This window comes from Mesorhizobium sp. YIM 152430 (assembly GCF_029210365.1).
Classification (GTDB): Bacteria; Pseudomonadota; Alphaproteobacteria; order Rhizobiales; family Rhizobiaceae; genus Aliihoeflea.
Genome location: NZ_JARGES010000020.1, coordinates 281285 through 335627, shown reverse-complemented (window position 1 = coordinate 335627; position 54343 = coordinate 281285). Strand labels below are relative to the sequence as shown.

General features: G+C 65.8%; 61 protein-coding genes and 1 other RNA gene (2 of these 62 cut by a window edge). 26 read left to right on the top strand and 36 right to left on the bottom strand.

The features are described from left to right. A protein-coding gene (locus PZ895_RS06915; RefSeq protein ID WP_275838279.1) for a CoA-acylating methylmalonate-semialdehyde dehydrogenase crosses the window boundary here: on the bottom strand, positions 1 to 168 show its start. Its footprint begins 1329 nt before the window's first position; the window shows 168 of its 1497 coding nt (coding positions 1-168); the start codon lies at positions 166 to 168; its stop codon lies beyond the left edge, outside the window. A gap of 160 nt (positions 169 to 328) precedes the next feature. On the opposite strand from PZ895_RS06915, the gene PZ895_RS06910 reads away from it, so the two are divergent. Beyond that, on the top strand, positions 329 to 1210 hold the full coding sequence (locus tag PZ895_RS06910) for a LysR family transcriptional regulator (protein ID WP_275838278.1): 882 nt from the start codon (positions 329 to 331) through the stop codon (positions 1208 to 1210). A gap of 18 nt (positions 1211 to 1228) precedes the next feature. On the opposite strand, the gene PZ895_RS06905 is transcribed toward PZ895_RS06910, so the two are convergent. Both PZ895_RS06905 and gcvA read right to left on the bottom strand, forming a co-directional pair. Next, entirely contained in the window at positions 1229 to 2401 is a 1173-nt protein-coding gene (locus tag PZ895_RS06905; protein WP_275838277.1) for an aminotransferase, read from the bottom strand. Between the two features lie 12 nt (positions 2402 to 2413). Next, positions 2414 to 3406: a transcriptional regulator GcvA gene (gene gcvA, locus PZ895_RS06900; RefSeq protein WP_275838276.1), complete on the bottom strand. Its 993-nt coding sequence runs from the start codon at positions 3404 to 3406 to the stop codon at positions 2414 to 2416. 135 nt (positions 3407 to 3541) lie between these two features. Between gcvA and speB the strand changes: the two genes are divergently transcribed. The 7 genes from speB (at position 3542) to PZ895_RS06865 (ending at position 9818) form a co-directional block, all read left to right on the top strand. Further along, positions 3542 to 4618 carry an agmatinase gene (gene speB / locus PZ895_RS06895; RefSeq protein ID WP_275838311.1) on the top strand — a complete coding sequence of 359 codons (1077 nt, stop codon included), beginning with the start codon at positions 3542 to 3544 and terminating at the stop codon, positions 4616 to 4618. Positions 4619 to 4676: 58 nt separating this feature from the next. After that, positions 4677 to 5756, top strand: a complete 1080-nt coding sequence (locus PZ895_RS06890) for an ABC transporter substrate-binding protein (RefSeq protein WP_275838310.1) — start codon at positions 4677 to 4679, stop codon at positions 5754 to 5756. A gap of 191 nt (positions 5757 to 5947) precedes the next feature. Beyond that, on the top strand, positions 5948 to 6985 hold the full coding sequence (locus PZ895_RS06885; protein WP_275838275.1) for an ABC transporter ATP-binding protein: 1038 nt from the start codon (positions 5948 to 5950) through the stop codon (positions 6983 to 6985). Beyond that, positions 6982 to 7836: an ABC transporter permease gene (locus PZ895_RS06880; protein ID WP_275838274.1), complete on the top strand. Its 855-nt coding sequence runs from the start codon at positions 6982 to 6984 to the stop codon at positions 7834 to 7836. Before PZ895_RS06885 ends, PZ895_RS06880 begins: the two co-directional genes overlap by 4 nt. Continuing rightward, positions 7833 to 8633, top strand: coding sequence for an ABC transporter permease (locus PZ895_RS06875; protein WP_275838273.1), 801 nt, complete (start codon positions 7833 to 7835; stop codon positions 8631 to 8633). Before PZ895_RS06880 ends, PZ895_RS06875 begins: the two co-directional genes overlap by 4 nt. Continuing rightward, positions 8633 to 9406, top strand: coding sequence for a carbon-nitrogen hydrolase family protein (locus PZ895_RS06870; protein WP_275838272.1), 774 nt, complete (start codon positions 8633 to 8635; stop codon positions 9404 to 9406). The genes PZ895_RS06875 and PZ895_RS06870 overlap by 1 nt, the downstream gene beginning before the upstream one ends. 67 nt (positions 9407 to 9473) lie before the next feature. Continuing rightward, entirely contained in the window at positions 9474 to 9818 is a 345-nt protein-coding gene (locus PZ895_RS06865) for a RidA family protein (RefSeq protein ID WP_275838271.1), read from the top strand. 85 nt (positions 9819 to 9903) lie between these two features. Here PZ895_RS06865 and PZ895_RS06860 read toward each other — a convergent pair whose 3' ends face one another. The 22 genes from PZ895_RS06860 to PZ895_RS06755 all read right to left on the bottom strand — a co-directional run bounded on the left by PZ895_RS06860 (position 9904) and on the right by PZ895_RS06755 (position 30962). Then, entirely contained in the window at positions 9904 to 10830 is a 927-nt protein-coding gene (locus tag PZ895_RS06860) for a hypothetical protein (RefSeq protein WP_275838270.1), read from the bottom strand. Further along, entirely contained in the window at positions 10827 to 12152 is a 1326-nt protein-coding gene (locus PZ895_RS06855) for a TRAP transporter large permease subunit (RefSeq protein ID WP_275838269.1), read from the bottom strand. Before PZ895_RS06855 ends, PZ895_RS06860 begins: the two co-directional genes overlap by 4 nt. A gap of 4 nt (positions 12153 to 12156) precedes the next feature. Further along, positions 12157 to 12732, bottom strand: coding sequence for a TRAP transporter small permease (locus PZ895_RS06850; protein WP_275838268.1), 576 nt, complete (start codon positions 12730 to 12732; stop codon positions 12157 to 12159). Positions 12733 to 12758: 26 nt separating this feature from the next. Further along, complete coding sequence (locus tag PZ895_RS06845; protein WP_275838267.1) at positions 12759 to 13733, bottom strand: TRAP transporter substrate-binding protein; 975 nt, start codon at positions 13731 to 13733, stop codon at positions 12759 to 12761. A gap of 54 nt (positions 13734 to 13787) precedes the next feature. Next, positions 13788 to 15092: an FAD-dependent oxidoreductase gene (locus PZ895_RS06840; protein ID WP_275838266.1), complete on the bottom strand. Its 1305-nt coding sequence runs from the start codon at positions 15090 to 15092 to the stop codon at positions 13788 to 13790. 58 nt (positions 15093 to 15150) lie between these two features. Continuing rightward, the gene (ftsH, locus tag PZ895_RS06835) at positions 15151 to 17085 is read right to left on the bottom strand and encodes an ATP-dependent zinc metalloprotease FtsH (RefSeq protein ID WP_275838265.1); all 1935 of its coding nucleotides are present in this window, start codon (positions 17083 to 17085) and stop codon (positions 15151 to 15153) included. Between the two features lie 108 nt (positions 17086 to 17193). After that, positions 17194 to 18489: a tRNA lysidine(34) synthetase TilS gene (gene tilS / locus PZ895_RS06830; protein ID WP_275838264.1), complete on the bottom strand. Its 1296-nt coding sequence runs from the start codon at positions 18487 to 18489 to the stop codon at positions 17194 to 17196. 14 nt (positions 18490 to 18503) lie between these two features. After that, positions 18504 to 19406, bottom strand: coding sequence for a tol-pal system protein YbgF (gene ybgF, locus PZ895_RS06825; RefSeq protein WP_345803520.1), 903 nt, complete (start codon positions 19404 to 19406; stop codon positions 18504 to 18506). A 164-nt stretch (positions 19407 to 19570) separates the two neighbouring features. Then, the gene (gene pal / locus PZ895_RS06820; RefSeq protein ID WP_275838263.1) at positions 19571 to 20092 is read right to left on the bottom strand and encodes a peptidoglycan-associated lipoprotein Pal; all 522 of its coding nucleotides are present in this window, start codon (positions 20090 to 20092) and stop codon (positions 19571 to 19573) included. Positions 20093 to 20323: 231 nt separating this feature from the next. Beyond that, on the bottom strand, positions 20324 to 21640 hold the full coding sequence (gene tolB / locus PZ895_RS06815) for a Tol-Pal system beta propeller repeat protein TolB (protein WP_275838262.1): 1317 nt from the start codon (positions 21638 to 21640) through the stop codon (positions 20324 to 20326). Positions 21641 to 21678: 38 nt separating this feature from the next. Next, positions 21679 to 22731: a hypothetical protein gene (locus PZ895_RS06810; RefSeq protein ID WP_275838261.1), complete on the bottom strand. Its 1053-nt coding sequence runs from the start codon at positions 22729 to 22731 to the stop codon at positions 21679 to 21681. Positions 22732 to 22739: 8 nt separating this feature from the next. Then, positions 22740 to 23183, bottom strand: a complete 444-nt coding sequence (locus PZ895_RS06805) for a biopolymer transporter ExbD (RefSeq protein ID WP_275838260.1) — start codon at positions 23181 to 23183, stop codon at positions 22740 to 22742. A 21-nt stretch (positions 23184 to 23204) separates the two neighbouring features. Beyond that, positions 23205 to 23924, bottom strand: coding sequence for a protein TolQ (gene tolQ, locus PZ895_RS06800; RefSeq protein ID WP_275838259.1), 720 nt, complete (start codon positions 23922 to 23924; stop codon positions 23205 to 23207). A gap of 225 nt (positions 23925 to 24149) precedes the next feature. After that, the gene (gene ybgC, locus PZ895_RS06795; RefSeq protein ID WP_275838258.1) at positions 24150 to 24611 is read right to left on the bottom strand and encodes a tol-pal system-associated acyl-CoA thioesterase; all 462 of its coding nucleotides are present in this window, start codon (positions 24609 to 24611) and stop codon (positions 24150 to 24152) included. Positions 24612 to 24614: 3 nt separating this feature from the next. Beyond that, the gene (gene ruvB / locus PZ895_RS06790; protein ID WP_275838257.1) at positions 24615 to 25652 is read right to left on the bottom strand and encodes a Holliday junction branch migration DNA helicase RuvB; all 1038 of its coding nucleotides are present in this window, start codon (positions 25650 to 25652) and stop codon (positions 24615 to 24617) included. Next, a complete protein-coding gene (locus tag PZ895_RS06785; RefSeq protein WP_275838256.1) occupies positions 25649 to 26047 on the bottom strand; it encodes a PIN domain-containing protein in 399 nt (132 codons plus the stop codon). The genes ruvB and PZ895_RS06785 overlap by 4 nt, the downstream gene beginning before the upstream one ends. After that, positions 26044 to 26304 carry a type II toxin-antitoxin system PrlF family antitoxin gene (locus PZ895_RS06780; RefSeq protein WP_275838255.1) on the bottom strand — a complete coding sequence of 87 codons (261 nt, stop codon included), beginning with the start codon at positions 26302 to 26304 and terminating at the stop codon, positions 26044 to 26046. Before PZ895_RS06780 ends, PZ895_RS06785 begins: the two co-directional genes overlap by 4 nt. A 63-nt stretch (positions 26305 to 26367) precedes the next feature. Continuing rightward, the gene (gene ruvA, locus PZ895_RS06775; protein WP_275838254.1) at positions 26368 to 26985 is read right to left on the bottom strand and encodes a Holliday junction branch migration protein RuvA; all 618 of its coding nucleotides are present in this window, start codon (positions 26983 to 26985) and stop codon (positions 26368 to 26370) included. 4 nt (positions 26986 to 26989) lie between these two features. Beyond that, on the bottom strand, positions 26990 to 27511 hold the full coding sequence (gene ruvC, locus PZ895_RS06770) for a crossover junction endodeoxyribonuclease RuvC (protein WP_275838253.1): 522 nt from the start codon (positions 27509 to 27511) through the stop codon (positions 26990 to 26992). Between the two features lie 116 nt (positions 27512 to 27627). Continuing rightward, positions 27628 to 28143: a DUF1465 family protein gene (locus tag PZ895_RS06765; protein WP_275838308.1), complete on the bottom strand. Its 516-nt coding sequence runs from the start codon at positions 28141 to 28143 to the stop codon at positions 27628 to 27630. Positions 28144 to 28511: 368 nt separating this feature from the next. Beyond that, positions 28512 to 30149, bottom strand: a complete 1638-nt coding sequence (locus PZ895_RS06760; RefSeq protein WP_275838307.1) for an acyl-CoA synthetase — start codon at positions 30147 to 30149, stop codon at positions 28512 to 28514. Between the two features lie 48 nt (positions 30150 to 30197). After that, on the bottom strand, positions 30198 to 30962 hold the full coding sequence (locus PZ895_RS06755; RefSeq protein ID WP_275838252.1) for a sulfite exporter TauE/SafE family protein: 765 nt from the start codon (positions 30960 to 30962) through the stop codon (positions 30198 to 30200). 104 nt (positions 30963 to 31066) lie between these two features. On the opposite strand from PZ895_RS06755, the gene PZ895_RS06750 reads away from it, so the two are divergent. The 8 genes from PZ895_RS06750 to PZ895_RS06715 all read left to right on the top strand — a co-directional run bounded on the left by PZ895_RS06750 (position 31067) and on the right by PZ895_RS06715 (position 39368). Then, positions 31067 to 31714, top strand: a complete 648-nt coding sequence (locus tag PZ895_RS06750) for a thiamine phosphate synthase (RefSeq protein WP_275838251.1) — start codon at positions 31067 to 31069, stop codon at positions 31712 to 31714. Then, a complete protein-coding gene (locus PZ895_RS06745) occupies positions 31704 to 32735 on the top strand; it encodes a tetratricopeptide repeat protein (protein ID WP_275838250.1) in 1032 nt (343 codons plus the stop codon). Before PZ895_RS06750 ends, PZ895_RS06745 begins: the two co-directional genes overlap by 11 nt. A gap of 83 nt (positions 32736 to 32818) precedes the next feature. Continuing rightward, on the top strand, positions 32819 to 33385 hold the full coding sequence (gene efp / locus PZ895_RS06740) for an elongation factor P (RefSeq protein WP_275838249.1): 567 nt from the start codon (positions 32819 to 32821) through the stop codon (positions 33383 to 33385). Positions 33386 to 33562: 177 nt separating this feature from the next. Then, entirely contained in the window at positions 33563 to 34354 is a 792-nt protein-coding gene (locus tag PZ895_RS06735) for an inositol monophosphatase family protein (protein WP_275838248.1), read from the top strand. A gap of 120 nt (positions 34355 to 34474) precedes the next feature. Beyond that, positions 34475 to 35500, top strand: a complete 1026-nt coding sequence (locus PZ895_RS06730; protein ID WP_275838247.1) for a MotA/TolQ/ExbB proton channel family protein — start codon at positions 34475 to 34477, stop codon at positions 35498 to 35500. A 1-nt stretch (position 35501) separates the two neighbouring features. Further along, positions 35502 to 36533, top strand: coding sequence for a peptidoglycan -binding protein (locus tag PZ895_RS06725; protein ID WP_275838246.1), 1032 nt, complete (start codon positions 35502 to 35504; stop codon positions 36531 to 36533). Positions 36534 to 36552: 19 nt separating this feature from the next. Then, entirely contained in the window at positions 36553 to 38199 is a 1647-nt protein-coding gene (locus PZ895_RS06720; protein WP_275838245.1) for an FAD-binding dehydrogenase, read from the top strand. 20 nt (positions 38200 to 38219) lie between these two features. After that, the gene (locus PZ895_RS06715) at positions 38220 to 39368 is read left to right on the top strand and encodes an amidohydrolase (RefSeq protein WP_275838244.1); all 1149 of its coding nucleotides are present in this window, start codon (positions 38220 to 38222) and stop codon (positions 39366 to 39368) included. A gap of 14 nt (positions 39369 to 39382) precedes the next feature. On the opposite strand, the gene PZ895_RS06710 is transcribed toward PZ895_RS06715, so the two are convergent. Further along, entirely contained in the window at positions 39383 to 39844 is a 462-nt protein-coding gene (locus tag PZ895_RS06710; protein WP_275838243.1) for a hypothetical protein, read from the bottom strand. Continuing rightward, positions 39841 to 41643 (bottom strand): ABC transporter transmembrane domain-containing protein, encoded by a 1803-nt coding sequence (locus PZ895_RS06705; RefSeq protein ID WP_275838242.1) that lies wholly within the window; start codon positions 41641 to 41643, stop codon positions 39841 to 39843. The genes PZ895_RS06710 and PZ895_RS06705 overlap by 4 nt, the downstream gene beginning before the upstream one ends. A gap of 192 nt (positions 41644 to 41835) precedes the next feature. On the opposite strand from PZ895_RS06705, the gene rpmE reads away from it, so the two are divergent. Together rpmE and PZ895_RS06695 are read left to right on the top strand one after the other, a co-directional pair. Further along, positions 41836 to 42057, top strand: coding sequence for a 50S ribosomal protein L31 (rpmE, locus tag PZ895_RS06700; RefSeq protein WP_252926873.1), 222 nt, complete (start codon positions 41836 to 41838; stop codon positions 42055 to 42057). A gap of 105 nt (positions 42058 to 42162) precedes the next feature. Next, complete coding sequence (locus PZ895_RS06695; RefSeq protein WP_275838241.1) at positions 42163 to 42321, top strand: hypothetical protein; 159 nt, start codon at positions 42163 to 42165, stop codon at positions 42319 to 42321. A gap of 7 nt (positions 42322 to 42328) precedes the next feature. Here PZ895_RS06695 and PZ895_RS06690 read toward each other — a convergent pair whose 3' ends face one another. Together PZ895_RS06690 and PZ895_RS06685 are read right to left on the bottom strand one after the other, a co-directional pair. Continuing rightward, on the bottom strand, positions 42329 to 42613 hold the full coding sequence (locus PZ895_RS06690) for a SelT/SelW/SelH family protein (protein ID WP_275838240.1): 285 nt from the start codon (positions 42611 to 42613) through the stop codon (positions 42329 to 42331). Next, on the bottom strand, positions 42613 to 43362 hold the full coding sequence (locus PZ895_RS06685) for a YebC/PmpR family DNA-binding transcriptional regulator (protein ID WP_275838239.1): 750 nt from the start codon (positions 43360 to 43362) through the stop codon (positions 42613 to 42615). The genes PZ895_RS06690 and PZ895_RS06685 overlap by 1 nt, the downstream gene beginning before the upstream one ends. Before the next feature lie 155 nt (positions 43363 to 43517). Between PZ895_RS06685 and PZ895_RS06680 the strand changes: the two genes are divergently transcribed. Then, positions 43518 to 44321 (top strand): MBL fold metallo-hydrolase, encoded by an 804-nt coding sequence (locus PZ895_RS06680; RefSeq protein ID WP_275838238.1) that lies wholly within the window; start codon positions 43518 to 43520, stop codon positions 44319 to 44321. 20 nt (positions 44322 to 44341) lie between these two features. On the opposite strand, the gene PZ895_RS06675 is transcribed toward PZ895_RS06680, so the two are convergent. From PZ895_RS06675 to ssrS, 4 genes are all read right to left on the bottom strand, one after another. Further along, a complete protein-coding gene (locus tag PZ895_RS06675; RefSeq protein ID WP_275838237.1) occupies positions 44342 to 45121 on the bottom strand; it encodes a TerC family protein in 780 nt (259 codons plus the stop codon). 112 nt (positions 45122 to 45233) lie between these two features. Continuing rightward, on the bottom strand, positions 45234 to 46058 hold the full coding sequence (locus tag PZ895_RS06670; protein ID WP_275838236.1) for a TIGR00282 family metallophosphoesterase: 825 nt from the start codon (positions 46056 to 46058) through the stop codon (positions 45234 to 45236). 7 nt (positions 46059 to 46065) lie between these two features. Continuing rightward, complete coding sequence (locus PZ895_RS06665; protein ID WP_275838235.1) at positions 46066 to 46647, bottom strand: 5-formyltetrahydrofolate cyclo-ligase; 582 nt, start codon at positions 46645 to 46647, stop codon at positions 46066 to 46068. Between the two features lie 101 nt (positions 46648 to 46748). Continuing rightward, a non-coding RNA gene (gene ssrS, locus PZ895_RS06660) (6S RNA) lies at positions 46749 to 46906 on the bottom strand. A gap of 391 nt (positions 46907 to 47297) precedes the next feature. On the opposite strand from ssrS, the gene PZ895_RS06655 reads away from it, so the two are divergent. Both PZ895_RS06655 and PZ895_RS06650 read left to right on the top strand, forming a co-directional pair. Further along, positions 47298 to 47573 carry a hypothetical protein gene (locus tag PZ895_RS06655; RefSeq protein WP_275838234.1) on the top strand — a complete coding sequence of 92 codons (276 nt, stop codon included), beginning with the start codon at positions 47298 to 47300 and terminating at the stop codon, positions 47571 to 47573. A 126-nt stretch (positions 47574 to 47699) separates the two neighbouring features. Further along, a complete protein-coding gene (locus PZ895_RS06650) occupies positions 47700 to 48539 on the top strand; it encodes a MoxR family ATPase (protein ID WP_275838233.1) in 840 nt (279 codons plus the stop codon). A gap of 64 nt (positions 48540 to 48603) precedes the next feature. Here PZ895_RS06650 and PZ895_RS06645 read toward each other — a convergent pair whose 3' ends face one another. From PZ895_RS06645 to PZ895_RS06635, 3 genes are all read right to left on the bottom strand, one after another. Further along, the gene (locus tag PZ895_RS06645; protein WP_275838232.1) at positions 48604 to 49023 is read right to left on the bottom strand and encodes a hypothetical protein; all 420 of its coding nucleotides are present in this window, start codon (positions 49021 to 49023) and stop codon (positions 48604 to 48606) included. Positions 49024 to 49089: 66 nt separating this feature from the next. Further along, entirely contained in the window at positions 49090 to 50160 is a 1071-nt protein-coding gene (locus PZ895_RS06640) for a TraB/GumN family protein (RefSeq protein WP_275838231.1), read from the bottom strand. Between the two features lie 34 nt (positions 50161 to 50194). Further along, positions 50195 to 51145, bottom strand: coding sequence for a tyrosine recombinase XerC (locus PZ895_RS06635; protein ID WP_275838230.1), 951 nt, complete (start codon positions 51143 to 51145; stop codon positions 50195 to 50197). Positions 51146 to 51220: 75 nt separating this feature from the next. Between PZ895_RS06635 and rimM the strand changes: the two genes are divergently transcribed. The 5 genes from rimM to leuC form a co-directional block, all read left to right on the top strand. Next, positions 51221 to 51751, top strand: a complete 531-nt coding sequence (gene rimM / locus PZ895_RS06630) for a ribosome maturation factor RimM (protein ID WP_275838229.1) — start codon at positions 51221 to 51223, stop codon at positions 51749 to 51751. Next, positions 51748 to 52446, top strand: a complete 699-nt coding sequence (trmD, locus tag PZ895_RS06625) for a tRNA (guanosine(37)-N1)-methyltransferase TrmD (RefSeq protein ID WP_275838228.1) — start codon at positions 51748 to 51750, stop codon at positions 52444 to 52446. Before rimM ends, trmD begins: the two co-directional genes overlap by 4 nt. 205 nt (positions 52447 to 52651) lie before the next feature. After that, entirely contained in the window at positions 52652 to 53176 is a 525-nt protein-coding gene (rplS, locus tag PZ895_RS06620) for a 50S ribosomal protein L19 (RefSeq protein WP_275838227.1), read from the top strand. Positions 53177 to 53295: 119 nt separating this feature from the next. After that, entirely contained in the window at positions 53296 to 53799 is a 504-nt protein-coding gene (locus PZ895_RS06615) for an MgtC/SapB family protein (protein WP_275838226.1), read from the top strand. 224 nt (positions 53800 to 54023) lie between these two features. After that, positions 54024 to 54343, top strand: partial view of a 3-isopropylmalate dehydratase large subunit gene (leuC, locus tag PZ895_RS06610; RefSeq protein WP_275838225.1) — the 5' portion only. The gene runs 1090 nt beyond the window's last position; 320 of the gene's 1410 nt are visible here — the first part of the coding sequence; it begins with the start codon at positions 54024 to 54026; its stop codon lies beyond the right edge, outside the window.

Below are 54343 nucleotides of genomic sequence, written 5' to 3'. Positions count from 1 at the left end.
GCCGATCTGCGCCTCTTTCGCGTTCTCGACCGCTTCGCGCAGTTCCTCGCGCGAGGCGAGCGCGACCTTGCCGCGCACCGAGCCGTCCATGGGCTGCATGATGTCCGCGTTGCGACCGCTCTTGCCGGCGACGCGCTTGCCGCCGATGAAATGTCCGACCTCGATCATGAGGATCTCCCTAAGCTTATCGGTTTGACGGCATCTTCTGCGCATGGCGGCGGCAATGCAACGCCAAGCGGGCGCAAGCCGCTGTGCAAGGATCGATGAACGAGAAAGAAGGTGCGCGAAATGGTGCAACGCGGTATGGGAGACGGGGGAGGAGATTTCCATGAACTGGGACGACATGCGCGTGTTTCTGGCGGTCGCGCGCTCAGGCCAGATCCTGGGCGCAGGCAAGCGGCTCGGACTCAACCACGCGACCGTTTCGCGGCGCATGGTGGCGCTGGAATCCGCGCTCGGCGCGAAGCTCCTCAACCGGCTGACGACGGGCTGCGAACTGACGCCGGAGGGCGAGCGTTTCCTTGAGGTCGCCGAGCGGATGGAAGCCGACATGATCGCCGCGCGCGCGGAAGTCGCGGGCGAGGGAACGGCGCTGGCCGGCACGGTGCGGATCGGCGCGCCGGACGGGTTCGGCGTCGCCTATCTCGCGGGGCGGCTGCCGGAATTCTCCGCGCTTCATGCCGATCTCGATTTGCAACTCGTGCCGGTGCCGCGCTCGTTTTCGCTGTCGCGGCACGAGGCGGACATCGCGATCACCGTGGATCGTCCGACGGAGGGTCGGCTGGTGGCGGCGAAGCTCGTCGACTACACGCTCGCGCTCTACGTCTCGCGCGCCTATGCCGAAGCGCACGGCCTGCCACAATCGACCGACGACCTGCCGTGCCACCGGCTGATCGGCTATGTGCCGGATCTGATCGTCAGCCCGTCGCTCGATTATTCGCGGCAGTTCCATCCGCAATGGGAGGCGCGATTCTCGGTGTCGTCGGCGCTGGGGCAGGTGGAGGCGGTCCGCGCAGGTGCGGGCGTTGGGATTTTGCACTCGTTCATCGCGCGCAAGCACCCGGAACTGGTGCTGGTGGAGGCGATCAAGCCGATCCGGCGGGCGTATTGGCTGGTCTATCACGAGTCGGTGCGGCCGGTGCGGCGGATACAGGCCGTCGCAGGGTTTATTGCGCAGGCGGTGGAGCGGGATCGGGGGCTGTTTTCGTAGCCTGCAAGCGTCAACGCTTCAGGCGATCGCCCGCAACCTCTCCGGCAACGTCGTCAACACTTCCGCCGTCGCATTCGCGAACGCCACGCGCAGATGTCGGTCGTTCCCGGGACCGAAGAAGGCGCCGGGGATGGTGACGATGCCGGCTTCGCGGGCGAGGCGTTCGGAGATTTCGACTGAACTCTTTCCGTCGAAGGGATGGCGCAGGAAGGCGAAATAGGCGCCGATCGCGTCGAGGGTCCAGCCGTCGAGGCCGTCCATCGCCGCGCGCAGCGCGTCGGCGCGGCGGGCGATTTCGGCGCGGTTGTCTTCGCGCCAGTCGGCAAGCGGCGCGATGGCCGAGGCGACCGCGATCTGCGGCGCGCGCGGGGCGCAAATCTGGACGTTATCCATGATCCTGGCGATGGCATCGACCATGAAGGGCGACGCCGTCACCGCACCGAGGCGGTGGCCGGGAATGCAGAAGGATTTGGAGAAGGAGTAGAGGCCGATCAGGTTTTGCTGCCAGATCGGATCGGAAAAGAGCTCGTGCGGACGTTCGGTGCCGAGCGGCAGGAAGTCGCGATAGGTCTCGTCCAGGATGAGCCAGATGCCGCGGTCGCGGCAGAGCGCCAGAAGGTCGGAGAGAAGCGCAGGCGGGTAGATCGCGCCGGTCGGGTTGTTGGGCGTGACGATGGCCAGCGCGCGGGTGTCGGGCGCGATGGCGGCGGCGACGTCCGCGACCAGCGGCAGGAAGCCGTTTTCAGCGTGGCAGCGGACGTAGCGCGGGGCGATGCCGAGCATTTCCAGCGTCGTTTCATGGTTGAAATAGCACGGATTGGTCATCAGGATCGCGTCGCCGACGCCCGCAACCGCCATGGCGGCGGTGACGAAGCCCTGGTTGCAGCCTGACGTGACGTGGATGTTTTCGGCTGCCACCGGGGCGCCGTAAAACGCGACCTGATGCGCGGCGTAGTTGGTGCGCAACTCGTCCTCGCCTTCGATCGGGCCGTAGCCGCAGGCGGAAATGGAGCCCGCGGCGTCGGCCAGCCATCGCAACATGCGCGGCTCGGGCGGATAGCCCGGCACGGCCTGAGAAAGGTCGATCAGCGGGCCGAGGCGGCCGTCATAGGCGCGGCCCCAGGCCTGGACGGCGGGGATCGGCGGGGCCGAAAGGCTGGCGATCAGCGGATTGAGGCGGGGTCTCGTCATGCGGGGCGGGTCTCAGGACTTGCGGGATTTGGCGGGTTTTCGGGCCGGCGGCGCCTTGCGCGGGGCGGGCGTGGAACGCCGGATCGTGCGGCGGGCCGCGGTCTGCGGCTCGGCGCGGGCGTCCATGTCCGCAAACTCCGCCGTCAGCCAGTCGATGAAAACCTGGACGACGGGCGCGGCGCGCAGATCGGGGCGGCAGGCGACATGGAAGGCATCGGTGGCCGGCACAGCCAGATTGAACGGTGCCACGAGCTGGCCCGAGGCGAGGAAGCGGCTTGCCGTCACCGTGTCGCCGAGCGCCACGCCATAGCCATGGATCGCCGCCTCTATGGCAAGCCGCGCGTCGCACATGTGATGCTGCGCATTGCGTTTCAGATCGAGCGCGTCGGCGGCCGACAGCCAGGTGTGCCATTCGCGGCCGTCATCGGCATGGAGCAGGATGTGCTCCTTCATGTCTCGGATGGTGCGGATCGGCCGGTTGTTGATGAGCGAGGGCGAGACGACCGGGAAGAGGTCGAGACCGGTCAGCCGGCGCGACCAGCAATCGGTCCAGTTGCCGTCGCCATAGAGCACGCAGATGTCGATCGCCGGTGCATGGATCAGGTCGGGATCGTTGGCGGCGTCGAGCGTCAGGCGGATGTCGGGAAAGCGCGCGGTGAAGGAGGACAGGCGCGGCAACAGCCAGAACGACAGGAGCGCCGGAACGCAGGTAACCGAGAGCGCGCCAGCGCTGGACGGGCGCGTCAGCCGGGCTGTGGCACCGGCAATCTCGGCAAAGGCGCTGGAGACCGAAGGCAGGAGCTCGGCGCCGTGGGCGGTGAGTTTCAACCGCTGGCCGCCACGCTCGAACAATTGCACGTCGAGCGCGGATTCGAGCGCCCTTATCTGGTGGCTGACCGCGCCATGCGTCACCGACAGTTCCGCCGCCGCCTTGGTCAGCGAGCCGTGGCGGGCCGCCGCCTCGAAGGCGCGCAGGGGATTGAGCGGGGGCAGGCGAGGTGCCAAGCGTCAAATTCCGATGTGAAGAAAGCTCACAACAAGAGCTACAACAATATCAATTGCATTTTCAATGGCGCTGGCTCAACAATTCGACCCTGCCAAGACGAAGCGCGCATGACGACAGCGGCCAGGGAGCAGGCAATGGGTTGGAACCAGATGAAACTCGAAGCCTTGCGCGACAAGTTCGCCGACGGCACCGGCGGCGACATCGCCGATCCGCGCTTCCGCAAGGTGGCCGACAAGATTTTCTCGAAATCGGGTACGCGCCTTGCCCCCTATGCCGGCATCCCGACCTTCCTGACCGCGCCGCACCGTGCCATCGATCCGGCAGCGCCCGATTTCGGCGATTTGCAGGTCGGCATCTACGGCGTGCCGATGGATCTGGGCGTCACCAACCGCAACGGGTCGCGCTTCGGCCCGCGCGCGCTGCGCACGATTGAGCGGATCGGGCCCTACAACCATGTCCTTGAATGCGCGCCGGTGCAGGAACTGCGCGTGGCCGATATCGGCGACGTGCCGTTCGCCAGCCGCTACCGGCTGGAGCAGAGCCATGACGACATCGAGGCCTATGTGAAGCGGATGGTCGATGCGGGCGTCGTGCCGCTCGGGGTCGGCGGCGACCATTCGATCACCCATCCGATCCTCAAGGCGGTCGGCCGCGACCGGCCGGTCGGGCTGATCCATATCGACGCGCATTGCGACACGAGCGGATCGTTCGACCAGACCAAGTTCCACCATGGCGGGCCGTTCCGCAACGCGGTGCTCGACGGGATGCTCGACCCGACGCGGACGGTCCAGATCGGCATTCGCGGCTCGGCGGAATATCTGTGGGAATTTTCCTATGAAAGCGGGATGACGGTTATCCATGCCGAGGAAATCGACCGGCTCGGCATTCCCGCGATCATCGACAAGGCGCGCGCGATCGTCGGCGAGGGGCCGACCTATCTCTCTTTCGACATCGACAGCCTCGACCCCGCCTTCGCGCCCGGAACGGGGACGCCGGAAGTCGGCGGGCTGACGACGCGCGAGGTGCTGGAACTTCTGCGCGGCCTCAAGGGCGTCGACCTCGTCGGCGGCGATGTCGTGGAAGTCGCGCCGCAATACGATTCCACCACGAACACTGCCCATGCGGGAGCGCAGGTGCTGTTTGAAATATTGAGCCTGATGGTGTTCAGTCCCAGCATCATTCGGGCTGAGCGGCCTGCACGACTCACATAGCAAAAAGCAACAAGGGAACGGCCGCAAAGGCCAGATGAGAGGAACGACGATGAAGACGATTCTGACCACCAATGTTAGCCGGCGCACCGTTCTCGCCGGCACGGCGATGACCGCCGGACTGCTCGCCATGCCTTCGATCCTGCGGGCGCAGGACCGCTCGATCAAGGTCGGCGTCTATGGCGGCTATTTCAAGGACAGCTTCGACGAGCACATCTTCCCGGCGTTCACCGAGGAAACCGGAATCGCGGTCGAATCCATCGCAGAGCCGACCGGCGAAGCCTGGCTGGTCCAGCTCGAACAGGCCGCGCGCGCGAACCAGGCGCCGGCCGACCTTTCGATGATGGCGCAGGTCGCCATGCTGAAGGGGCAGGCGACCGAACTGTGGCAGGAACTCGACCTCGCCAAGATTTCGAATGCCGACAATCTGCTCGAGCGTTCGGTCAACACATATCCGGACGGGCGCGTCTGCGGCATCGGCGCGGTGGCGTGGTACATCACGCTCGTCACCAACACCGACGCCTATCCCGAAGCGCCGACCTCCTGGCAGGCGCTTTGGGATCCGGCGAATGCCGACCGCCTCGGCCTTCTCGCGCTCGTTTCCAACTCCTTCCTGCTCGAAGTCACGGCGAAGACCTTCTTCGGCGGCACGGATCACCTGAGCACCGACGAGGGGCTGGAAGAGGTGTTCCAGAAGCTTGCCGAAGTGAAACCGAACGTGCGGCTGTGGTATCGCGACGAAGCGCAGTTCGAGCAGGCGCTGAAGTCGGGCGAAATCCCGATGGGCCAGTATTATCACGACGTCACCGGCCTTGCCGCCGCCGACGGCAACCCGGTCCGCTCGACCTTCCCGCAGGAAGGCGGCATCCTGGATTCGGGCTCGTGGGCGCTCTCCCGCGCGTCGCAGAAGGCCGAGGAAGCGCATGTCTTCATCGACTACATGACGCGCGCCGAAACCCAGACGCTGATGTCGCAGAAGGTCGGCACCGCGCCGACGATCAAGCGCGAACTGACCCAACTCACCGACGAGGAATTCGCCGCCGTGTCGTCGGACATCGATCCGATCATCCCGCGCTACGACCTCTACCAGACGCGCGATGATTTTCTGAACCAGAAGTGGACGGAAATGATCGCCGGCTGATGAATTCGCATGAGGGCGGCCTGCAAATGGCCGCGCTCTGCGCCTCCGGTGCTCACGCTCCGCTCCGGTTCTCGACCGCGACCATTTTCGGCTCGCCCTAATTGGCGCCGGTGCGGCAGGGTCGGACAGGTTAGAACTTCACTCTTCCGGGCTGCGTTGGCAGCCCGGATCATATGAAAGACGGGTGAGCGATGACGGGTCTCGCGCTCAAGGCGATCACCAAGCAGTTCGGCGACTTCAAGGCCGTGGACCATGTCAGTCTCGACGTGCCACAGGGCACGTTCGTTTGCCTGCTCGGCCCGTCCGGCTGCGGCAAGACCACGCTCTTGCGGATGATCGCGGGGCTGGAGGAACCGAGTTCGGGCCAGGTCGTCGTCGACGGGCAGGACATCACGGCGACGCCCACGCACAAGCGCGATTTCGGCATGGTGTTCCAATCGCTCGCGCTCTTCCCGCATCTGAATGTCGGCGACAACATCGCCTATCCGCTGCGCATTCGCGGCGCCTCAAGGGCCGAGCAGGATGCGCGGGTCAACGAGCTTTTGAAACTCATCCACCTGCCCGATTTCGCCAGGCGACCGGTCGCCAAGCTCTCCGGCGGGCAGCGGCAGCGCGTGGCGATCGCCCGCGCGCTCGCCATATCGCCGCGCCTCTTCCTGCTCGACGAGCCGCTGTCCGCGCTCGACGCCAAATTGCGCGAGGCGATGCAGGTGGAACTGCGCCAACTCCAGCAGCAACTCGGCATCACCACCATCGTCGTCACCCACGACCAGCGCGAGGCGATGACCATGGCCGATCTCGTCGTCGTCATGGGCGAGGGCCGCATAAGGCAGGCCGCACCGCCGGTCGAGATCTATCGCCGCCCGACCGACAGCTTCGTCGCCGGCTTCATCGGCTCGACCAATCTTCTCCCTGTGGAAAGCGATAGTGCGGGCCGCGTCACCGCGCTCGGCACGGCCCTTCCCGATGTGGCGATGGCCGATGGCGCGCGACAGGCAACGCTCTCCGTGCGGCCCGAGGACGTGCAGATCACCGCGCCGGGCGAGGGCGCGCTCGCCGGCACCGTCACCTTCGTGCGCGACCTCGGCGGCACGATCGAAACCTTCGTCGACGTTTCCGGCACGACCATCGTCGCCGTGACGACGCCGCGCGACCGCACCGACCTCGCCGCGGGTCAGAAGGTCGGCGTGCGGATACCGGCGCAAAGCGCGGTGGTGCTGAAGTCATGAGACGCGAGGCGCCGAAAAGCGTTGCGGATTATGCGCCGCTGGTCTTTCCCGGTTTCATGCTGGTGGCCTTCTTCGTCGTGCCGTTCGGCACGATGGTCGCCGTCTCTTTCTTCCAGCGCCAGCAGGGCGGTTTCTACACACCGGCCTTCATCTTCGACAATTACGAGCGGTTTCTCTCCGCCTTCTTTGGCGGCGTGCTCGGCTTTTCGATCATGCTCGCCGTCATGGTCGCGCTGGTGTGCGTCGCCATCGGGTTTCCGTTCACCTGGCTGATCTCGAAGGCGAGCCGGCGGGTGCAGGTGGTCTGGCTGGTCGTGCTTCTTTCCGTCCTGTCGCTCTCCGAAGTCATCATCGGTTTTGCCTGGTCGACCCTGTTCTCGCGCACCGCCGGCATCACCAATCTTCTCGTCGCGATCGGCCTGATGGCCGAGCCGCGAGCGCTGTTTCCCGGCTTCGGCGCGGTTCTGACCGCGATGGTCTACCAGGCGCTGCCCTATACGGTGCTGATCCTCTACCCCGCCATCGTGCGGCTCGACCCGACCCTGACGGAAGCCGCGCGGACGTTGGGGGCGTCCCCGATCCGCGCGTTCTTCAACGTCGTCGTGCCGGGGCTGCGCAACACGATCGTCGCGACGCTGATCATGGTGTTCGTCTTCGCGCTCGGCGCCTACCTCCTGCCGCAGATCCTCGGCCGGCCTCAGCACTGGACGCTGTCGGTGCTGATCACCGACCAGGCGATCTACCAGTCGAACATGCCGTTCGCCGCCGCCATGGCCGTCTTCCTCGTGCTGATGTCGTTGGCGCTGGTGGGGCTGACGCTTCTGGTCGGGCGCAAGGGAGAGGCGGCATGAGCACGGCCCTGACGCGCCTTTATCTCGCCTGCGTCGCGATCTTCCTTGCCGCGCCCATCGTCGTCGTCGCCGGCGTTTCGGTCAATGAACGGCAGAATCTGACCTTTCCGCCGCAGGGCTTTTCGCTCTCGTGGTATGCGGCGATCTTCACCGACGACGGCTGGCGGCAGGCGCTGGTCAATTCCGTTCTGCTGGCCACGCTCGCTGCCACGCTCGCCGTCCTGATCGCGCTGCCGCTCGCCTGGTTCCTGTGGCGACGGATCGCGCCCTGGGCGAATGTCTTCCGGTTGCTCGGCGTCGCGCCCTTCGTCCTGCCGCCGGTCATCACCGCGCTCGGCTTTTTGACCTTCTGGACGACGGCGGGCGCCTATGGCCAGTGGTGGACGGCGGTCATCTCGCACGGCATTTTCTTCGTCACCCTGCCGCTGGTGACGCTGACGCTCGGCTTCGCTTCCGTCGACCGCTCGCTCGTCGAAGCCGCCTCGACCATGGGCGCGAGCGACCGCAGGGTTCTGCGCACGGTGGTCCTGCCCCTGATCCTGCCCTATCTGGTATCGGGATTCGCCTTCGTGTTCGTCCTGTCGCTGAACGAATACATCGTCGCCTACATGACCGTGGGGTTCACCATGGAAACGCTGCCGATCAAGATCTTCAACGCGCTGCGCTACGGCTATACGCCGACCATGGCGTCGGTCTCGGTGTTCTTCGTCGCTCTCGCCGCGCTGATCTTCGGGCTGGTGGCGAAATTCGGCGATCTGCCGCGACTTCTCGGCGCGCTGCCGGCGGAGGAAAGCTGATGAAGATCGCCGCCTACCAGATGGAAAGCGTGCCGGGCGACGTCGATGCCAATCTGGCGAAGATCGAAACGGCCGCGCGCGCCGCCGCGGCGAAAGGCGTCTCCATCCTGATCGCGCCGGAACTGGCGCTGACCGGCTACGGCGCCGGACGCGCCGTGCGCGAGAAAGCCGAGACATCGGACGGCGCGCAGGTCGCGCGCCTCGCCGACATCGCGGCGGAGACGGGTGTCGCGATCCTCGCTGGGTTCTCGGAACGCGACGGCGAGACGTTGTGCAACAGCGCCGTCTATGTCGACGGCGAGGCGGTGCCGACGATCTATCGCAAATGCAATCTCTACGGGCCTTATGAGCGGGGGCTTTTCGAACAGGCCAAGCCCGATTCCGTGACGTTCGAGCGCGGCGGGCTGAAGTTCGGCATCCTGATTTGCTACGATGTCGAATTCCCCGAGAACGTGCGCCGGCTGGCGCGCGCCGGCGTCGATGTCGTGCTGGTGCCGACCGCGCTGCCGGCCAGCGATCACGACGCCTTCATCGCGCGCAAGCTGGTGCCGGTGCGGGCTTTCGAGAATCAGGTCTTTCTCGCCTATGCCGACCATTGCGGGGCGGACGAGCGCTTCGCCTATGCCGGCCTGTCGGTCATCGTCGCGCCGGACGGAACGCTCCTGGCGGAAGCCGGCGAGACAGGCGAGGCGCTTCTCGTTGCGGAGATCGATCCGAGCCGCTACCAAGCCTCGGCGGAAGCGAACAGCTACCTCGCGGACCTCAATGCATAACCACATCGAAATTCCGAACGCGAAACCGCTTCACGGTCTTGCTGGAATTTCTCGAAAGGATACTCCCATGACCATCACCCGGCACGAGACCGGCCCGCGCATGAGCCAGGCCAATATCCACAACGGCGTCGTCTATCTCGCCGGACAGGTCGGCGACGGCGAGACGGTGAAGGCGCAGACCGAATCGATCCTGAAGGAGATCGACCGGCTGCTGGCGCTTGCGGGTTCGTCGAAGTCGCGCATCCTGTCGGCGCAGATCTGGCTCGATGACATGGCGAATTTCGCCGAGATGAACGAAGCCTGGGACGCCTGGGTGGACAAGGCCAACACGCCCGCCCGCGCGACCGGCGAGGCGAAGCTGGCGGCGCCGAAATACAAGGTCGAGATCATCGTGGTGGCGGCACAGGGCTGATCGGGTTCGGGCCAGAGCGGCCTGCAAACGGAAATCTTCTCGAAGCTCGCCGTTTTCGGCTCGCTCTGACACGAACCGGGCAGCCCTATGAGGTTGCCATCTCCCGATAAAACCGCCCCAGCAGGATCGGCGTCAGATACATCGGGATCTGGTAGCAGCCGATGAAGAGCAGCAGCGGATCGGTGACCGAAGCGGGCAGGGCGGCGATGAAGAGCGCGATGTTGCGGTTGCCGGCGACGATGCCGAGGGGGGCGGCCAGATGGCGGCGGCCGCTGGCGCGCAACCCGGTCGCGGTGGCGAGCTGAAGGCCGAAATTCGCGGCGAAGACGACGAGAAGTGCGAGCGCAAGGGCGGCCGGATCGTCGAAGATCGCGGGACCGACCGCCGACATCAGCCCGATCACCACCACGCCCATCAAAAGCGCCGACGCGCCGTCTATGGCGGCGAGCGTGTCGGGCGCGGGATCGCGCAGGAACGCCGCGCGGATGGTGAAGCCGAGACCGGTCGCGGCCAGGATGAGGGCGAGAAGCCGGGCGGCGGCGGCGAAGACGTCCGACAAATTGCCGAGATCGGGCGTCAGCCAGAAAACGGGGATGACGGTCAGCGGCAGAAGCGCCGTGCCGATGACGAGCTGGCGCAGCGCCGGCGCGGGGTCGTTGCCGGTCATCAAGGTAATGTTCGGGCTGCCGGAGATCGGCGAAGCGGCCAACATCAAAATGATGGCAGTGGCGAAGACGCCGCTCCAGCCGAAGGCCATGAAGACGAGGATGGCCGCGAGCGGAAAGGCGACCTGGTAAATCCCGGCGATGCCAACCGCAGCGCCAAAATCGCGCGCGGCGCCGAAGGCCGCGCGCGGGCCGATGCGAATGGCGGCGACGAACAGCATGGCGGCGACGAATTCGGGAATCCACGGCCGCAGGGCGAAGGCGAGGCTGGGAAAGGCGATGCCTGCGGCAAGGCCGGCGATGAGGATCGACCGGCCTTGATGCGCGGCGACCTTGAGCAGGTTCATGCGCCCGGCGCGACGCCCCGAACCGGCCGAACCTGTTCGGGAAGCCATGTCGCGAGCTCTGGGAAGGCGACGAGGATGAGCACCATCAGGAACATGATCATGAACATCGGCAGCGCGGCGCGCGCGATGTAGCTCATCGGGTGGCCCGTCATACCCTGGAGCACGAACAGGTTGAAGCCGATGGGCGGCGTTATCTGCGCCATCTCGACCACCACCACGATGAAGATGCCGAACCAGATCAGGTCGATGCCGGCCTGGCGCACCATCGGCTCGACGATGGCGATGGTCAGCACCACGATGGAGATGCCGTCGAGGAAGCAGCCGAGGATGATGTAAAACACCATCAGCACCATGATGAGCTGGAACTGGGTCAGTTCCATCGAGGCGATGAAGGCGGCAAGTCCGCGCGGCAGGCCGGTGAAGCCCATGGCGAGCGTCAGGAAGGCGGCGCCGGCGAGGATCAGCGCGATCATCGCCGAGGTGCGGGTCGCACCCATCAGGCTTTCGACGAAGACGGTCCAGGTGAGCGAGCGCTGCGCGGCGGCCAGCACCAGCGCACCGATGACACCGATGGCGGCCGCCTCGGTGGCGGTCGCGATGCCGGTATACATCGATCCGATGACCAGCAGGATCAGGAGCAGGACCGGAACGAGGAAGCGCGAGCGCTTCAGTTTCTCTCCGAAGCTGATCCGGGGTTCGGGCGTCGGATTGTAGCTCTTCGACAATTGCGAGACACCGACGACATAGAGCATGAACATTCCAGCCAGGACGAGACCTGGAACGATGCCGGCGATGAAGAGCGAGGTGATGGATTCATTGATCGAGACGCCGTAGACGATCAGCGTCAGCGAGGGCGGGATCATCAGGCCGAGCGTTGCTGCGCCGGCGAGCGTGCCGATCACCATGCGCTCGGGATATTGCCGCTTGCGCAATTCCGGGATCGTCATCTTGCCGACGGTGGTCAGCGTGGCGGCGGACGAGCCCGAGACGGCGGCGAAGACCGCGCAGCCGGCGATGTTGGTGTGCATCAGCCCTCCGGGCAGACGCGCCATCCACGGCGCGAGGCCCTTGAACATGTCTTCCGACAGCCGCGTGCGAAAGAGGATCTCGCCCATCCAGATGAACATCGGAAGCGCCGTCAGCGTCCAGGAGGAGGCCGACCGCCAGACGGCGGTCATCATCGCGTCGCCGGTCGGACGGATGGTGAACATCTCCATGCCGACATAGGCGACGCCCAGAAGCGCCAGGCCGATCCAGACGCCCGAGCCGAGCAGGAGGAAAAGGACGAAGAGGAAGATGCCGATCGCGTAAAAGGGTTCCATCGACCTACTCCACCCGGCTCTGGTCTTCGATGCCGGCGCGGATGTTGTCGCGGCCGGTCAGAAGGAGGGTCGCCAGATTGTCGAGGAAGCAGATGGCGAGGATGACCGCGCCGACGGCAACGGGCGTCTGGACGATCCAGAGCGGGGTGGCGTCCTGCGCCTGGCTGATATCGCCGAGGCGCCATGACCAGTAGACGGTCTTGCAGGCGTAGAAGGCGAGGAAGACGCTCGCGGCCGACGCGACGAGAAGGCACCAGAGTTCGGCCCAGAAGCGACGCTCTCCCAGAGCGTTGATCAGCAGGCCGACACGGATATGGGCGCCGCGATTGAGAGTGTGCGCAAAGGCGAGGAATGACGCGGCGGCCATCAGATAGCCTGCATATTCGGCCGGGCCGTGGACCGAGATGCCGGCCCAGCGCGCCGCGACCTGCACGATGATCACGATGAGGATCGCGACGAGGCAAAGAGCGGCGAGCAAGCCGGCACCGTCATAGATCGCATCGAGCGACCGGCGTATCACGCGCCCCGCGCCATTCATGTCCTGCTCCGCATTGCCGGAAATGGATGAGGACCCGGCCATTTGCCGGATCCTCGTTCGTGGTGCCGCTATTCGGCGCGATAGACTTCGACGATCGCAGCCCCGGCCTCGCCGGCGCTTTCGACCCACTCGGTCGTCATGGTTTCCCCAAAGGCGGCGAGTTCGGCGCGCAGTTCCTCGGAAGGCTCGGCGACCGTCATGCCGTTTTCGGCCAGCGTTTCCAGATAGCCTGCGGTCAGTTCCTCGGCCTTGGCGTTGCCGGCCTCGCCGGCCTCGGCGGCGCAGCTCATCAGCGCGTTGCGGCTTTCCTCTTCCAGCGCCTCGACGGCATCCTTGTTGGCGAAGACGACATTGCGCGGCAGCCATGCCTGGACGTCATAGAAGTGTGTCAGGCTTTCCCAGACCTTCGAATCGACGCCGGTCGATCCCGAGGAGATGAAGCTTTCGACGACGCCCGTCGCCAGCGCCTGGCTGAGTTCGGCAGCCTCGATCTGAACCGGCGCCATGCCTGCAAGCTCGGCGATGCGCGCGGTGGCCGCGTTGTAGGCGCGGAACTTGATGCCCTGGAGATCGGCTGCCGAATTGATCTCCTTCCTGGTGTAAAGACCCTGCGGGGGCCAGGCGACGGCGTAAAGATAGACGAGGTTCTGATCGTCGAGCACGCGCACCATTTCCTCGGAGGCCGCATCCCACAATTCATGCGAATCGTCGAAGGAGGTGGCCAGGAAGGGAATGGAATCGACGCCGAAGAGCGGGTTTTCGTTGGCGTGGGCCGAGATCAACCGTTCGCCGATCGGCGCCTGGCCGGTCTGGATCGCGCGCTTGATGTCGTTGCCGGCAAAGAGCGCGCCGTTCGGATGGGTGACGATCTCAAGCTCGCCGCCGGTGGCGTCGGTGACGCATTGCGCGAAGACGGCCGCGTTTTCGGAATGGAAGTTCGTCGCCGGATAGGCGAGCGGCATGTCCCACTTTTCGGCAAAGGCGGCGCCGGCCGTCAGGGATGCGATGGCGGTTGAGGCCATCATGGTTGCAAGCTTGTTCATGGTTCGACCCTCTTCCTGCGTTCTCAGGTTTTCTTCTGCGAGAAATTTCAAGCTTCAATCAAAGCGCGCGGGGGCGTAGGGCGCAAGGTCAATATTCGGCCTGGCGCCAGAAATAAGCTGCGCAAGCAATCGGCCGGTCTTCGGCCCGCCGGTCAGGCCGACATGATGGTGGCCGAAGCCGAGCCATGCGCCGGCCACTTTCGGCGCCGGCCCGATCAGCGGAATTGAATCCGACGGTGCCGGGCGATGGCCCATCCATTCCTTCGTGTCTTTCCACGTCAGGTCGGGGATCGCGGCGCGGATGTTGCGCATCAGGAGGTCGAAGGGCGCGCGCGAGGGCGGCGCGTCGAGGCCGCCGAACTCGACGATGCCGGCAAGGCGAAGGCGATTTTCCATCGGCGTGACGACGAATTTCGCTGCCGCGATCATCGCCGGCGAGCGCGGCATGGCGCTCGGCTCCCACAGTTCCAGATGATAGCCGCGCTCGCTTTCCAGCGGCACCTCGACGCCGAGCTTGGCGGCGAGCGCCTTCGACCAGACGCCGGCGGTCAGCACGACGCCGGAGCAGGCAATCGTCTCGCCGCCGGCGCGAAGGCCGATGACGCGGCCGTCCGCGATGACGAAATCGTCGACATTCGCCTTGAAGATCCTTGCCCCGTTCATCTGCGCGTGGTCGGCGAGGTCCTTCACATAGCGACCGGGATCGGCGATGCGGCCATGATTCTTCAGGCGGATGGCAAAGCCGTTTTCGGCGGAGAAGACGGGGTCGTAGGCGCGCAGGGCGTCGTCTTCGAACTCGTCCCATTCGAAGCCGTGGTCCCGGCGGATCGACCAGCCGAAAGCGTCGGCGGCGAAGGCGGCTCGGTCGCGGTAGAGAAACACATAGTCGGACGGGACCAGCCATCTGGCGGCTCTTGTGCCGGCGGAGAGCGCCTGATGGTCGGCGAGGCTGTCGCCGATGATCGGGTGGAGGGCGGCGGCGATGCGGCGCGCCTCGTCGGCGGTGGCATGGGTGAGGTAGCGTCGCAGCCAGGGCGCAAGGCGTGGCAGATAGGACCATTTGAGGAAGAGCGGCTGATCGCGGCTGAACAGCATCCCCGGCGCCTTCCTCAAAAGGCCGGGAACGGTGACCGGGACGATGGCGGCCGAGGCCAGTACGCCGCCATTGCCGTAGCTGGTGCCTTCGCCCGGCCCGGCCCGGTCGACGAGGATGACATCATGCCCGGCGCGTTGCAGCCAGATGGCCGTCGACACGCCGACGATGCCCGCGCCGACGATCGCGATCAGCTTTCCGTTCGAAGATTTTTCCATGCGCGAATAGCGACGGATGCTTTCCTTCGGGTCAAGCCGTCCGCGCATCTTTTCACCATGCAAAAAGGCCGGGCGTCCGGCCCGGCCTTGAAGATGCGTCCTCGATCTAGCTTTGCGGCTGCGGCTCCAGCCCGCCGGGCTCCTCGCCGCCCTTCTTGTCTTCCTTGCGGCCTCCGGCCTTGGGCACGGTCGAGCCGCGCGTGGGCGGGGTGTCGTCGCCCATGTCGCGGGCGGGCTTCTGGCCCTTGATCAACTGCTTGATCTCGTCGCCCGACAGCGTCTCGTATTCGAGCAACCCTTCGGCGATGGCCAGCCATTCGTCGCGATGGTCGGTCAGGATGCGGCGGGCTTCGGTATACGCCTCGTCGATCAGGCGGCGCACCTCGGCGTCGATGATCTGCGAGGTTTCTTCCGAGATGTTCTGCTGGCGCGCGACCGAATGGCCAAGGAATACCTCTTCCTGGTTTTCGCCATAGGCGACCTGGCCGAGCTTGTCGGAAAAGCCCCAGCGCGTGACCATCGCGCGGGCGAGCTTGGTCGCCTGGTCGATGTCGGAGGAAGCACCGGAGGTGATGTTCTCCTTGCCGAACTTGATCTCTTCGGCGACGCGGCCGCCCATCATGATGATGAGGCGCGAGATCATGTATTTGTAGCTCATGGAATAGCGGTCGCCCTCGGGCAACTGCATGACCATGCCAAGCGCGCGGCCGCGCGGGATGATGGTCGCCTTGTGCAGCGGATCGGACGAGGGGACGTGCAGCGCAGTGATGGCGTGGCCGGCCTCGTGATAGGCGGTCAGTTCCTTCTCGGCCTGCGTCATGGCATTGGAGCGGCGCTCCGCGCCCATCATGATCTTGTCCTTGGCGTCCTCGAATTCCTGCATGGTGACGAGGCGCTTGTTGCGCCGCGCGGCCATCAGCGCCGCCTCGTTGACGAGATTGGCGAGATCGGCGCCCGAAAAGCCGGGGGTGCCGCGCGCGAGCACCTTGAGGTCGACATTCGGCGCCAGCGGCACGTTGCGGACGTGGACCTTCAAAATCTTCTCGCGGCCCGAGACGTCCGGATTGGGGACGACGACCTGGCGGTCGAAGCGGCCCGGACGCAGGAGCGCGGGGTCGAGAACGTCGGGGCGGTTGGTCGCGGCGATCAGGATGACGCCCTCATTGGCCTCGAAGCCGTCCATCTCGACGAGAAGCTGGTTCAGCGTCTGCTCGCGCTCGTCATTGCCGCCGCCGAGGCCGGCGCCGCGATGACGGCCGACCGCGTCGATCTCGTCGATGAAGATGATGCAGGGCGCGTTCTTCTTGGCCTGCTCGAACATGTCGCGCACGCGGGAAGCACCCACGCCGACGAACATCTCGACGAAGTCGGAGCCCGAAATGGTGAAGAAGGGCACGTTGGCTTCGCCGGCGACGGCGCGCGCGGTCAGCGTCTTGCCGGTGCCGGGAGGGCCGACGAGAAGGACGCCGCGCGGGATCTTGCCGCCGAGACGCTGGAACTTCTGCGGATCGCGCAGGAACTCGACGATTTCCTCGAGATCCTGCTTGGCCTCGTCGACGCCGGCGACGTCGGCGAAGGTGACGCGGCCATGCGCCTCGGTCAGAAGCTTGGCCTTGGACTTGCCGAAGCCCATGGCGCGGCCGGAGCCGGACTGCATCTGGCGCATGAAGAAGATCCAGACGCCGAGAATCAGGATCATCGGCAGCCAGGAGAGCAGATAGCCGAAGATCGAGTTCGAACCATCGGCCTCGGGGCGGGCGTTGATCGTCACGCCGCGCTCTTCGAGGCGCTGGACGAGGTTGGCCTCGTTCGGCGCATAGGTCTGGAAGCCCTGCGATGAGTCGCCATAGGTGCCGGTGATGCGGTTGCCGGTGATGGTGACCGACTGGACGCGGCCGCTATCCACTTCCTGGATGAATTCCGAATAGGGCACCTCGCGCGCGGCGCCGCGCTGCTGGGGCGCCTGGAACAGATTGAAAAGCGCGATCAGGAGGACGGCGATCACCGCCCAGAGCGCGAGGTTGCGATAATTCGGATTCATCGTCCATCCCGTTCGTGCCCGCCGGTCGCGGGCAAAGGTCCAAGCCTAGATCTTGCCGCTAACATAGGAAGCTCACGAACCCTTGCCAAGCGCAGCCCTTCAGCGAGGTTAAGGTCGGCGGCAAATGTGGTCGCGCCATGGCGATGGCGGCAGATCGGACAGGCCGAGGAGGCGGCGCAGGGCTGCCGCAGGGGCAAGGTCGAAGGCGGGCAGGAAAAGGCGCCAGGGCGCGAGGACGGGGCTCAGCGGCGATGGCGTGGCCGGACCGACGAAAACCTCGCCTCGCCGGCAGGCCGGCTCGGCCGTGAGTGCAGCGAGAACAAGGGCTTGGCTGGCTCCGGGCGGGACGGCGCCTGCCAGGTCGCGGGCATTTGCGCCCGTCATGGCGATCTTCAGGCCATCGCCGAGCGGCGCGACGACGCGAAACCGGCCATCCCAGATCGCGCCCAAAGCGGGCCGGTCGGGCGCGGGAAGGCCGCGATTTTCACGATGGAGCCAGACGGCGCCGTGACGCTTGTCGACCACCGTGCGCGACAATGTGGCGCGCGTTTTCCGCTCTCCAAGCGCGGCGATCAGCGCTTTCGAGCGGGCCGCATCGGGAAGGTGCTCCGTGCCGCCCGTGACGGCGAGCAGCAAGCGCAGGGCGGTAAGGCCGCCATCATGCCCGAAGAGGTCGGGATCGACACGGATGAGGCCCGGCGAGGGTCGGGTGGCGAGCGCGGCGATCAGCGCGGCGGCGCGGACGCTGTCGGCAAGACGCCCGGCGGGGTCGGGCGTCGCGTGCGGGCTTGTTTCGCGGGTCCGCACGCGCTCAAATGTGCGGTCGCGGTTGGTCGGGTCGTCGATCCAGCCGATGCCGGCCTTTTGGAGATGATCGCGCAGGGTCGCGCGGGACAGGCCCAGAAGCGGGCGGACGAACCAGGTCCGGTCGCCAAGGAGCATTGCCGGGGCCATGCCGGCATCGCCGCGGCGGCCGGTCGTGCTCGGGCCACGCGCCTGCCGCATCGTGACGGTCTCGGACTGGTCGTCGGCCGTGTGGCCGAGGAGGACGATGTCGGTGCCGGCTTGCCGCGCCGCCTCGTCCAGCAGGCGATAGCGGGCAAGGCGGGCGGCAGCCTGGACGCCGGTCGCGGGTTTTTCGCCCTGCCAGCGCAGGGTGACATGTTCGATGCCAAGGCCGGCGCAGAACTGCGCGACGGTCTGTGCTTCGCCGGCGGAGGCCGCGCGCAATCCATGGTCGACTGTCGCCGCCACGATGCGAAAAGCGACGGCGCGGCGGGCTGCGAAGGTCTTGAACAGGTGGAGGAGGGCGGTGGAATCGCTGCCGCCGGAAATAGCGACGAGGATGGTCGTCCGGTCGCGCAGGTCGAGGGGCGCGAAGAGGGCGTCCGGGTCGAGCGGCATCAAAGCCGGGCCGTTCAGCAGGAAGTGAGCTGCTTTTCCTGCTCGACGCGCTCTTTCAGCGCTTCGGACATTTGCGGGTAGCGCTGGCCGACTTCGTTGAAGGTGGCGCAGGCGACCTCGCGCTGGTTGAGCGCGGCGAGCGAGACGCCGAGCTTGAAGAGCATTTCGGGCGCGCGGCGCGACTGGGGGTGATCGCGGCTTGCGGCAAGGAAGGTCTCGGCCGCGTCACGGTATTTTTCCTGGCCGAGCAGAGCTTCGCCGAGCCAGAACTGGGCGTCCGGGATCTGCTCGTTTTCGGGGTAGCGCGCGATCATGTCGCGAAAGCCGGCCTCCGCGGTCGCGTAGTCGCCCGACAGGATGAATTCGTAGGAATTGCGGTAGAGCTGGCCGGCGTCGCCGGCCGCCGGCAAAGCCGCGACGGTGGTGCCGTCGGAAGGCGCACCGGCAATGCCGGGCTGGGGGGCGACCGGTTGCGCGACGCCCGCGCCGACCGGATTGCCCTGCGCGTCGAAGGTGATCGAGCCAAGCTCGCGCGGCGGCGCACCGAGGGTCTCGCTCGAGCCGCCGGCGACCGGCGGCTGGATCGTGCCGTGCGATTCGGCGTCCGCCGTATCGGTGGTCGCGGGCGGCATCAGGGTGTTGTTGCCCTGGTCGTTGGACGATGCGCCGCTCCTCGATCCGGTGCCGCCGCCGCCTTCCAGTTCCTGGAAGCGGAACTCGTTGTCTTCCTGCATACGCCGCAACTGGTCCTGCATCTGGAGGACCTGGAAGTTCAGTTCCTCGACGAGGCCGTTCAACTGGCGAAGCTGGTCTTCCATTGCAAGGACGCGCTGGTCCGACGTCTGGGCCAGCGCGGGGGCGGCGAACAGAAGCGGCAGGGCGATCGCACCGCTCATTAGGGTTGCAAATTTCATCATGCCTCTCGCTTGACGATGACGGTGGCGGGCGCGACCTTGCGTCGCGTCCGAATTCGCTTCTACCAGCGCGCCGGAGTTCGGCCAAATTTTGTTTTTCGGCGGCAACAAGAAAGGCGACCCGAGGGCCGCCTTCGATTGTTTTGCGTGACTGTTGCCGAAATGGATCAGCTTCCGGCGCCGTCCAGCACGGTGACGGCACGGCGATTCTGCGACCAGCAGGAGATGTTGTCGCAAACGGCGACCGGACGTTCCTTGCCGTAGGAGATGGTGCGAATGCGGTTGCCCGCGACGCCGCGGCTGACGAGATAGTCGCGGGTGGCGGCCGCGCGGCGGGCCGAGAGCGCGAGATTGTATTCGCGCGTTCCGCGTTCGTCGGCATGGCCTTCGACGGTGATGCCGTAATTGCCATACTGGTTCAGCCACTGCGCCTGGCGGGCGAGGGTCTGCTGGGCGTCGGCGCGGATGACGGTCGAATCCGTATCGAAGAAGATGCGGTCGCCGACATTGACGGTGAAGTCCTGGCTGGAACCGGGCGTCGCCGCGATGCCCGAACCGGCGCCGCCGGCGCCCAGGCCGAGATCGGCCGCGTTGTTCGGGGTCTGCTTGCTGGCGCAGCCCGCGAGCGCGAGGCCCGCAACGAATGCGACGATCAGGGGGCTACGGGTGATGGCTGCGATACGGCGCATGGCCGCCTCTCCTTCGCACTAGATGGGTTACGTTGAATATCCAGTAACCACATTGGGGTTAACGGACCCTCAACAGGCAGGGTTACGAGTTCGTTTTCGACAGGCTGGACCGGATTGCGCCGCCGCCTGTCCACGACCGGTCGGCAAGTGATTCGGGACGGCGATCGACCGGTTTCGACGCTAGGGCGAATTGGGGCCAAAGCGCGGCGCATGTGTTGCTCGCGTGCCGCACTATTCCAGAAGCGGCGACCAGGCGGGGTCGGAGCCGAAATTCGGCGTCGCGATGCGCTGTTCATTGCGACCGGTCAGGTCGATCGAGTGCAGCGTCGGCCCGGCCGAGCCGGAGGCCTCGCGGAAGAACATGATGACGCGGCCGTTCGGGGCCCAGGTCGGGCCTTCCTGAAGGTGCCCGGTCGACAAGATCCGCTCGCCCGAACCATCGGTGCGCATGACGCCGATCTGGAACTGGCCGGCGCTCTGCTTGGTGAAGGCGATGAGATCGCCGCGCGGCGACCAGACCGGGGTCGAATAGGAGCCGTCGCCGAACGAGATGCGGGTCGGGTTCGAGCCGTCCGCGCCCATCGTGTAGATGTGGGGGCGACCGCCGCGGTCGGAGGTGAAGGCGATCCTGGCGCCGTCCGGCGAATAGGTGGGCGAGGTATCGATGGCGTTGGAATTGGTCAGGCGCGTCGTCGTGCGCGAGCGCAGGTCCATCATGTAGATGTTGGAATTGCCGTCCTCGCGCAAAAGGCTCATCACGATGCGCTGGCCGTCGGGCGAAAAGCGCGGCGCGAAGGTCATGCCGGGGAAATTTCCGACGAGTTCGCGCTGGCCGGTCTCGATCTGCAACAGATAGACCTGCGGCGTGCCGCCCTCATAGGACATGTAGGTGATTTCCTGGCGCGTCGGCGAAAAGCGCGGCGTCAGGACGATGGCGCGGCCGTCGGTCAGGGTGCGCTGATTGGCGCCGTCCTGGTCCATGATGGCAAGGCGTTTGACACGCTGGTTCTTCGGCCCGGACTCGTCGACATAGACGATTCGGGTGTCGAAATAGCCGCTTTCGCCGGTCAGGTTCTGGTAGATCGAGTCCGAGATGATGTGTGCGATGCGGCGCCAGTTCTGGCGGTTGGCGAAATATTGCTCGCCGACCACCTGCTGGCCCGAGAACGTGTCCCACAGGCGATATTCGGCGCGCAGGCGCCCATCGGCCTCCTGCGTGACGCGGCCGGTGACGAGGGCCTGCGCGTTGATGACGGTCCAGTCGTTGAAGCGCGGCGCGACGTCGGGATTGGAAATGCGCTCGATGAAGGCGCTCTTGGAAATCGGGGCGAACAGGCCCGAGCGGCGCAGATTGGCCTCGATGACCCCGGTGATCTCGGCGCCGACGGCGTCGCTCGACAGGAAGTCGGTGACGGCGATCGGCATCGGCTCGACCACGCCCTGCGTCACGTCGATCTGGAGCTGGGCGCGGGCAGGCATGGTGGCGACGAGCGCGCCGCCGAGCGCGAGCGCGCCGACGGCCAGGCATGTCTTGAGGAATTTCATCATCGGTTTCGCCTCTTTGTCCGGTCTTCAGGCCGGGTCGGTCAGAACATCTGGCTCGGGTCGAAATTGAACTGGACGTCGGCCCAGGCTTCATACTTGTCGGCCGGTGCATTGAAGGGGGCGCAGCGCATCACGGCGCGGCGCGCGGCATCGGCCGCCGCCCGTTCGGCCATCGACGAGCCACGACCGGATACGATCTCCGGATTGCCGTCGAGCGCGCCGGACGGGTCGAGCTTCAACCGGATCGAGACGACCATGTTCTCGGCCTCGGCCGCGCCGACCGGCGGGTTCCAGCAGCGCGAGACCTGGCTGCGCAGCGAATCGATCTCGGATTGCGACAGCACCGCGCCCGTCGTCTGGCGGCCGCCGAGCGAAGCCTGCTCGGTCGAGCGCTGCGCGCCGCCGCCCTGCGCCCGGTCGCGATTCAGGAGGGCGGCGATCTCGTCCTCGTTGAACTGGCTTTCCTCGCTCGACTGCTGCGCCTGTCGCTGCTGCTGCGCGGGGCGTTCGGGCTCGCGCTGCGGCTCGGGACGGGTCGCCTGCTGTTGCTGCGGTTGCGGACGCACCTGCGGGCGCGGGGCGCTCGCCGGCAACTGCACCAACTCGCGCGGCTGCTCCTCGGCGATGGCCGGTTCCTCGGCGGGTTCCGGCATCGCTTGTTCGATAGGCGCGGGCTCCGGCTCGGCCTCCGCTTCCTGGGGTGGAGGCGGCGGCGTCGGCTCGGGTGCCGGGGCCGGCTCCTGAACGGGCTCGGGCGCGGGCGGTTCTTCGGCCGGCGGCGGGGCGGATGCGGTGTCGACCGGGCGGTTGCCCGGCACGGCGGCGGAATTGGGCAGGTCGACCTGGTTGTCGCCGATGTTCTGTGCGTTGTCGACCGGCGCTTCCTCGGTGGTCGGCTCGGGCGCAGGCGTTTCGGAGACGGGGGCGGTGCGCTCGCCCTGGACGCTCTGCGAGATTTCGGCGAGCGGCACCATCTCGACCGGGAAGGATTCGAAATTCGAGCTTTCAAGCGGACGCGGCGAGGACAGGCTGACCAGTCCCGCCCCGATGAGCACGACATGCATGGCCACGGATGTTGTGAGGCCGGCCTTCATCGTTTCGCTCAGCTATCCTCGGGCAGGGTGACGAGCCCGACATTGCGGTAGCCGGCGCCGTTGATGCGGCCGAGCACGCGCATGACCATGGCATAGTTCGCAGCGCCGTCCGCGCGCACATAGATGCGCTCGTCATAGCCGGTGGTGGCGACGGCCTCGAGGGTCGGCACGATGTCGTCGATCGCGATCTCGGTTTCCTGGAGATAGACCTGGCCGTCGGCATTGACCGAGACGGTGATCGGCGTCGTTTCCGAATTCAGCGCGCCGGCGCGCGATTCGGGCAGGTCGATCGGGACGCCGACCGTCAGCAGCGGCGCTGCGACCATGAAGATGATCAAGAGCACCAGCATGACGTCGACGAAGGGCGTGACGTTGATCTCGGAGACGAGCGAATGGCGCCTGCCCCTGCGTCTGGTGCGTCCGCCGCCCGACTGTCCGACTGCCATGCCCATGGTGAAGCTCCCTTGCCGCGATCAGGCCGCTGCCGCGCGCGGCATGACCTTTTCATCGATCTGGCGCGAAAGAATGGCGGAGAACTCGTCCGAGAACCCTTCCATGCGCGCGGCGAGCTTGCCGGCGTCGGCCGACAGTTTGTTGTAGGCGATGACGGCGGGAATCGCCGCCAGCAGTCCGAGCGCCGTCGCCAGAAGCGCCTCGGCGATGCCCGGCGCGACGACGGCGAGATTGGTCGACTGCGACCCGGCGATGGCCTGGAACGACGTCATGATGCCGACGACGGTGCCGAAAAGGCCGATGAAGGGGGCGGCCGAGCCGATCGAGGCGAGATAGCCGAGACGGCCTTCCAGCCCTTCCATCTCGCGGGTGATGGCGAGGTCCATCGCCTTGTCGATGCGGGTCTGCAAGCCGATCGGGGATTTCGCGCCCTTCTCGAAGCTCTTCTTCCATTCGCGCATGGCCGAAACGAAGACGGCGCCCATGCCGGTCGTCTTGCGGTCGGCGAGGGTGCGGTAGAGTTCTTCCAGCGACTGGCCGGACCAGAACACCTGCTCGAAGCGGTTCAGCGAGGCGTCCATGCGCTTGTAGGCGATGATCTTGTCGATGATGATGGCCCAGGTCCATATCGAGGCCGCGATCAGGCCCAGCATGACAAGCTTGACGACCCAGCCCGCCTGCCAGAACAGCGCCCAGATCGAATGATCGCCGCCCGGTGCGGCCAAAGTCACGGTTTCCATGGTCCCAACGTCCTCATCACGAGTCCGGACGGCTCGTTGCCGCCCTTCCTCCAGGTGCGCCTGTCAGTTGTTCATCGATTGCGTGCCGGCCTCGACCCCACGGCACCATGATCGGCCTTGTTCAAGCCAAATTTGGTGAAAGGAAGGCGCATGACGTTATCGACGATTTTCATCGTCTTGTTCATGCGCCGTTAGGGTTAAGGAAGCGTTTAGAGCGGCGGGGGATCAGGCGGGTTCGGACCCTCGAGGCAGGAAAGCTGTCAACCATTCCTTCGGGAAACGGCGCGGCTTTCCGGCCTCGGAAACAATCGCCGCCTCGACGCGCGCGGTAACGAGCAAGTCGTCGCCCCGCTTCAGTTCCTGCGCCATGTAGATGCGCGCGCCAGAAATCTTCTCGGTGCGGGTGTCGATGGTCAGGATGTCGTCGATCTTGGCCGGGCCGCGAAAGTCGATCTCCATGCGCTTGACCACCCAGACAAGTTTTTCGCCATGCTTGCCGTCGGCAAGCTCGGTGTGGTGGACGCCGGCAAGGCGCAGGAAGTCGGACCGGCCGCGCTCGAAGAATTCGAGATAGCGCGCATGGTAGACGACGCCGGAGAAATCCGTGTCGGCGTAGTAGACGCGCGCGTGGATGCGGTGGCCGAAGGGGGTGAGTTCGCCGGCGAGGGCGGTGATGGCGGCGCTCAACGTTTACTCATCCTCGAACAGGCTCGTCTGCCGCACGGCCAGATCGCGTGGCGCCTCCAGCCCGAGATGGCGCCAGGCATTGGCGGTGAGCATCCGGCCGCGGGGGGTGCGCTGGATGAAGCCCCGCTGGATCAGATAGGGCTCAATGATGTCCTCGATGGCGTCGCGCGGCTCCGAAAGGCCGGCGGCGATGGTCTCGATTCCGACCGGGCCGCCGCCGAAATTGGTCGCGATCATCGAGAGATAGCGCCGGTCGAGATTGTCGAGGCCGAGCGCGTCGACCTCGAGGCGGGTCAGCGCGGCGTCGGCGGTCTTGCGGTCGACGATTTCGGCGCCGGCGACGGAGGCGAAGTCGCGCACGCGGCGCAGCAGCCGGCCGGCGATGCGCGGGGTGCCGCGGGCGCGGCGGGCGATCTCGACCGCGCCGTCCTCGCTCATGGGCAGCGACAGGATGCGCGCGCCGCGGCTGACGATCTTCTCCAGTTCCTCGACGGTGTAGAAATCGAGCCGGACCGGGATGCCGAAACGGTCGCGCAGCGGGTTGGTGAGGAGGCCGAGCCGCGTCGTCGCGGCGACCAGCGTGAAGCGGGCGAGATCGATCTTGACGGAGCGGGCCGCGGGGCCCTCGCCGATGATCAGATCGAGCTGGAAATCCTCCATCGCCGGATAGAGGATTTCCTCGACCGCAGGGTTCAGGCGGTGAATCTCGTCGATGAAGAGGACGTCGCGGTCTTCGAGGTTGGTGAGAAGCGCGGCGAGGTCGCCGGCCTTGGCGATGACCGGGCCGGAGGTGGAGCGGAAATTGACGCCGAGCTCGCGCGCCATGATCTGCGCCAGCGTCGTCTTGCCGAGGCCGGGCGGGCCGACGAAGAGGACGTGGTCGAGGGCCTCGCCGCGGTTTTTCGCCGCCTCGATGAATATCTTGAGATTCGCGCGCGCGGCGGCCTGACCGACGAAATCGTCGAGCGCTTGCGGGCGCAGCGTCGTGTCTACGTCCTCGCCGCGCTTTTCCGGGGTGATCAGGCGCGGGGCGGTGCTCACGAGAGGAGTTCCATGGTGGGAAGCCGCCGGGCGGCCTTTCTGCCAAACGTTACCGTTGACGTGCAGCCGTCATCGGCGTTCGCAAGGGCTATAAGCGCGTCGACGATATAGACATTGTCCTCGACCGCCCGTGCGAGCGCTTCGGTAACGACGTCCTCGCGTTCGATCAATATGTCGCGGGCGCCTATCATCGCGCCGATCAACGCGAAAACTCGATCCCAGCCGTAATTGTAGGTCTTTGTCAGCGCCCAGACGAACTCGATGAAGACGACCATCGAGATGTAGGCGGGGCTTTCGCCGGTCCGCTCTGCGAAAAACCGCGAAGCCGCCGCGTGCTGGCTGGCATCGTCCGCAACATAAAGCCGGAGCAACACATTGGTGTCGACGCCGATCATTCGAGCCCACGCATCCCACTATCGGCGGCTGCCGTTGCGATGCCCATATCGATTTCTTCCAGTGTCTTGGGACCGGATGGAGGTGGCCCGAGAATGCCGATCAAATCCAACGCCCTGAGGTTTTTCGCCTTCAGTTCCACCTTGCCGTCCTTAAGAGCGTAGACGATCCGGTCGCCAGGGTTGAGGCCCAGATACTCTCTAACCTCGGCTGGGATGGTCGTCTGGCCCTTGGATGTTAGTCGCGAGTAATGACCCATGACGTGGCTTCTCAATTCCTTACATTCCGAGGATAGTAAGGAAATTGACTTTATACAAGGCGTTCACCGTGCCAGTTCCTTCAACCCCAGCCGGATCAGCGTCGACGAATCGGGGTCCTCGCCTGCTGTCTTGAGCGCGGCGGATACGGCGTTGGCGGCGATGTCGCGGGAATAGCCGAGATTGACGAGGGCGGAGACGGCATCAGTGATCGGCGCGGGAGCGACGCCTTCTCCGAGTTCCTGCCTGAGGCCGATCGTGCCCGTCGCCTCGCCGGCATAGGCCGGGGCCTTGGTGCGCAGTTCGGTGACGATTCGCTCGGCGACTTTCTTGCCGACGCCGGGCGCGCGGGCGACCATGGTGATGTCGCGCAACGCTATCGCGTTGGCGAGTTCGGACGGGGTGAGGGTGGAGAGGACCGCGAGCGCGACCTTGGCGCCGACGCCCTGGACATTGTTCTGCAAGAGCCGGAACCACTCGCGCTCGAGATGCGACCTGAAGCCGTAGAGCCGGAGCATGTCCTCGCGGACATAGGTCTCGATGAAGAGCGTGACGGCTTCGCCGGCGCTGATGCCGGCCAGGGTGCGCGTGGAGCAGTAGGCTACATAGCCGACGCCGTGGACGTCGACGATGCAGTGATCCTCGGCGATCTCGTCGACGGTGCCCTTCAGCTTTCCGATCATGTGCTCACCCCGCCGCCGCTGCTGCCATCGCAAGCCGGCCGGTCACGCTCTGTCGGTGATGGGCGTGGCAGATGGCGATGGCGATGGCGTCGGCCGCGTCATCGGTGTCGAAGGTCGCGCGCGGCATCAGCACCTTGACCATCATGTGGATCTGCTTCTTGTCGCCGTGGCCGACGCCGATCACCGACTTCTTGACGGCGTTCGGCGCGTATTCGGCGACGTGCAGACCGCCGCGGGCGGGAACGAGCATCGCGATGCCGCGGGCTTGGCCGAGTTTCAGCGTCGCGGTCGCGTCCTTGTTGACGAAGGTCTGCTCGACCGCCGCCTCGACGGGCATATGCGCGTGGATGATCGCTTGCAGTCCGTCATGCAACTGGCAAAGCCGCGAGGCGAGGTCCATGTTCGCATCCGAACGGATGGTGCCGGAGCCGACGAAGCGCAGCGAATTGCCGATGGCGTCGATGATGCCCCAACCAGTGCGGCGTAGGCCCGGATCGATACCGATGATGCGAATCGTCTCTGCCATGGAGTCCCCGTCTTTCATGTCCGCTATGACATGAAAGCGTGAACAAAGCAGCAACGAAATTGTGATCCAACTGCATTTGTGCAACGCCGGACGCAAGCGCGCCGGCTGCAAAATGCTCAGCGCCCGAATGCGGTCTTCAGCAGGGTGATCTGATCGGAGACGGGATTGACGGCGCGGCGCTCGAAGCTGTCGTCGGCGCCGTAGACCTCGCCGTCCATGCGGCGCACGAGCGCCTGGAGGCGCAGCGAGCGGTCGACGAGATCGCGGAACGATGCCGGCAGTTCGCCCCAGGACTGATCGGTGTCGAAGGCGGAGGCGGTGTCGAGGCGGACCTTGGATTTTTCGGCGGCGACCTGATCGCGCGTCATCTCGCCGGAATTGGCGGCGCGCTGGAGGAGGAGCCAGGAGGCGATCTGCATCAGGCGGGTGGTCAGTCGCATCGATTCGGCGGCATAGAGCGTGGCGGCGATACGGGACAGCGACTTCGCCTCGATCCGCCCCTGGCCGTCGAGATATTCCGCAGCCTCCTCGACGAGGTGCATTCCTTCGCCGTAAAGCTTCTTGAACGAGCCGGAGAAAACGCGGCGTTCCGCCAGATTGATCGTCGCGGCCTGGCCGCTGCCGGCTTCCATTCTCATCAATACGCCTCGAACATCCTGATTTGCGCGCCTTCGCGACCGACAACGGCGCGGCGGAGCCAGAGGTTCCACACATTGCCGCAGGTCACAAGAACGACCATGCGCCTTGTCCACCACCGGGGCAACCGGATGTTTAACAAAGGGTTAACGCCGCGGGTGCGGCGCGGCGTCCAAAAGGCGAAAAAAAGAGCCACGGGAAGCGCGGCTCTCAGGAGTTTAACAGGGAGGCGTCAAACGAAGTGGTCCAACCACTCGGTAAGAATCCAGAAGACTGGATGGAGACAGTAATGACCCATAAAGCTTAACGAAGCGTAAATTTCGATGAAAATTCGCTGAAAAATGTCCCGTTTTGACCGATCACCTTAAAGATTGCGCGCCATTTCGCGCAGACGGAACTTCTGGATCTTGCCGGTCGACGTCTTCGGCACCTCGCCGAAGATCACCGTGCGTGGACATTTGAACCGCGCCAGCAATGCCCGGCAATGGGCGATTATCTCGTCCTCGCTCGCCGCGCGGCCCGGCTTCAGTTCGACATAGGCGACCGGCGTCTCGCCCCATTTGTCGTCGGCGCGCGCGACGACGCCGCAGGAGGCAACGGCTGAATGCTTGTAGAGCGCGTCCTCGACCTCGATCGACGAGATGTTCTCGCCGCCGGAAATGATGATGTCCTTGGAGCGGTCCTTCAACTGGATGTAGCCGTCGGGGTGCATGACGCCGAGGTCGCCCGAATGAAACCAGCCGCCGGCGAACGCCTCGTCGCTCGCCACGGGGTTCTTGAGATAGCCCTTCATGACGATGTTGCCGCGGAACATGACCTCGCCGATGGTCTCGCCGTCGGCGGGCGTGTCCTGCATGGTCTCGGGGTCCATGACGGTCAGGCCCTCGAGCGCGGCGTAGCGCACGCCCTGGCGTGCTTTTTTCGTCGTCCGCGGTCCTTTATCAAGCGCGTCCCAGCCGCCCTTCCATTCGTTGACCACGGCGGGGCCGTAGGTCTCCGTCAGGCCGTAGAGATGGGTGACGGCGAAGCCGGCTTCCGCCATGCCCGACAGAACGGCCTCGGGCGGCGGCGCGGCGGCGGTGTTGAACGTTACCTGCTGCGAGAAGTCGCGCTTGTCCTTGTCCTCGGCGTTGATGAGCGTTGCCATGACGATCGGCGCGCCGCACAGATGGGTGACGCCGTGATCGGCGATGGCGTCGTACATCGCCTTCGCCCGGACCCAGCGCAGGCAGACATGGGTGCCGGCCTGGACGGCGAGCGTCCAGGGAAAGCACCAGCCATTGCAGTGGAACATGGGCAGCGTCCACAGATAGGCGCCATGCTTGCCGAGCCCGGCATGGATTGTGTTCGCGTAGCACATCAGCGCGGCGGAGCGGTGGCTGTAGACGACGCCCTTGGGATTGCCGGTCGTGCCGGACGTATAGTTGAGCGAGATGGCGTCCCATTCGTCATCGGGCATCGACCAGGCGAAATCCGGGTCGCCGCCGGCGAGCAAATCCTCGTAGTCCTCCGCGCCGATGCGCTCGCCCTTCGGATAGGGCGCGTCCTCGGCATAGTGAGGGTCGTCGAAGTCGACGACGAGCGGCTTGACCGAGGCGAGCGCGAGCGCATCCGCCATGACCGCCGAAAACTCGCGGTCGACGATCAGCACCTTCGTTTCGGCATGGTCGAGCTGGAAGGCGATGGCGGCGGCGTCGAGACGTGTGTTGAGCGAGTGGAGAACGGCCTTGACCATCGGCACGCCGTAATGCGCCTCCAGCATGGGCGGCGTGTTGGACAGCATCACCGAGACCGTGTCGCCCTTGCCGATGCCACGGGCAGCGAGAGCCGAGGCGAGACGCAGGGAACGTTCCCAGAAGGTCTTGTATGACGTGCGGCCGGCGCCATGAACGATGGCGAGTTGGTCCGGAAAGACTTTGGCGGCGCGCTCCAGGAAGGTGAGCGGCGTCAGCGGCTGGTGGTTGGCGGGGTTCTTGCCGAGATGCTGCTCATAGGCGTTCATGCTGGTCATATCCTCCCTGTCGACGCGACGAGAAGAGCCGGAGCGGCGCTATCCGTCAAGAAGGGCGGACAGTCCGTCCCAGATCAGCTTGAGCGCGACGATGAAGACCATCGCATACATGAAGGGGTAGAAGACTTCCGCGCGCATCCGCCGGACGATCCAGGCGCCGGCAATGGTGGCGAGCGGGGCGATCGGCATCAGCACGGCCGATGCCGTCAGGTTCGCGGCGTCGAACTGGCCGAGCGCGAAATAGGGCACGAGCTTCACCGCGTTGACGATGGCGAAGAAGATGACGCTGGTGCCGACATAGATGCGCGGCGCCTGGCCGAGCGCCAGCGCATAGACCTGATAGGGCGGCCCGCCGGCATGGGCGACGAAGGAGGTGAAGCCGCTGACGGTGCCCCAGAACGTGCCGCGCGCGACGGAGTGGCCGGCGCGGTGCTCGGAGCCGGCCATGCGGGTGACGAACCAGCGCAGGAAGAAGGCGAGCGCGACGATGCCGACGATTAGGCGCACCATCGCCTCGGTGACGAAAGCCGCCGTCAGCCAGCCGATGGCGATGCCGAGAATCGCGCCCGGCAGCATGATGCGCAAAGTCGGTCCATCGCGATTGCCGCGCCACAGCCAGAGCGAGACGATGTCCATCAGGATGAGGATCGGCAGCAGGATGGCCGCTGCCTGCACCGGCGGCACCACCAGCGCCATCAGCGGCACGCCGATCAGCGCCGCGGCGCCGCCGAGTCCGCCCTTCGACAGGCCGACGAGCAGGACGGAAGGGATGGCGGCGGCGTAGAACCAGGGATCGGTCAGCAAGGCGCGGGTCTTCGTGGCTTCTGGTCAAGTCGTGTCGCATGGCTTATGCCGCAATCACAACAAGATCGCGCGCCAAATCGGCGGGTCACGTCCAAGAGAGTGCAATGCCAGACGCAAGCTTCAATCGCTGCCGCCTCGTCCTGATCGCGCCACGTTCGGGCGATGCGCGCCCCGCCATCCTGTCCGCGCTGGCCGGCGGCGACGTGGCCTCGGTGATCCTGCCGCAGGGGGAGCGTTCAGAGCAGGACTACCTCGCCTTCGTCGAAAGCGTGACCCCGGCGATCCAGGAAAAGGGCGTCGCCGTCATCGTCGAGGGCGACGCGCGCGTCGCGATGCGGGCGAAGGCCGACGGGCTGCATTTCGAAGGTTCGAAGGCCGATCTCGCCGACATGATCGAGCGCCATGGCAACAAGATCATCGTCGGCACCGGCGGCGTGAAGACGCGCGACGACGCGCTGGAACTGGGCGAGACGCAGCCCGACTACATGTTTTTTGGCCGGTTCGGCTACGACGGCAAGCCGGAGGCGCATCCGCGCAACCTTTCGCTCGGAGAGTGGTGGGGCGAGATGGTCGCGGTGCCTTGCATCGTCATGGCCGGTTCGTCCGACGAGAGCGTGGCGGTCGTGGCCGGGACGGGCGTCGATTTCGTCGCCGTCGAAGAGGCGGTGTTCGCCCATGACGACCCCGCCGCGCGGGTCACAGCGCTGAACGCGCTCCTCGACGAAAGGGCGCCGCGTCTCGATGAGGAATGATCGGCTTTTCGCGCTCCTGATTCTCGCCGCGCTGGCCACGCCCGCGCCCGCGCAGGATGGCGGTCAGGTGACCGGTCCGCAGGCGTCCGAAGTCGCGCCCAGCCGGTTCGGCGGGCGTGAGCCCGACCAGGCTTACGGTGCCTATCAGCGCGGGCTCTACATCACGGCGCTGAAGCTCGCGCTGCCGCGCGCCGAGGCCGGCGACAAGGCGGCGCAGACGCTGGTCGCGGAGATATATGCGCGCGGGCTCGGCGTGCGGCGCGACGGTGCGGAGGCCGCGCGGTGGTATGAGGCGGCGGCCGAACAGGGCGTTCCCGAGGCGCAGTTCCAGACAGCCCTGATGCTGATCGACGGCGAATTCCTGCCGCGCGACCGTACGCGCGCCTACGAACTGATGCAGGCGGCGGCCGATGCGGGCAATCCGATGGCGCAGTTCAATTTCGGGCAGATGATGATCGACGAGGCGGGCAACGAGGCCGACGAGCGCGAGGCGCAGGTCTATTTCGAGCGCGCGGCGCGCACGGGCCTGCCCGACGCGCAATACGCGCTCGCGCTTATGCTGATCGAGGGTGAGGAGCCGGACTTCGACGCGGCGCGCACCTGGCTCGCCCGCGCCGCGCAGCAGAATTTCGACACGGCGCAAGTGGAACTCGGCTCCTGGCTGGTCGAGGGCATCGGCGGGACCCGCGACATGGAGGCCGGTTTCGGCTGGATCGAGCTTGCGGCGACGGGCGGGAACGTCGCGGCGCGCAACCGCCTCGCCAAGCTCTACTGGGCCGGGATGGGCGTCGAGGGCGATCCGATCGCGGCCGCCGCCTGGTACATGCTGGCCAAGCGCGAGGGTCTCGTCGATCCGGTGATGGAGGACCACCTTGCCGGCCTCACCGAAGCGGAACTCGACGAGGCGGGTTCGCGCATGGCGCAACTGGAGCAGGGCGGTTCGCGGCCGGCGGGGTTGCAGGAGGCGGGGAGCGCCGAGGCGGGCTCCGTCGAAGAGAACGATGCGCAAGATCAGCCTTAGCCTTGCCTGACGCGGCGTTTTATGGTCTTGGAAGCCGCAATTGCGGCCTGCACGGCCTTTTCCCCATTTTGCGAAAGACGATCATGGCGAAGATCAACGGCAACGAAATCCGTCCCGGCAATGTCATCGAACACGATGGCGGGCTGTGGGTCGCGGTCAAGACCAACGCGGTGAAGCCCGGCAAGGGCGGCGCCTACAACCAGGTCGAACTCAAGAACCTGATCAACGGCACCAAGCTCAACGAGCGCTTCCGCGCCGCCGAAACGGTGGAGAAGGTCCGCCTGGAGCAGAAGGATTTCTCCTATCTCTACGAGCAGGGCGAGGCGCTGGTCTTCATGGACCAGGAAAGCTACGAGCAACTCGAACTCGACAAGGATTTCGTCGGCGAGCGCGCCGCATTCCTGCAAGACGGCATGATCGTGACGGTGGAGCTCTACGAAGAACGCCCGATCGGCATCGCGCTGCCCGACTACGTCACCTTGACCATCGCGGAAGCCGATCCGGTCGTCAAAGGCCAGACCGCGGCCTCGTCCTACAAGCCGGCGGTAATGGAAAACGGCGTGCGCGTCATGGTGCCGCCCTTCATCTCGTCGGGCGAGAAGATCGTCGTCGATACCAACGAAATCACCTACGTGCGCCGCGCCGATTGAGCCGGCATAGCCGGTCCATAGCGGCCTGCAAATGGCAAGGTCCTGCGCTTCCGGTGCTCACGTACTGATGTACGCTCCGCTCCGGTTCTCGGGACCTCACCATTTTCGGCACGCTCTGAACCGGCTCTCCTCGCCTCAATGCCTTCTCCGGCGAGGCAGCGAAAAGGACAATAAAGAATGGCACGCTCCGCACTTCTCAACGTGATGGTCCAGGCCGCGATGAAGGCCGGGCGGTCGCTGTCGCGCGATTTCGGCGAGGTGCAGAATTTGCAGGTCTCGCTGAAGGGGCCGGGCGACTATGTCAGCCAGGCCGACCGCAAGGCCGAGGAAATCATCCACGCGGAACTTTCGCGGGCGCGGCCGGGCTATTCCTTCCTGATGGAGGAGCGCGGCGCGATCGAGGGCGATGACGGCCAGCACACCTGGATCGTCGATCCACTCGACGGCACGACCAACTTCCTGCACGGCATCCCGATCTTCGCCATCTCGATCGCGCTCGAGCGTCAGGGCCAGATCGTCGCGGGCGTCGTCTACAATCCGGCGATGGACGAACTCTACACCGCCGAGCGGGGCGGCGGCGCCTTCATGAACGACCGGCGGCTGCGCGTTGCGGGACGTTCCAGGCTTTCCGACTGCGTCATCGCCACCGGCATCCCGCATCTGGGGCGCGGCCATCACGGCAAGGCGCTGGTCGACCTGCGCAACGTGATGGGCGAAGTCTCCGGCATCCGCCGCATGGGCGCGGCCTCGCTCGACCTCGCCTATGTCGCCGCCGGCCGCGTCGACGGCTACTGGGAAGACTGGCTGTCGGCCTGGGACATGGCGGCGGGAATGCTGATCGTGCGCGAGGCGGGCGGCTTCACCTCCGACCGAACCGGCGGGCAGGACATCCTGTCGGGCGGCTCGATCGTCGCCGGCAACGAAGTGATCCACAAGGCGCTCCTGAAGACGCTCGCGAAGCCGGTTTGATCCTGTAGGGCCGGCCCCGGTCATCCCCGGCATTTGAGCGCCCGCGTTCTTTCAATTTCGCCATGATTGCGTTTACAGTCGTGATCGATTGAAATGCGGCACGAATCCGGGGCGCAAGGCATGGCCTTTTTCAGAACCCTGGGAGCGGACAGCGCGGCCGAGGATGCGGACTACGATCCGCGTGGCCTGTCCAGCCCCCAGGTCTTTCTCTTCTCGATGATGATTTTCCTGGCGATCGTCGGCTTCATCGCCGCCATCCTCTATCGCCAGATCTCGTCCGCCTTCCAGACCAATCCGGGGCTCAACGGGCTCATTCTCGGGGTGCTGATGATCGGCATCCTGCTGGCCTTCGGGCAGGTCGTCCGGCTTTTCCGCGAAGTCAAATGGGTGAACTCGTTCCGCGCCGGGTCGGCCGAGACCGAGCCGGTTCTGCTCGCGCCGATGAGGACGCTCCTGTCGCGCTCGCAGAGCATGGCCCTGTCGACCTCGTCGCTGCGCTCGATCCTCGATTCGATCGCCACGCGCCTCGACGAAAGCCGCGACATCTCGCGCTATCTGATCGGCCTTCTCGTCTTTCTCGGCCTGCTCGGCACGTTCTGGGGCCTGCTTGCGACCATCGGCTCGATCGGCAGCACGATCCAGTCGCTCGACCCGGCTTCGGGCGATGCCAATGACGTTCTGAATTCGCTCAAGTCGGGCCTCTCGGCGCCGCTCGAAGGCATGGGCACCGCATTCTCGTCCTCGCTTTTCGGCCTGTCCGGGTCGCTGGTGCTGGGCTTTCTCGACCTTCAGGCCGGCCGCGCGCAGAACCGCTTCTACATCGAACTGGAGAACTGGCTGTCCTCGGTCACCGATCTCGGCTCCGACATGGCGGGCATCGATCCGTCCAAGGCGGGTTCGGCCGAAGAGATCAAGGCGATGTCGGAACAGTTGCGCACCCTTCAGGAGCAGGGCGGCGGATCGAGCCCGCGCGTGGCGGCGGCGATGGCCAATCTTGCCGACGGCATTTCGGGCCTCGTCAAGAACATGCGCTCCGAGCAGCAGATGATGCGCGACTGGGTGGAAAGCCAGGCGGCCGAACAGCGCGAATTGCGCGCCACGCTCGACCGCATCGCCGGCGCCCTCGAACAGCAGGACAAGAACTGACATGGCGCTCGCGCGCGGCAGGCGCAGCCAGCGCAATGTCGACTACTGGCCGGGCTTCGTCGACGCCCTGTCGACGCTGCTGCTCGCCATCATGTTCCTGTTGTCGGTGTTCGTCCTGGCGCAGTTCCTGCTGTCGCAGGAGATCAGCGGGCGCGACCAGGCGCTGATCCGCCTCAACGCGCAGATCAACGAACTGACGCAGTTGCTGGCGCTGGAGCAGTCGAGCAGCCAGGACATGGAGGATGCGCTGTCTTCGCTGCGGGCCTCGCTCGCCGATGCCGAGGGGGAGCGTTCGCGATTGCAGCAGCTTCTCGATGCAGGCTCCGGCGCGGGCGCCGAGGCGCAAGCGCAGATCGGTTCGCTGTCGGGCGCCCTCGACGAGGAACGGCAGGTCTCGCAGCGCGCGCTGTCCCAGGTCGAGCTTCTCAACCAGCAGATTGCGGCGCTGCGCAGCCAGATCGGCGCGCTCGAAGCCGCGCTCGACGTTTCCGAGGCGCGCGACCAGGAATCCAACGCCAAGATCGCCGATCTGGGACGCCGGCTGAACGTCGCGCTCGCCCAACGTGTGCAGGAACTGAACCGCTACCGCTCGGATTTCTTCGGGCGCCTGCGCGAAATCCTGTCGGACCGCGACAACATCCGCATCGTCGGCGACCGTTTCGTCTTCCAGTCTGAAGTGCTTTTTCCGACCGGGGCCGACGTTATCAACCCGGCGGGGCAGGAGGAGATGGCAAAGCTCGCGACCGCCATCCTGGACCTTCAGCGCGAGATTCCGCCGGAGATCAACTGGGTTTTGCGCGTCGACGGCCACACCGACAATGTGCCGCTTTCCGGAACCGGACGCTTCCGCGACAATTGGGAACTGTCGGCGGCGCGCGCGATCTCGGTCGTCAAGTTCCTCGTCGACCAGGGCGTGCCCGCCGAACGTCTGGTCGCGGCCGGTTTCGGCGAATTCCAGCCGCTCGACGAAACCGACACGCCGCAGGCGCGCGACCGCAACCGCCGCATCGAACTGAAGCTCACCGAAAGATAGCCGCAACGGAGGCACGGGCATGGATTGCGACGTGATCATCGTCGGGGGCGGGCTTGCCGGGCTGGTCGCGGCGGCCGAACTCGGCGACCGCGGCAAACGCGTCGTGATCCTCGAACAGGAGGGCGAGAACGCGCTCGGAGGACAGGCTTTCTGGTCGCTCGGCGGGCTGTTCATGGTCGACACGCCCGAACAGCGGCGGCTGAGAATCCGGGACAGCCACGCCCTCGCGCTCTCCGACTGGATGGGGTCGGCCGGGTTCGACCGCGTGGAGGACCACTGGCCGCGCCGGACTGCCGAAGCCTATGTCGACTTCGCCGCCGGGGAGATGCGAAGCTGGCTCCACCAGATGGGAATGCGCTGGTTTCCCATCGTCGGCTGGGCCGAGCGCGGCGGGGCGCTTGCCACCGGGCACGGCAATTCGGTGCCGCGCTTTCATTTGACCTGGGGAACCGGGCCGGGCGTCGTCGCGCCGTTCGAGCGGCGTGTGCGGGAACATGTCGCCGCCGGGCGGATCACGCTGAAATTCCGTCATCGGGCGAGCCGGCTTGCCAGGACCAACGGCACCGTGACAGGCGTTGCAGGCGAGATTCTGGCGCCGTCGACCGTCGGACGGGGTGAGAAGTCGTCACGCGACATCGCCGGCGCGTTCGAACTGTCGGCGGGCGCGGTGATCGTCGCCTCGGGCGGGATCGGCGGCGATTTCGATCTGGTGCGCAAGAACTGGCCGGTCGAGCGCCTCGGGCCTGCGCCGCAATCCATGGTCGCCGGCGTGCCGCACCATGTCGACGGACGGATGATCGGCATCGCGCGCGAGGCGGGCGCGGCGGTCATCAACGAAGACCGGATGTGGCACTATACGGAGGGCCTCAAGAACTGGTCGCCGATCTGGCCTAACCATGGCATCCGCATCCTGCCCGGCCCGTCCTCGATGTGGTTCGACGCCCATGGCGCGCGGCTCGAGCCGCCATCCATGCCGGGTTTCGACACGCTCTCGACGCTGAAGCGCATCCTGTCGACGGGTCGCGACCATTCCTGGTTCGTGCTGACGCAGAAGATCATCGAGAAGGAATTCGCGCTGTCGGGCTCGGAGCAGAACCCGGACCTAACCTCCGGCGAGTGGTTGCAGGTGGTCAGGAGCCGGCGCGGCAAGGGCGCGCCGCCGCCGGTCGAGGCGTTCAAGCGCAATGGCGAGGATTTCGTCGTCTCCTCCTCGCTCGGCGAACTCGTCGCAGGCATGAACCGGCTCGTCGGCGAGGATCTGATCGACCATGACCGGCTCGAGGCGCAGATCGCCGCGCGCGACCGTCAGATCGACAACCCCTTCGCCAAGGACGCGCAGGTGACCGCCATTCGCGGCGCGCGCGCCTATCTCGGCGACCGGCTGATCCGAACGGCCAGACCGCACAAGATCCTCGATCCGAAGAACGGGCCGCTGATCGCGGTGCGCCTCAACATTCTCACCCGCAAGACGCTCGGCGGCATTCACACCGATCTCGACGCGCGGGTGCTGGACGGATCGGGCGAGCCGATTGCCGGGCTCTACGCGGTCGGAGAGGCTGCGGGGTTCGGCGGCGGCGGGTATCACGGATACAATGCGCTGGAAGGCACGTTTCTCGGCGGCTGCATCTTTTCGGGCCGCGCCGCAGGGCGCAAGGCAGTGCAATGAACGCGACCAGGGACAATTTCATGCAACTGACCAATAGCGACATCGCTGAACTGACGGCCTGGCGGCGCAAGCTGCACGAGCAGCCGGAAATCTCGGGCGAAGAGGAAGAGACGGCGCGCGAGGTCGTGTCGTTCCTGACGCCGACCGAGCCCGATGAAATCCTGACTGGGCTCGGCGGGCATGGCGTCGCCGTCGTCTATGACAGCGGCAGGCCGGGGCCGACCGTGCTTTTCCGCTCCGAGACGGACGCACTGCCGATTGAGGAACTGGGCGACGTGCCACACCGCTCGAAAGTGCCGGGCAAGTCGCATATGTGCGGCCATGAGGGGCATACGACCATCCTCGCCGCCCTCGGGCGTCAACTCGGGCGCAAGCGGCCCGCCAAGGGCCGCGTCGTGCTGATGTTCCAGCCGGCAGAGGAAACGGGCGCGGGCGCGGCCGGCGTCGTCGCCGATCCGCGTTACGATGCGATCCTGCCTGATTTCGCCTTCTCGCTGCACAATCTGCCCGGAACGCCGCTCGGCCATGTGCGGCTGAAGGAAGGCGTCGTCAATTGCGCCTCGCGCGGAATGCGGATCGTGCTCACCGGCAAGACTGCGCATTCCTCCATGCCCGAGACCGGCACCTCGCCGATGCCGGCGGTGGCCGAACTGATGCCGAAGCTCGCCGCGCTCGGCGGGGGACGGTTCAGTGAAGACGATTTCGCGATGGTGACGGTGACCCATGTCTCGATGGGCGAGGCGGTGTTCGGCATCGCGCCGGGCCGTGCCGAAGTCTGGGCGACGCTGCGCACCCGTCTCGACGAGCGCATGGCCGATCTCGTCGCCGCTGCCGAGGCGCTGGCGAAGGATGCTGCCGGGCGAGCAGGGCTCGGGTGCGAAATCGACTATCACGAGATCTTCGTCGCCAGCCTCAATGCGCCGGAGGCCGTCTCGCATCTGCGCGCGGCGATGGATGCGGAAGGCATCTCGCATGACGAGGCCGAACTGCCGATGCGCGCGTCTGAGGATTTCGGCCATTTCGGACGGCGGGCGAAATCGGCGATGCTGTTCCTGGGCGCCGGCGAGAACCACCCGCAGCTTCACAATCCGGACTATGACTTCCCGGACGACCTGATCCCGATCGGGGCGCGGATTTTCATGCGCACGGCAAGGAATCTGCTGGGGTAGATTGGACGATGGGCTCAGGTTGCCGCCTCGATCAGCCTCGCCTTGGCGAGATCCTTGGGTCGGCCGAACATGCGCAAGATGTCGATCTGTTCGCGGAGCGTTGGCAGGAAAATCGAATGCCCGGCGATTTTCAGTTCGACACGCGTGGCCGGACGAACAGGAAGCCACCCACCACTGGCGTAAACGTGAAGGTCGCCCATCGTCTCTATCGGAAGGCAGCCGGGGAGCCTGACGCGGACATAGGGGTGCGACCTGAACTGCCCGCCGGGATATGAAGCGCCGGAAGCGACCTGCCAGTGATCAAGAAGTTTCAAAAGTGTCGCCGATGATCCGAGAACGTCGACATCTTCGGGCTTGACGCCTTCGATTCCCGATGCGGCAATCGCGGCACTGCCAATAATCCACCAATCATCATGTCCGACAGGCGCAGCTTCCGCCACCTCGACAAGGGCTTGGCACAACTGTGGGTTCATCATTCCGCAGCTTTTCTGAACGCCTCGGCGCCAACGTCGAATTGCAGGCTGGCGAGGTGGGCGTAGGTGCCGCCCTGACGCACGAGGCTTTGATGCGTGCCCGTTTCGACGATGCGGCCCTGGTCCATGACGAGGATGCGGTCGGCCTTGAGGACGGTCGCCAGCCGGTGGGCGATGACGAGCGTGGTGCGGCCTTCCATCAAGCGCTCCAGCGCGGCCTGCACCAGCGTCTCGCTTTCGGCGTCGAGGGCTGAAGTGGCTTCGTCGAGAAGCAGGATCGGGGCGTTGCGCAGGATGGCGCGGGCAATAGCGACGCGCTGGCGCTGGCCGCCGGAGAGCGTCACGCCGCGCTCGCCGAGCTCGGTGTCGAAGCCGGCGTCGAGATTGCGGATGAAGGTCTCGGCGTGGGCGTCGCGGGCGGCGGCCTCGATCTCGGCGCGGGTCGCATCCGGGCGGCCGAAGCCGATATTCTCGGCCGCCGTCGCGGCGAAGATCGTCACGTCCTGCGGCACGATGGCGATGCGCGCGCGCAGATCGTCGAGCGCGACCTCGCGGATGTCGACGCCGTCGACGAGGATCGCACCGGCGGACGGATCGTAGAAGCGCAGGAGCAGAGAGAAGATCGTGCTCTTGCCGGCGCCGGACGGGCCGACGATGGCGACGGTCTCGCCGGGCTGGACGGTGAAATCGAGCGACCGGATGGCCGACTGGCCGGGCCGGACCGGATAGGCGAAGGACACGTCGGAAAAGACGACTTCGCCGCGCGGCGGGACAGGCAGCGGGGCCGGGTTCGCGACCTCGGCGACGTGCGGCTCTTCGGCCAGGAGTTCGGTCAGCCGCTCGGCCGCGCCGGCAGCCTGGCTGAGTTCGCCCCAGACCTCGGACAGCGCGCCGAGCGCGCCGGCGGCGAAGACGGCGTAGAGCAGGAACTGCGACAGCGTGCCGGGGCTCATCTCGCCGGTCAGAACGTCGCGCGAGCCGAACCACAGAACGCCGACGATCGACGAAAAGATCGTCAGGATGGCGAAGAAGGTGAGGAAGGAGCGGGCGAAGACGGAGAGACGCGCGGCTTCGAAGGCTTCCTCGACGGCGCTGGAATAGCGGCCGGTGACCAGGGCCTCGTTGGTGAATGCCTGGAGCGTGCGCACCGAGCCGATCTGCTCGCTCGCATAGGCGGTGGCGTGGGCGAGCGTGTCCTGCGCGTGGCGCGACTTCGCTCGCACCGAGCGGCCGAAGGCGACGAGCGGCAGCACGATCAGCGGAATGGCGGCGATGACGAGGCCGGAGAGCTTGGGGCTGGTGACGACCATCATGGTCAGCGCGCCGGTGCCGAGGATGACGTTGCGCAGCGCGACGGACGCGGTCGCGCCCATGGCAGACTTGATCTGCGTCGTGTCGGCGGTGAGGCGCGAGACGATCTCGCCGGACTGGACCGTGTCGAAGAAGCCGGGCGACAGGCGCGCGACATGGGCGAAGACGTCGCGGCGCACGTCGGAGACGACACGCTCGCCGAGCGTGATGACGAAGTAGTAGCGCCCGGCCGAGGCGGCGGCGAGCACCACCGCGATGACGATGAGCATCGAGAAGTAGTTGGCGATGAGCTGGTCGTCCGAACCGGTGAAGCCGTGGTCGATCATCCGGCGCACGGCGAGCGGCAGCGTCAGCGTGGTCAGCGCCGCCAGCGACAGAAAGAACAGCGCGCCCGCGACCTTGCCGCGGTAGCGCAGCATGTAGGGCAGCATGGTGCGCAAGGGGCGAAGCGAGCGCCGGCGGGCTTCGGCTTCAGCGTCTGCGGGTCTCATCGCGTCCTCGACAAGCGCGCGGCGCTGATTTCGCCGGCGCGCTCTTGTGATTCAATTTCGGCTCCTGTATAGGCCAGCCGACGTTTTTCGAAGCCGTAGACCCTGACGGTCGCCGCTTCAAGTGCCCGGAGCGGGTGCAATCGCCGCAGGCATTGGCTCCGTGCTCCCGATCGAGACATTAGGACAAGACCGATGAAAGCCGATATCCATCCCGACTATCACACGATCAAGGTCGTCATGACCGACGGCACCGAGTACCTGACGCGCTCCACCTGGGGCAAGGAAGGCGACACGATGAACCTCGACATCGACCCGAGCACGCACCCGGCGTGGACCGGCGGCAACCAGTCGATGCTCGACCGCGGCGGCCGCGTTTCCAAGTTCAAGAACAAGTTCGCCAATCTCGGTATCTAAGCCGGACGCGAATACTGGTTGCGAAGAACCCGCCCGCGTGGCGGGTTTTTTGTTGCCCGCTTCCGGCCTGATTGTCACTTCACGCTGCGAAACGGAGGTGAGGCGATGAAGGACGAATACGGCATCGTCGCGACCGGCATGGCTATTGGAGTGCCCGTAGGCGTCGCGATCGGCGTTATGCTCGATACTGTGGGTGTCGGGATCGCGATAGGTATCGGGCTTGGCGCGGCGGGCGGTCTTGTCTGGTTCTTGATGAAAAAATAGAACGGGTCTACCGATCCGAATGTCCCAAATCGCGCTGCGGCCACGCCACGTCGCGGACGCGCTGCTTCAGTGCCTTCGCCTCGGGAAACCCACCATCTTCCTTGCGGTCCCAGATCGTCTGTCCGTCGAGCGTGATGACGAAGATGCCGCCGGTGCCGGGGAGAAGCGCGACTTCGGCCAGATCCTGGCCGAAGGTCGCGAGCAGCTCCTGCGCCATCCAGGCCGCGCGCAGCATCCAGTTGCACTGTGTGCAATAGGTGATCGCGATGCGCGGGCGGACGGTTTCGCTCATCAGGCGGCGGAGAGTTTCGCCATCGTGGCCTCGTCAACCTCGAAATTGGCGTAGACGTTCTGCACGTCGTCATCGTCCTCGAGCGTGGCGACGAGCTTGAGGATCGACTGCGCCTTTTCCTCGTCGACCGGGGTGTCGGTCTGCGGACGCCAGATCGCCTTGACCGATTCGGCCTCGCCGAGAGCCGCTTCGAGGCCGGACGTCACATCGCCGATGTCCTCGAAGGCGCAGTAGATCGTGTGGCCTTCCTCGTCCGACTGGACGTCCTCGGCGCCGACCTCGATCGCCGCTTCCATCACCTTGTCGGCGTCGCCGGCTTCGAGCTTGTAGACGATCTCGCCGACCCGATCGAACATGAAGGCGACCGAGCCGGTTTCGCCCATCGCGCCGCCGGACTTGGTGAAGGCCGCGCGGACGTTGGAGGCGGTGCGGTTGCGGTTGTCGGTCAGCGCCTCGACGATGACGGCGACGCCGCCCGGCCCGTAGCCCTCGTAGCGCACTTCCTCGTAGGTTTCCGCATCGCCGCCGGCGGCCTTGTTGATGGCGCGCTGGATGTTGTCCTTCGGCATGGACTGGGCCTTGGCGTTCTGGACGGCCAGACGCAGGCGCGGGTTCATCGCGGGATCGGGCGCTCCCATCTTGGCAGCGACGGTGATCTCGCGCGCGAGCTTGGAAAACATCTTGGAACGCACCGCATCCTGGCGGCCCTTGCGGTGCATGATGTTCTTGAACTGTGAATGGCCGGCCATGGCACCCCTGTCGATCGTTCGGCTGAGTGGAAAATTTGGCCGGGTTATAATGAAAACCGCCATGGGCGTCCAGAAGCCCGGCCTCGCGCAATCGTGACACACCAGGGCGGATGCCACGGTTACGCTGGGGAAGAAACCTGTCCGGGAGCCCGCTCATGAAACTGCTGTCCGCCGCCGGCCTCGTTGCCCTTCTCACCGTTGCGGCCGCCGCCCAGGAGGCGCCGCCCGACGCGCCCGTGCCGAGCCAGTGCCTGGCGATCGCGCAAACCGTGCCGAACGTCGTCTATGCGAATTTCACGCAGGTGCAGGCGGAAGAGGAAACGGTCACGATCACCTATGCCGGACATTCGACCTATCTGATCGAGACGCCGGGCGGGGTCAGGATCGCGACCGATTTTTCGGGTGCCTACGGGGCCGACCCGCTGCCCGACGTCATCACCATGAACAAGGCCCACAGCACGCATTTCACGCTCAACCCCGATCCGCGCATCGGGCATGTCCTGCCGGGATGGGGCGAGGACGGGCCGGCGCGCCATGCGGTGGTGGTCGAGGACGTCTATATCCGCAACGTGCCGACCGACATCATGCGCTGGGGCGCGAGCGAGGAAGGCGCCAATTCGATCTTCATCTTCGAGGTGGCGGGCCTGTGCATCGGGCATCTCGGCCATCTGCATCACGCGCTCGCGCCCGAGCATTATGGCGCGATCGGCCGGCTCGACGTGGTGATGGTGCCGATCGATGGCGGCATGACGCTGTCGCTCGGCGACGTTTCGGAGATCACGACGCGGCTGCAATCCTCGATCGTCCTGCCGATGCACCGCTTCTCGACGCCGATCTCGACCTTCGCGGCCATGATCGGCGAGAATTTCGAGGTTGAATATCGCGACAGCCGGTCCTTCGACGTGTCGCTGCGCACCCTTCCGCGGCGGCCGACCGTGCTCATCCTCGAAGGCGTCTGAGCACGGTCGGCCGCCCCTGGTCAGTGGGCGGGCGTGACGGCGTCAGTGACGGCAGCCGCAGCCTTCGTCTTCTTGCGTCGCGCCAGCATGTTCAGCCCCTCGACCAGCGCCGAGAAGCCCATCGCGGCGTAGATGTAGCCCTTGGGCACATGGAAGCCCATGCCTTCGGCGATCAGCGTCATGCCGATCATCAGGAGGAAGGCCAGCGCCAGCATGACGATGGTCGGGTTCTTGGCGATGAAGTTTGCAAGCGGCGTCGCGGCGACCAGCATCACCGCCACCGTGACGATGACCGCGATGTACATGATCGCGATGTGCTCGGTCATGCCGACGGCGGTGATGATCGAATCGACCGAGAAGACGAGATCGAGCAGCAGGATCTGGAAGATGGCGGCGCCCATGGTCACGTTGACGGCGCGGCTGACCATGTCTTCCTTCTGGTCCACCGGATCGACCGTGTGATGGATTTCCTTGGTCGCCTTCCAGACCAGGAACAGGCCGCCGGCCAGAAGGATAATGTCCTTCCAGGAGAAGGGCTCTCCGAACAGCGTGAAGACCGGCTCGGTCAACTGCACGATGAAGGCGACCGTGCCGAGCAGGATCAGGCGCATGACGAGCGCGCCGCCGATGCCGAGGCGCCGGGCGCGCTCGCGCTGATGTTCGGGCAGCTTGTTGGACAGGATGGAGATGAAGATGAGGTTGTCGATGCCGAGGACGACCTCCAGCGCAACCAGCGTTGCAAGCGCAACCCAGGCGGTGGGGTCGTTCAGCCAGTCAAAGTAGCCGGCGAGCCATTCCATTGTCGTGATTCCAGCCGCAAAGGATCGGGTGCGGGTGCCCTCTGTCGCGAATCGTTAGGTGCCGGCCAAGGGGTCGTCAACAAACGGTTCGCAACAATGGCGAAACAGACGATTAGTTCCAGAAGGCCGGGATGGTTTCTTCGAGCCGCGGCCCGAGCCGCAACGGCGCGATCTTCTCGGCAAGGCCGGTGCGGTCGGATATCTCTACGCTCACGCCGCAGATCGTGGCAGGACCGGACGCGGCCTCGAAGCGACCTTTCGCGACCTTCGAGAGGAACCGGTTCAGCGGTTCCTCCTTGTCCATGCCGAGCGAGGAATCGTAATCGCCGCACATGCCGGCATCGGTCAGATAGGCGGTGCCGCCATTGAGAATCTGGTGGTCGGCGGTCGGATGATGGGTGTGGGTGCCGACGACGAGGCTCGCGCGGCCGTCGACAAAATGGCCGAAGCACATCTTTTCCGACGTCGCCTCGGCATGGAAGTCGATCACCACCGCATCGGCCTGTTCGCCGAGCGGGCAGGCGGCCAGTTCCTCCTCGGCGCATTTGAACGGGTCGTCGAGCTCGGGATGCATGAAGACCCGGCCCATGATGTTGGAGACGAGCACGCGGGCGCCGTTCTTCGCCAGGTAAAGGCCGGTGCCGCGTCCCGGCGTGCCTTTCGGGAAGTTCGCGGGCCGCAGGAAACGCTCCTCGTGGGGGGCGAATTGCAGCGCCTCGCGCTGGTCCCAGACATGATTGCCGGTGGTGACGACATCGGCGCCGGCGTCGAGCGTCAGGCGGAAGATCTCCTCGGTGATGCCGAAGCCGCCGGCGGCGTTCTCGCCATTGACGATGACGAAGTCGAGTTTGAAATCGGAGACGAGACCCGGCAGCCGGTCGAAGACCGCAGTCCGGCCCGTCCGCCCAACCATGTCGCCCAGAAAGAGAAGTCGCATCGCCTCCCTATAGCCCGTTCGGAAAGGGGCGCAACCCGCTTTCCGTCAGGATTTCGGGAAGCTGGACGTCATGGTCCTGGTCGGGCACGCGCTCGACCTCCTGGCAGTCGAAGGCGATGGCGACGAGGCGCGGGGCATGTCCGCGCGTCGTCATCGCATCGATCGCGCGGTCGTAATAGCCCGCGCCATAGCCGATCCGGTGGCCGCGATCGTCGAAGGCGGCGAGCGGGATCAGCATCAGGTCGGGATCGAGTTCGGCGGCATCGGGGCCGGGTCCAAAGGTGCCGAAGCCCATGCCGATCATCTGGGCATCGCGGACGAGCTCGCGAAAGACGATGGTCTTCCTGTCGAGGATGGCGGGGAGACAAAGCCGCGCGCCGCGCTCGCGCAGCGCGAACATCAGCGGCCGCACGTCCACTTCCGAGCGCATCGGCCAGAATCCGGAGACGACCATGCCGGGCTCGACGCCGAGAAGGTCAGCGGCTTCGGCCATGCGCAGCGAGACCTCGATGCGCCATTGCGGATCGAGCCCGTCGCGCCGCGCAAGCGCTTCCTCGCGCAGGGCCTTCTTCAGTTCGCGTGGGTTCATGTTCCGCCCTCCTGTCCATCCCCGATTACAGATCGAAGCGGGAAACGGAAGGGGAGAAGGCGACATGGCGGTGTCGCGCGCGGGCGAATGGAAGGAGGAGAAAGCGAACCACGACGACCGATGGAGAGGTTGATCCCGGGTGCCTACAACGTAGGTGGGCGCCGTGTGTCCGGACCCACGGGTCCGGCCAGGGACAGCTCCCTTGAGATCAGTAAGGCCCCGAGAATTAAGTTACTCCTGTCGAGAAGCGCAGAACGCAATGCTCAATATAGGCGCAGCCCCGGCGTTTCGCCAGCGGCGTTCACGCCGGGATGCCGGATTTCGTGACGGGGTGCGCAAGCCGCGTCACGGCGCGGCGACATGCCGGCGCGCCGTTCTGGCGCGTGGTTGTTTTGCCAGTGAATTCGAACACGCTCATATTCCGGTCCATGGCCAACCGGCCGGTTCGACAGACGAAAGGTTCCAGAGAAACGGTCACGAAGCTGCGATCAATACGGTGACGGATTGTTCAATGTTGAACACATTGCGACCCCTTAGCCGATTTCCCAAATGACAGTTATCGGACGGCATCAACCGCCGCCTCGAATATTCACACGGTCCCAACCGCGCTTCCTCTCGAAGGGTGCCGGACCAAACCAAGGAGTACCACCATGAACCGCATTCTTCTCGCTTCCGCTCTCGTCCTCGGCGTTTCGGGCGCAGCTTTCGCCCAGCAGGCTCCCTACGAATACGGCAATTACGACGCCGCCGTCCTTGGACAGCTCAACGACGCGCTTTCGGGTTCCACCATCGCCGTCGCCCCGTCCGGCAATTTCGAGACCATGACGACCGCCTCGATCGACGACATGTCGACGGCGTCCTTCGCTCCGGCGGCTTCGACCGAGAACGTCTACAACGCCTGGCAGGCCAACAATTCCGGCCGCTGACATTCATATCCTCCCCAACTCCAACCCCGCAGCGCTCCGTGCTGCGGGGTTTTTTCGTGACGGGTTCTTGCGCGGGCGAAAGCCCCTCCCTACTGTCCGCCCCTGTTTGGAAAACGGAGTTTGCGGATGCGTTTCGAAGGGACATCTTCCTATGTCGCCGACAAGGATCTGATGGTTGCCGTCAATGCGGCGATCGCGCTGGAACGGCCGCTTCTGGTCAAGGGCGAACCTGGCACCGGCAAGACCGAACTGGCCAGGCAGATTGCTGCCGCGCTCGGGCTCGACCTTCTCGAATGGCACGTCAAGTCGACCACCAAGGCGCAGCAGGGCCTCTACGAATATGACGCCGTCTCGCGCCTGCGCGACAGCCAACTCGGCGACGCGCGCTTCAACGACATCCGCAACTACATCAAGCGCGGCAAATTGTGGGAGGCGTTCGCGACTGACCGCAAGGTCGTGCTCCTGATCGACGAGATCGATAAGGCCGACATCGAATTCCCGAACGACCTCCTTCAGGAACTCGATAAAATGCAGTTCTACGTCTACGAGACCGGCGAGACGGTGAGCGCCGTCCACCGCCCGATCGTCATCATCACCTCGAACAACGAGAAGGAACTGCCGGACGCCTTTCTGCGCCGCTGCTTCTTCCACTATATCCGTTTCCCCGACGCCGAGACGCTGTCGAAAATCGTCGACGTCCATTATCCGGGCATCAAGCAGAATCTCGTGCGCTCAGCGCTGGCGCAGTTCTACGAGGTGCGCGAGGTGCCGGGCCTGAAGAAGAAGCCCTCGACCTCCGAGGCGCTGGACTGGATAAGGCTGCTCGTCGCCGACGACGTCGATCCGGCCGATCTTCGGGCGGACCCGAAGAACGCGCTGCCCAAGCTGCATGGTGCGCTCCTGAAGAACGAGCAGGACGTGCATCTGTTCGAAAAACTCGCCTTCATGGCGCGCCGGCAAGGCTGATCGCACGAAAAAGCCCCGCTCGGAGGCGGGGCTTAATCGGGTGTCATAAGGGTTGCCCGGCGGGTTATTCGGCCGGTTCGGTGGCCGGAGCCGTATCGGCAGGCGCCTCGTCGGCGGGAGCCGGGGCGGTGTCAGCAGCCGGTGCCTCGGCGGCCGGTGCTGTCGCATCGCCGGCTGGCGCGGTGGCCGCAGGCTCCTCGATGACGGCGCCGCCCGGATCGGTCGCGGTGTCGGTACCCGGCGACCAGTTCATGAACACCAGAAGCGCAACGACGATCGCAGCGGCGACGACGCCGATGACGAGGACGTTGGAGCCACCCGAACGGCCCGTATTGTCGACGACGACGGTGTCGGACGGACGCGCCGCGCCGGTCGCCGGATCGACGATGCGGGGATCGTTGGCAGCATGACGGGGGTCCGCGGGATCGGCGGGGTTGCGCGGGTCACGCGCGATCGGATCGCGATTGTGCAGGGGGTCGGCCATGGTTCAGGCTCCTCAAGATGACTTATCGGAACCTCAACGTTCACGAAGCCGTGCAGTTCCCGAGGGTCATTTGCGTACCGGGATCGGCGTTGCGGAATAGCCGGAACGTTCGAGAAGCGCGACGACCCCTTCTTCGCCCGGCAAGTGCAGCGCGCCGATCGCCACGAAGGCGCCGCCGGCATCCAGCAGCGGCTTCATGCGCTCGGCCATCGTCCGGTTGCGATCGACGATGACCGACTGCTCGAAACCTGCAATGGCGACGCCATCCGATCCGTCGCCGGGAAGCGCCGCCTCGAAGAAGGGCCAGTAGAGGCCCGGTGCGCCGCGCCTGTGGATGACGATCATCGTCTCGATGACGTCGTCGATCGTCTCGCCCATCGCCAGCGTCTCGACGAGCGCGCGGATGTGGAAGTCGAGCGGCAGAGCAGCCATGGCGCCGAGTTGCTCGGCCGTCGTCTCCAGTCCCTCGATCTTCATGCCCGCCGTCTCGGCGCGGGTTGCCAGCGCGACGTCGAGGATTTCGGCGCCGGCGGATTTGCGCGCGAGTTCGCAGGTCGGCAGCGTCACCATCGCCGCGATCATCCACGGCTTCATCTTGTCGAGGGAGGCGAGGGACATCCCGCGTTCGGTCATCGCGGCTTCGACCTTCACGCGATCCTGCCGGCCGAGAAGCGAGGACAAGGTCGTCGCGTCGGTGAACATCATCAGATCCGGGTGCGTCGCCATCGTCGCCATCATCGCGGCGGGATCGAGGATGTCGGTCGTCTCGATCACCAGCGTTCCGGAGGCATCGAAGGCGGCGCCGGCTTCGGTATCCAGTTCCGCGATGCGCGGATCGGTGACGTGCATTGTGCCGTAGAGATGCGAGACCGCGCCTTCCGGCGTCTCGATTCGCCACAGCATGGCCTCGCCATTCGGCGTTTCGGCCGAAGCGTCGAGCAGGCGCGCATAGGCGGCCGGATCGTCGCGCTCCATGATCGCGAGAAGATCGTCGCCGGTGCACACGGCCTCGGCCTGCGCGGCCCAGATGCCGGCGAAAAGGATGAGCGTGAAACTGGCGAAGGCGAGCGTCGTCAGCGCGGCGAGGAGGCGCAGCGCGGTATCGGCAAGGCGGTCGGGATCGAGGCGCATCAACATGGCCGAAGCCTAGCGGGGATTTGAGGCGAAATCGTTAAGCGGCGGAGCGGCCGCGCGGATGGGCCCTGTCGTAGATTTCAAGGAGGCGCGCGGAATCGACGCCGGTATAGATCTGCGTCGTCGAGAGGCTCGCATGGCCCAGCAGTTCCTGGATCGCGCGCAGGTCGCCGCCGCGTGCCAGAAGGTGCGTCGCGAAGGAATGGCGCAGGGCGTGCGGCGTGGCGGTGTCCGGCAGGTTCAATGCGGAGCGCATCTTCTTCATTTCACGCTGGATGATGGCGGGCGCGAGCGGGCCGCCCTTCGCGCCGCAGAACAGCGGTTTTCCGGCTTCCAGATGCCACGGGCAGAGGCGGCGATAGTCGGCGATGGCGGCGAGCGCCGCGGGCAGGACCGGGACGAGCCGCGTCTTGCCGCCCTTGCCGGTGACGCGCAGGATGGTGTCGCCCTCGGCTGCCAGAGCGTCGCCGGTGAGACCGAGCGCTTCGGAAATGCGCAGGCCGCAGGCGTAGAGCAGCGTCAGCACGGCGGCGTTGCGCGCCGCGATCCAGGGTTCCTCGGCGAGCTGGTCGCCAGTCGAGACGACGCGGCGGGCATCCGATGCCGTCAGGGGCTTGGGCAGGGATTTCGGCTGTCTGGGCGAGCGCAGCGCCGAGGCGCCGGCGGAGTTGACCAGGCCGCGCCGCTCCAGAAACTTCAGTAGCGAGCGGATGCCGGCAAGGCCGCGCCCCAGCGTGCGTGGGCCCGCGCCCTCGTTGCGCCGGGCGGCAAGAAAGGCGCGCAGGTCCGCCGGGCGCAGGTCGGCGATGTCGGCGATCGCCGGCGGGGCGCCGAGATGGCCGGTCAGGAACTGGAAGAACTGGCGCGTGTCGCGCTCATAGGCCGCGACCGTCAAAGCGGCCAGCCGGCGCTCGTGGCCAAGCGATTTCAGCCAGGCCGCACGGGCGTCCTGAAGGTCGGGCTTTGCGGTGACGAGGAATTCGGACATGGCGCATCTTCGCCGTCCAAGGTTGACAGGCGGTGAAGGGCGGCGTTTGAAGCGGGCGAAACAGGAAGATATTCGATGAATGATGAGCGGGTTCTGATGGCGGTGATCGGCGCGCCGCATGGCGTGCGCGGCGAGGTGCGGGTGAAGACCTTCACCGGCGATCCGATGGCGCTCGGCGATTACGGGCCGCTCACCGATGCCAAAGGCAAGGTGTATACGATCGCCCATCTGCGCCCGTCGAAGACCGTCGTCGTCGCACGCATCAGGGAGATCACGACGCGCGAAGCGGCGGAAGCTGCGAACGGGACGGAACTCTATGTCGCCCGCAGCGCCCTGCCGGACGATCTGGACGAGGACGAATTCTATCAGACCGACCTGATTGGGCTCGATGCGATCGATGCGGCGGGTTCGAAGATCGGCTCGGTCAGAGCGATGCACGATTTCGGCGCCGGCGACATCATCGAACTGACGCTGGCGACGGGCGGGACGGCGATGGTGCCCTTCACCCGCGCCGCCGTGCCGCAGGTCCTGCTCGCCGATCGCCGCATCGTCGTCGATCCGGCCGCAGCCGGGCTGCTGCCCGACGAGGAAGAGGAACGCCCGTGACGTTCCGCGCGACGGTCCTGACGCTCTATCCGGAGATGTTTCCCGGCACGCTCGGCCACTCCCTTGCCGGCCGGGCGTTGGCCGAGGGCACCTGGTCGCTCGACACGGTTCAGATCCGCGATTTCGCCACCGACCGCCACCGCACGGTTGACGACACGCCGGCCGGCGGCGGTGCCGGCATGGTGCTGAAGGCCGACATCATCGCCAAGGCCGTCGACCACGCCTCACCGCAGGGCGACCCGCGTCCGCGTCTCCTGATGAGCCCGCGCGGGCGGCCGCTGACGCAGGCGCGCGTGCGCGAACTGGCCGCCGGGCCCGGCGCCGTGATCCTGTGCGGCCGGTTCGAAGGCGTCGACCAGCGCGTGATCGACGCGCGCGGCCTCGAGGAGGTGTCGATCGGCGACTACATATTGTCGGGCGGGGAGGTTGCCGCGCAGGTCCTGCTCGACGCCGTGATTCGCATCCTGCCGGGCGTGATGGGCAATGCAGTGTCGGGCGAAGAAGAGAGTTTCGAGAGCGGAATGCTGGAGCACCCGCACTACACACGTCCGGCAATCTTCGAGGGCGTGTCGATCCCGGAGGTCCTGATTTCGGGCAATCACGGCAAGATCGCCGAGTGGCGGCGGGCGAAGGCGCTCGAACTGACGCGCGCGCGGCGTCCCGATCTCCTGACGGACCTGCCTGGCGAAAAATGAAGCCGCAGACGTGACAACCGGTCGAAACGCGTGTATGAGCGCGTCGCTGAGCCCGGATTGTCGATCCGGACCCGTCAATAATTACTGACCACCGCTCCTGCTTCCCGGTCTTGCGCCGGTTCGCATAGCCTGCCGGTCCATCGAGACTGAGAAGGCGAGTGCCGAGCGCTCTGGCTGTTCGAAGAACAAGAAGAGGTTTAATCCGATGGACATCATCCGTCAGCTCGATGCCGAACAGGCAGCCAAGATCGAAGCCAAGCGCACGCTTCCCGAATTCCAGCCGGGCGATACCGTCCGCGTCCTCGTCCGCGTCACCGAAGGCACGCGTACCCGCGTGCAGGCCTACGAAGGCGTGTGCATCGCGCGTTCGGGCGCCGGCCTGAACGAGAACTTCACCGTCCGCAAGATCTCGTATGGCGAGGGCGTCGAGCGCGTGTTCCCGATCTATTCGCCGATGGTCGAAGGCGTCGAGATCGTCCGCCGCGGCAAGGTGCGCCGCGCCAAGCTCTATTATCTGCGCGACCGTCGCGGCAAGTCGGCGCGCATCGTCGAGAACACGAGCGTTCGCGCCCGCAAGCTCAACGACGCCGAACGCGAAGCCGCCAATGCCGAGAAGGCCCGCATCGAGGCCGAGAAGGTCGCGGCCGCTCAGGCGCTCGCCGCCGAGAAGGCGGCTGCGGACAAGGCTGCCGCCGACGAGAAGGCAGCAGCCGAGGTCGACAACGCATAAATATTCCGCCTCGAGCGGATGGAAGAAGGGCACGGGGTTTCCGCGCCCTTTTTTTCGTTTTGCGCGGCTGAGAAGCCGGCTATGGAGGAAGACGCCGCCAACCGGACCCCGACTTCTCCATGAGCGATCTCGTCGCCGACTTCACCCATCCAACCCACATGCCCTTCACGGTCATCGCGGCGCGGCTTCTCGTTGCGGCGCTTCTCGGTGCCCTGGTCGGCTTCGAACGGGAATGGCGACACCATCCCGCGGGCCTTCGCACGCACATGCTGGTCGCGCTCGCCTCGGCCGCCTTCGCCATTCTCGGCATCGAGATCGTCCATTCGAACCAGTTCGAATCCGACGGCGCGCGGCTCGACCCGATCCGCATGATCGAGGCGGTGACGGCGGGCGTCGCCTTTCTTGCCGCCGGCTCCATCATCTTCGCGCGGGGGAAGGTGCAGGGGCTGACGACCGGCGCCGGCCTGTGGCTCGCCGGCGCCATCGGGCTCGCAGCCGGGCTTGGCTTCTGGCAGGTCGCGGCCTTCGCCACGCTGCTCGCCCTCTTCATTCTTGGCCTGATGCACCAGATGGAAAAACGGCTCGGCCGCCTCGACGGGAAGGCCGGCCCGCCGGACGACTGACGGCTGGAGCGTTGAAGGCGGCCCGAAAGGCTGGTAATGAAACCCTCCATGGAAAAGCTCTTCGGGAACCCGGCCTATAAGAGGTTCGTGCTGCAGGATCGCAAGCGCCTGCCGTCCCGTTTCTTCGCGCGGTTTTCCGGCGCGACGGCGAGTCTTGCGCGCTAGGCGCGCGTCTCGTCTTCCGCCCTTTTCCAACTGCTTTCTGACCGAACGGACTCCACGCCATGAGCGCACCGCGTACCCTCTACGACAAGATCTTCGACGACCACGTCGTCGACCGCCAGGATGACGGCACCTGCCTTCTCTACATCGATCGCCATCTGGTTCATGAAGTCACGAGCCCGCAGGCGTTCGAAGGGCTGCGCATGGCCGGCCGCAAGGTGCGCCATCCCGAAAAGACGCTCGCCGTCGTCGACCACAACGTCCCGACCTCGCCCGACCGCAAGGACGGCATCAAGAACGAGGAAAGCCGCATCCAGGTCGAGGCGCTGGCGAAGAACGCGGCCGATTTCGGCATCGACTATTATGACGAGGTCGACATCCG

Excerpts from the sequence above, each read along its gene's own strand:
- PZ895_RS06865 (WP_275838271.1), top strand. The coding sequence starts at position 9,474 with ATGACCATCACCCGGCACGAGACCGGCCCGCGCATGAGCCAGGCCAAT.
- PZ895_RS06810 (WP_275838261.1), bottom strand. The coding sequence starts at position 22,731 with ATGAAGGCCGGCCTCACAACATCCGTGGCCATGCATGTCGTGCTCATC.
- ruvA (WP_275838254.1), bottom strand. The coding sequence starts at position 26,985 with ATGATCGGAAAGCTGAAGGGCACCGTCGACGAGATCGCCGAGGATCAC.
- PZ895_RS06710 (WP_275838243.1), bottom strand. The coding sequence starts at position 39,844 with ATGATGAACCCACAGTTGTGCCAAGCCCTTGTCGAGGTGGCGGAAGCT.
- PZ895_RS06885 (WP_275838275.1), top strand. The coding sequence starts at position 5,948 with ATGACGGGTCTCGCGCTCAAGGCGATCACCAAGCAGTTCGGCGACTTC.
- PZ895_RS06785 (WP_275838256.1), bottom strand. The coding sequence starts at position 26,047 with ATGATCGGCGTCGACACCAATGTGTTGCTCCGGCTTTATGTTGCGGAC.
- PZ895_RS06735 (WP_275838248.1), top strand. The coding sequence starts at position 33,563 with ATGGCACGCTCCGCACTTCTCAACGTGATGGTCCAGGCCGCGATGAAG.
- ruvC (WP_275838253.1), bottom strand. The coding sequence starts at position 27,511 with ATGGCAGAGACGATTCGCATCATCGGTATCGATCCGGGCCTACGCCGC.
- PZ895_RS06905 (WP_275838277.1), bottom strand. The coding sequence starts at position 2,401 with ATGACGAGACCCCGCCTCAATCCGCTGATCGCCAGCCTTTCGGCCCCG.
- rpmE (WP_252926873.1), top strand. The coding sequence starts at position 41,836 with ATGAAAGCCGATATCCATCCCGACTATCACACGATCAAGGTCGTCATG.
- PZ895_RS06635 (WP_275838230.1), bottom strand. The coding sequence starts at position 51,145 with ATGTCCGAATTCCTCGTCACCGCAAAGCCCGACCTTCAGGACGCCCGT.
- pal (WP_275838263.1), bottom strand. The coding sequence starts at position 20,092 with ATGCGCCGTATCGCAGCCATCACCCGTAGCCCCCTGATCGTCGCATTC.
- PZ895_RS06640 (WP_275838231.1), bottom strand. The coding sequence starts at position 50,160 with ATGTTGATGCGCCTCGATCCCGACCGCCTTGCCGATACCGCGCTGCGC.
- PZ895_RS06645 (WP_275838232.1), bottom strand. The coding sequence starts at position 49,023 with ATGGCCGACCCCCTGCACAATCGCGATCCGATCGCGCGTGACCCGCGC.
- PZ895_RS06655 (WP_275838234.1), top strand. The coding sequence starts at position 47,298 with ATGAACCGCATTCTTCTCGCTTCCGCTCTCGTCCTCGGCGTTTCGGGC.
- tilS (WP_275838264.1), bottom strand. The coding sequence starts at position 18,489 with ATGCCGCTCGACCCGGACGCCCTCTTCGCGCCCCTCGACCTGCGCGAC.
- PZ895_RS06845 (WP_275838267.1), bottom strand. The coding sequence starts at position 13,733 with ATGAACAAGCTTGCAACCATGATGGCCTCAACCGCCATCGCATCCCTG.
- PZ895_RS06840 (WP_275838266.1), bottom strand. The coding sequence starts at position 15,092 with ATGCGCGGACGGCTTGACCCGAAGGAAAGCATCCGTCGCTATTCGCGC.
- tolB (WP_275838262.1), bottom strand. The coding sequence starts at position 21,640 with ATGATGAAATTCCTCAAGACATGCCTGGCCGTCGGCGCGCTCGCGCTC.
- PZ895_RS06615 (WP_275838226.1), top strand. The coding sequence starts at position 53,296 with ATGAGCGATCTCGTCGCCGACTTCACCCATCCAACCCACATGCCCTTC.
- PZ895_RS06680 (WP_275838238.1), top strand. The coding sequence starts at position 43,518 with ATGAAACTGCTGTCCGCCGCCGGCCTCGTTGCCCTTCTCACCGTTGCG.
- speB (WP_275838311.1), top strand. The coding sequence starts at position 3,542 with ATGGGTTGGAACCAGATGAAACTCGAAGCCTTGCGCGACAAGTTCGCC.
- PZ895_RS06650 (WP_275838233.1), top strand. The coding sequence starts at position 47,700 with ATGCGTTTCGAAGGGACATCTTCCTATGTCGCCGACAAGGATCTGATG.
- PZ895_RS06780 (WP_275838255.1), bottom strand. The coding sequence starts at position 26,304 with ATGGGTCATTACTCGCGACTAACATCCAAGGGCCAGACGACCATCCCA.
- PZ895_RS06870 (WP_275838272.1), top strand. The coding sequence starts at position 8,633 with ATGAAGATCGCCGCCTACCAGATGGAAAGCGTGCCGGGCGACGTCGAT.
- ybgF (WP_345803520.1), bottom strand. The coding sequence starts at position 19,406 with ATGATGAAATTTGCAACCCTAATGAGCGGTGCGATCGCCCTGCCGCTT.
- rplS (WP_275838227.1), top strand. The coding sequence starts at position 52,652 with ATGGACATCATCCGTCAGCTCGATGCCGAACAGGCAGCCAAGATCGAA.
- PZ895_RS06690 (WP_275838240.1), bottom strand. The coding sequence starts at position 42,613 with ATGAGCGAAACCGTCCGCCCGCGCATCGCGATCACCTATTGCACACAG.
- PZ895_RS06855 (WP_275838269.1), bottom strand. The coding sequence starts at position 12,152 with ATGGAACCCTTTTACGCGATCGGCATCTTCCTCTTCGTCCTTTTCCTC.
- tolQ (WP_275838259.1), bottom strand. The coding sequence starts at position 23,924 with ATGGAAACCGTGACTTTGGCCGCACCGGGCGGCGATCATTCGATCTGG.
- PZ895_RS06685 (WP_275838239.1), bottom strand. The coding sequence starts at position 43,362 with ATGGCCGGCCATTCACAGTTCAAGAACATCATGCACCGCAAGGGCCGC.
- PZ895_RS06875 (WP_275838273.1), top strand. The coding sequence starts at position 7,833 with ATGAGCACGGCCCTGACGCGCCTTTATCTCGCCTGCGTCGCGATCTTC.
- PZ895_RS06730 (WP_275838247.1), top strand. The coding sequence starts at position 34,475 with ATGGCCTTTTTCAGAACCCTGGGAGCGGACAGCGCGGCCGAGGATGCG.
- ftsH (WP_275838265.1), bottom strand. The coding sequence starts at position 17,085 with ATGAATCCGAATTATCGCAACCTCGCGCTCTGGGCGGTGATCGCCGTC.
- PZ895_RS06850 (WP_275838268.1), bottom strand. The coding sequence starts at position 12,732 with ATGGCCGGGTCCTCATCCATTTCCGGCAATGCGGAGCAGGACATGAAT.
- PZ895_RS06670 (WP_275838236.1), bottom strand. The coding sequence starts at position 46,058 with ATGCGACTTCTCTTTCTGGGCGACATGGTTGGGCGGACGGGCCGGACT.
- PZ895_RS06720 (WP_275838245.1), top strand. The coding sequence starts at position 36,553 with ATGGATTGCGACGTGATCATCGTCGGGGGCGGGCTTGCCGGGCTGGTC.
- rimM (WP_275838229.1), top strand. The coding sequence starts at position 51,221 with ATGAATGATGAGCGGGTTCTGATGGCGGTGATCGGCGCGCCGCATGGC.
- PZ895_RS06695 (WP_275838241.1), top strand. The coding sequence starts at position 42,163 with ATGAAGGACGAATACGGCATCGTCGCGACCGGCATGGCTATTGGAGTG.
- PZ895_RS06760 (WP_275838307.1), bottom strand. The coding sequence starts at position 30,149 with ATGAACGCCTATGAGCAGCATCTCGGCAAGAACCCCGCCAACCACCAG.
- PZ895_RS06705 (WP_275838242.1), bottom strand. The coding sequence starts at position 41,643 with ATGAGACCCGCAGACGCTGAAGCCGAAGCCCGCCGGCGCTCGCTTCGC.
- PZ895_RS06675 (WP_275838237.1), bottom strand. The coding sequence starts at position 45,121 with ATGGAATGGCTCGCCGGCTACTTTGACTGGCTGAACGACCCCACCGCC.
- PZ895_RS06745 (WP_275838250.1), top strand. The coding sequence starts at position 31,704 with ATGAGGAATGATCGGCTTTTCGCGCTCCTGATTCTCGCCGCGCTGGCC.
- PZ895_RS06805 (WP_275838260.1), bottom strand. The coding sequence starts at position 23,183 with ATGGGCATGGCAGTCGGACAGTCGGGCGGCGGACGCACCAGACGCAGG.
- PZ895_RS06725 (WP_275838246.1), top strand. The coding sequence starts at position 35,502 with ATGGCGCTCGCGCGCGGCAGGCGCAGCCAGCGCAATGTCGACTACTGG.
- PZ895_RS06860 (WP_275838270.1), bottom strand. The coding sequence starts at position 10,830 with ATGAACCTGCTCAAGGTCGCCGCGCATCAAGGCCGGTCGATCCTCATC.
- efp (WP_275838249.1), top strand. The coding sequence starts at position 32,819 with ATGGCGAAGATCAACGGCAACGAAATCCGTCCCGGCAATGTCATCGAA.
- PZ895_RS06715 (WP_275838244.1), top strand. The coding sequence starts at position 38,220 with ATGCAACTGACCAATAGCGACATCGCTGAACTGACGGCCTGGCGGCGC.
- PZ895_RS06665 (WP_275838235.1), bottom strand. The coding sequence starts at position 46,647 with ATGAACCCACGCGAACTGAAGAAGGCCCTGCGCGAGGAAGCGCTTGCG.
- PZ895_RS06910 (WP_275838278.1), top strand. The coding sequence starts at position 329 with ATGAACTGGGACGACATGCGCGTGTTTCTGGCGGTCGCGCGCTCAGGC.
- PZ895_RS06880 (WP_275838274.1), top strand. The coding sequence starts at position 6,982 with ATGAGACGCGAGGCGCCGAAAAGCGTTGCGGATTATGCGCCGCTGGTC.
- PZ895_RS06765 (WP_275838308.1), bottom strand. The coding sequence starts at position 28,143 with ATGGAAGCCGGCAGCGGCCAGGCCGCGACGATCAATCTGGCGGAACGC.
- PZ895_RS06750 (WP_275838251.1), top strand. The coding sequence starts at position 31,067 with ATGCCAGACGCAAGCTTCAATCGCTGCCGCCTCGTCCTGATCGCGCCA.